This window comes from Stenotrophomonas sp. IS26, from assembly GCF_054188265.1.
On the sequence record NZ_JBSZJV010000020.1, the window covers coordinates 1 to 56,602 of the forward strand.

The 56,602-nt window shown below is 66.9% G+C and carries 48 protein-coding genes (1 of these 48 cut by a window edge); 16 read left to right on the forward strand and 32 right to left on the reverse strand.

All coding sequences use genetic code 11. The features are described from left to right. Positions 1–119: 119 nt before the first annotated feature. From rnr to rlmB, 3 genes are all read left to right on the forward strand, one after another. Positions 120–2,588 carry a ribonuclease R gene (rnr, locus tag ACW6W5_RS14915; protein WP_152151790.1) on the forward strand — a complete coding sequence of 823 codons (2,469 nt, stop codon included), beginning with the start codon at positions 120–122 and terminating at the stop codon, positions 2,586–2,588. Between the two features lie 109 nt (positions 2,589–2,697). Further along, on the forward strand, positions 2,698–3,174 hold the full coding sequence (locus ACW6W5_RS14920; RefSeq protein WP_121041539.1) for a GFA family protein: 477 nt from the start codon (positions 2,698–2,700) through the stop codon (positions 3,172–3,174). Positions 3,175–3,258: 84 nt separating this feature from the next. Further along, positions 3,259–4,005 carry a 23S rRNA (guanosine(2251)-2'-O)-methyltransferase RlmB gene (rlmB, locus tag ACW6W5_RS14925; protein WP_152151792.1) on the forward strand — a complete coding sequence of 249 codons (747 nt, stop codon included), beginning with the start codon at positions 3,259–3,261 and terminating at the stop codon, positions 4,003–4,005. 38 nt (positions 4,006–4,043) lie between these two features. On the opposite strand, the gene ACW6W5_RS14930 is transcribed toward rlmB, so the two are convergent. Genes ACW6W5_RS14930 through ACW6W5_RS14940 form a run of 3 tightly spaced genes read right to left on the reverse strand, consistent with a single transcriptional unit; the run spans position 4,044 to position 8,703 of the window. Beyond that, the gene (locus ACW6W5_RS14930; protein WP_152151794.1) at positions 4,044–5,483 is read right to left on the reverse strand and encodes an efflux transporter outer membrane subunit; all 1,440 of its coding nucleotides are present in this window, start codon (positions 5,481–5,483) and stop codon (positions 4,044–4,046) included. Further along, a complete protein-coding gene (locus ACW6W5_RS14935) occupies positions 5,480–7,450 on the reverse strand; it encodes a MacB family efflux pump subunit (protein WP_121041543.1) in 1,971 nt (656 codons plus the stop codon). Before ACW6W5_RS14935 ends, ACW6W5_RS14930 begins: the two co-directional genes overlap by 4 nt. Then, positions 7,447–8,703, reverse strand: a complete 1,257-nt coding sequence (locus ACW6W5_RS14940) for an efflux RND transporter periplasmic adaptor subunit (protein WP_152151796.1) — start codon at positions 8,701–8,703, stop codon at positions 7,447–7,449. The genes ACW6W5_RS14935 and ACW6W5_RS14940 overlap by 4 nt, the downstream gene beginning before the upstream one ends. Positions 8,704–8,875: 172 nt before the next feature. On the opposite strand from ACW6W5_RS14940, the gene ACW6W5_RS14945 reads away from it, so the two are divergent. From ACW6W5_RS14945 to ACW6W5_RS14955, 3 genes are all read left to right on the forward strand, one after another. Beyond that, positions 8,876–9,604 (forward strand): response regulator, encoded by a 729-nt coding sequence (locus ACW6W5_RS14945; RefSeq protein ID WP_121041545.1) that lies wholly within the window; start codon positions 8,876–8,878, stop codon positions 9,602–9,604. Then, entirely contained in the window at positions 9,601–11,016 is a 1,416-nt protein-coding gene (locus ACW6W5_RS14950; RefSeq protein ID WP_121041547.1) for a sensor histidine kinase, read from the forward strand. The genes ACW6W5_RS14945 and ACW6W5_RS14950 overlap by 4 nt, the downstream gene beginning before the upstream one ends. A 208-nt stretch (positions 11,017–11,224) precedes the next feature. Beyond that, positions 11,225–14,197, forward strand: coding sequence for a ligand-binding sensor domain-containing diguanylate cyclase (locus ACW6W5_RS14955; protein ID WP_152151798.1), 2,973 nt, complete (start codon positions 11,225–11,227; stop codon positions 14,195–14,197). 6 nt (positions 14,198–14,203) lie between these two features. On the opposite strand, the gene rnt is transcribed toward ACW6W5_RS14955, so the two are convergent. The 16 genes from rnt to ACW6W5_RS15035 form a co-directional block, all read right to left on the reverse strand. Then, positions 14,204–14,791 (reverse strand): ribonuclease T, encoded by a 588-nt coding sequence (gene rnt, locus ACW6W5_RS14960; RefSeq protein ID WP_121042195.1) that lies wholly within the window; start codon positions 14,789–14,791, stop codon positions 14,204–14,206. A gap of 108 nt (positions 14,792–14,899) precedes the next feature. Further along, positions 14,900–15,409, reverse strand: a complete 510-nt coding sequence (locus ACW6W5_RS14965) for an HvfX family Cu-binding RiPP maturation protein (protein WP_121041551.1) — start codon at positions 15,407–15,409, stop codon at positions 14,900–14,902. A gap of 24 nt (positions 15,410–15,433) precedes the next feature. Then, the gene (locus ACW6W5_RS14970) at positions 15,434–16,189 is read right to left on the reverse strand and encodes an HvfC family RiPP maturation protein (protein WP_152151800.1); all 756 of its coding nucleotides are present in this window, start codon (positions 16,187–16,189) and stop codon (positions 15,434–15,436) included. Further along, a complete protein-coding gene (locus ACW6W5_RS14975) occupies positions 16,182–17,054 on the reverse strand; it encodes an HvfB family MNIO-type RiPP peptide maturase (RefSeq protein ID WP_121041555.1) in 873 nt (290 codons plus the stop codon). The genes ACW6W5_RS14970 and ACW6W5_RS14975 overlap by 8 nt, the downstream gene beginning before the upstream one ends. After that, on the reverse strand, positions 17,041–17,415 hold the full coding sequence (locus ACW6W5_RS14980) for an HvfA family oxazolone/thioamide-modified RiPP metallophore (protein ID WP_121041557.1): 375 nt from the start codon (positions 17,413–17,415) through the stop codon (positions 17,041–17,043). Before ACW6W5_RS14980 ends, ACW6W5_RS14975 begins: the two co-directional genes overlap by 14 nt. Positions 17,416–17,984: 569 nt before the next feature. Then, positions 17,985–18,692, reverse strand: a complete 708-nt coding sequence (phoU, locus tag ACW6W5_RS14985) for a phosphate signaling complex protein PhoU (RefSeq protein ID WP_152151802.1) — start codon at positions 18,690–18,692, stop codon at positions 17,985–17,987. Between the two features lie 65 nt (positions 18,693–18,757). Then, complete coding sequence (gene pstB, locus ACW6W5_RS14990) at positions 18,758–19,588, reverse strand: phosphate ABC transporter ATP-binding protein PstB (protein ID WP_070471812.1); 831 nt, start codon at positions 19,586–19,588, stop codon at positions 18,758–18,760. Positions 19,589–19,607: 19 nt separating this feature from the next. After that, positions 19,608–20,474: a phosphate ABC transporter permease PstA gene (gene pstA / locus ACW6W5_RS14995; protein WP_121041559.1), complete on the reverse strand. Its 867-nt coding sequence runs from the start codon at positions 20,472–20,474 to the stop codon at positions 19,608–19,610. Continuing rightward, entirely contained in the window at positions 20,474–21,442 is a 969-nt protein-coding gene (gene pstC, locus ACW6W5_RS15000; RefSeq protein ID WP_121041561.1) for a phosphate ABC transporter permease subunit PstC, read from the reverse strand. Before pstC ends, pstA begins: the two co-directional genes overlap by 1 nt. A gap of 87 nt (positions 21,443–21,529) precedes the next feature. Continuing rightward, positions 21,530–22,621, reverse strand: a complete 1,092-nt coding sequence (pstS, locus tag ACW6W5_RS15005) for a phosphate ABC transporter substrate-binding protein PstS (protein WP_121041563.1) — start codon at positions 22,619–22,621, stop codon at positions 21,530–21,532. A 231-nt stretch (positions 22,622–22,852) separates the two neighbouring features. Beyond that, complete coding sequence (gene pstS, locus ACW6W5_RS15010) at positions 22,853–23,872, reverse strand: phosphate ABC transporter substrate-binding protein PstS (RefSeq protein ID WP_152151804.1); 1,020 nt, start codon at positions 23,870–23,872, stop codon at positions 22,853–22,855. Between the two features lie 123 nt (positions 23,873–23,995). Then, positions 23,996–24,772 (reverse strand): PA3715 family protein, encoded by a 777-nt coding sequence (locus ACW6W5_RS15015; protein ID WP_152151806.1) that lies wholly within the window; start codon positions 24,770–24,772, stop codon positions 23,996–23,998. A gap of 102 nt (positions 24,773–24,874) precedes the next feature. Further along, positions 24,875–26,086, reverse strand: a complete 1,212-nt coding sequence (locus ACW6W5_RS15020) for an OprO/OprP family phosphate-selective porin (RefSeq protein ID WP_121041569.1) — start codon at positions 26,084–26,086, stop codon at positions 24,875–24,877. 180 nt (positions 26,087–26,266) lie between these two features. Next, positions 26,267–26,941 (reverse strand): endonuclease III, encoded by a 675-nt coding sequence (gene nth, locus ACW6W5_RS15025; protein WP_152151808.1) that lies wholly within the window; start codon positions 26,939–26,941, stop codon positions 26,267–26,269. Then, positions 26,941–27,303: a hypothetical protein gene (locus ACW6W5_RS15030; RefSeq protein WP_121041573.1), complete on the reverse strand. Its 363-nt coding sequence runs from the start codon at positions 27,301–27,303 to the stop codon at positions 26,941–26,943. The genes nth and ACW6W5_RS15030 overlap by 1 nt, the downstream gene beginning before the upstream one ends. A 3-nt stretch (positions 27,304–27,306) precedes the next feature. Beyond that, positions 27,307–28,065, reverse strand: a complete 759-nt coding sequence (locus ACW6W5_RS15035) for an enoyl-CoA hydratase/isomerase family protein (RefSeq protein ID WP_428999819.1) — start codon at positions 28,063–28,065, stop codon at positions 27,307–27,309. A gap of 192 nt (positions 28,066–28,257) precedes the next feature. Here ACW6W5_RS15035 and ACW6W5_RS15040 point away from each other — a divergent pair, with 192 nt between their 5' ends. The 3 genes from ACW6W5_RS15040 (at position 28,258) to ACW6W5_RS15050 (ending at position 30,737) form a co-directional block, all read left to right on the forward strand. After that, entirely contained in the window at positions 28,258–28,959 is a 702-nt protein-coding gene (locus ACW6W5_RS15040; protein WP_019185884.1) for an FKBP-type peptidyl-prolyl cis-trans isomerase N-terminal domain-containing protein, read from the forward strand. Positions 28,960–29,046: 87 nt separating this feature from the next. Beyond that, complete coding sequence (locus tag ACW6W5_RS15045; protein ID WP_121041577.1) at positions 29,047–29,850, forward strand: CoA pyrophosphatase; 804 nt, start codon at positions 29,047–29,049, stop codon at positions 29,848–29,850. After that, the gene (locus ACW6W5_RS15050; protein WP_152151812.1) at positions 29,847–30,737 is read left to right on the forward strand and encodes a sulfurtransferase; all 891 of its coding nucleotides are present in this window, start codon (positions 29,847–29,849) and stop codon (positions 30,735–30,737) included. Before ACW6W5_RS15045 ends, ACW6W5_RS15050 begins: the two co-directional genes overlap by 4 nt. A gap of 3 nt (positions 30,738–30,740) precedes the next feature. On the opposite strand, the gene ACW6W5_RS15055 is transcribed toward ACW6W5_RS15050, so the two are convergent. Further along, positions 30,741–31,310, reverse strand: coding sequence for an N-acetylmuramoyl-L-alanine amidase (locus ACW6W5_RS15055; RefSeq protein WP_070426972.1), 570 nt, complete (start codon positions 31,308–31,310; stop codon positions 30,741–30,743). A gap of 57 nt (positions 31,311–31,367) precedes the next feature. Here ACW6W5_RS15055 and ACW6W5_RS15060 point away from each other — a divergent pair, with 57 nt between their 5' ends. The 3 genes from ACW6W5_RS15060 to ACW6W5_RS15070 all read left to right on the forward strand — a co-directional run bounded on the left by ACW6W5_RS15060 (position 31,368) and on the right by ACW6W5_RS15070 (position 34,701). Then, positions 31,368–31,895, forward strand: coding sequence for a hypothetical protein (locus ACW6W5_RS15060; protein WP_121042197.1), 528 nt, complete (start codon positions 31,368–31,370; stop codon positions 31,893–31,895). Positions 31,896–32,002: 107 nt separating this feature from the next. After that, entirely contained in the window at positions 32,003–34,147 is a 2,145-nt protein-coding gene (gene rlmKL, locus ACW6W5_RS15065) for a bifunctional 23S rRNA (guanine(2069)-N(7))-methyltransferase RlmK/23S rRNA (guanine(2445)-N(2))-methyltransferase RlmL (RefSeq protein ID WP_152151814.1), read from the forward strand. 17 nt (positions 34,148–34,164) lie between these two features. Further along, positions 34,165–34,701 (forward strand): GNAT family N-acetyltransferase, encoded by a 537-nt coding sequence (locus tag ACW6W5_RS15070; protein ID WP_152151816.1) that lies wholly within the window; start codon positions 34,165–34,167, stop codon positions 34,699–34,701. Positions 34,702–34,735: 34 nt separating this feature from the next. Here ACW6W5_RS15070 and ACW6W5_RS15075 read toward each other — a convergent pair whose 3' ends face one another. The 4 genes from ACW6W5_RS15075 to ACW6W5_RS15090 form a co-directional block, all read right to left on the reverse strand. Next, positions 34,736–35,071, reverse strand: coding sequence for a DUF3325 domain-containing protein (locus tag ACW6W5_RS15075; protein WP_152151818.1), 336 nt, complete (start codon positions 35,069–35,071; stop codon positions 34,736–34,738). Further along, positions 35,068–36,684: a PepSY-associated TM helix domain-containing protein gene (locus ACW6W5_RS15080; protein WP_152151820.1), complete on the reverse strand. Its 1,617-nt coding sequence runs from the start codon at positions 36,682–36,684 to the stop codon at positions 35,068–35,070. The genes ACW6W5_RS15075 and ACW6W5_RS15080 overlap by 4 nt, the downstream gene beginning before the upstream one ends. Continuing rightward, positions 36,681–37,040 (reverse strand): DUF3649 domain-containing protein, encoded by a 360-nt coding sequence (locus tag ACW6W5_RS15085; protein ID WP_226956599.1) that lies wholly within the window; start codon positions 37,038–37,040, stop codon positions 36,681–36,683. The genes ACW6W5_RS15080 and ACW6W5_RS15085 overlap by 4 nt, the downstream gene beginning before the upstream one ends. A gap of 83 nt (positions 37,041–37,123) precedes the next feature. Further along, on the reverse strand, positions 37,124–39,355 hold the full coding sequence (locus ACW6W5_RS15090) for a TonB-dependent siderophore receptor (protein ID WP_152151825.1): 2,232 nt from the start codon (positions 39,353–39,355) through the stop codon (positions 37,124–37,126). A gap of 391 nt (positions 39,356–39,746) precedes the next feature. Here ACW6W5_RS15090 and ACW6W5_RS15095 point away from each other — a divergent pair, with 391 nt between their 5' ends. Beyond that, on the forward strand, positions 39,747–42,107 hold the full coding sequence (locus ACW6W5_RS15095) for a TonB-dependent receptor plug domain-containing protein (RefSeq protein WP_152151861.1): 2,361 nt from the start codon (positions 39,747–39,749) through the stop codon (positions 42,105–42,107). Further along, positions 42,107–43,402, forward strand: coding sequence for an aminotransferase class V-fold PLP-dependent enzyme (locus tag ACW6W5_RS15100; RefSeq protein WP_152151827.1), 1,296 nt, complete (start codon positions 42,107–42,109; stop codon positions 43,400–43,402). The genes ACW6W5_RS15095 and ACW6W5_RS15100 overlap by 1 nt, the downstream gene beginning before the upstream one ends. 63 nt (positions 43,403–43,465) lie before the next feature. On the opposite strand, the gene ACW6W5_RS15105 is transcribed toward ACW6W5_RS15100, so the two are convergent. The 3 genes from ACW6W5_RS15105 to ACW6W5_RS15115 all read right to left on the reverse strand — a co-directional run bounded on the left by ACW6W5_RS15105 (position 43,466) and on the right by ACW6W5_RS15115 (position 47,148). Continuing rightward, the gene (locus ACW6W5_RS15105; protein ID WP_152151829.1) at positions 43,466–44,758 is read right to left on the reverse strand and encodes a DUF445 domain-containing protein; all 1,293 of its coding nucleotides are present in this window, start codon (positions 44,756–44,758) and stop codon (positions 43,466–43,468) included. Between the two features lie 67 nt (positions 44,759–44,825). Continuing rightward, on the reverse strand, positions 44,826–45,716 hold the full coding sequence (locus ACW6W5_RS15110; RefSeq protein WP_121041595.1) for a plasmid replication/partition related protein: 891 nt from the start codon (positions 45,714–45,716) through the stop codon (positions 44,826–44,828). 79 nt (positions 45,717–45,795) lie between these two features. Continuing rightward, the gene (locus ACW6W5_RS15115; protein ID WP_152151831.1) at positions 45,796–47,148 is read right to left on the reverse strand and encodes an omega-aminotransferase AptA; all 1,353 of its coding nucleotides are present in this window, start codon (positions 47,146–47,148) and stop codon (positions 45,796–45,798) included. 114 nt (positions 47,149–47,262) lie between these two features. On the opposite strand from ACW6W5_RS15115, the gene ACW6W5_RS15120 reads away from it, so the two are divergent. Further along, positions 47,263–48,765: an aldehyde dehydrogenase gene (locus tag ACW6W5_RS15120; protein ID WP_152151833.1), complete on the forward strand. Its 1,503-nt coding sequence runs from the start codon at positions 47,263–47,265 to the stop codon at positions 48,763–48,765. 6 nt (positions 48,766–48,771) lie between these two features. Here the strand turns inward: ACW6W5_RS15120 and ACW6W5_RS15125 are convergent, their stop codons facing one another. After that, a complete protein-coding gene (locus ACW6W5_RS15125) occupies positions 48,772–49,407 on the reverse strand; it encodes a hypothetical protein (protein ID WP_152151835.1) in 636 nt (211 codons plus the stop codon). 172 nt (positions 49,408–49,579) lie between these two features. Here ACW6W5_RS15125 and ACW6W5_RS15130 point away from each other — a divergent pair, with 172 nt between their 5' ends. Next, a complete protein-coding gene (locus ACW6W5_RS15130; protein ID WP_121041609.1) occupies positions 49,580–50,857 on the forward strand; it encodes an MFS transporter in 1,278 nt (425 codons plus the stop codon). Here the strand turns inward: ACW6W5_RS15130 and ACW6W5_RS15135 are convergent, their stop codons facing one another. The 4 genes from ACW6W5_RS15135 to ACW6W5_RS15150 form a co-directional block, all read right to left on the reverse strand. Then, positions 50,858–51,319: a bacteriohemerythrin gene (locus tag ACW6W5_RS15135; RefSeq protein ID WP_152151837.1), complete on the reverse strand. Its 462-nt coding sequence runs from the start codon at positions 51,317–51,319 to the stop codon at positions 50,858–50,860. A 70-nt stretch (positions 51,320–51,389) separates the two neighbouring features. Continuing rightward, the gene (locus ACW6W5_RS15140; protein WP_152151839.1) at positions 51,390–52,736 is read right to left on the reverse strand and encodes a diguanylate cyclase; all 1,347 of its coding nucleotides are present in this window, start codon (positions 52,734–52,736) and stop codon (positions 51,390–51,392) included. A 742-nt stretch (positions 52,737–53,478) separates the two neighbouring features. Next, positions 53,479–55,074, reverse strand: coding sequence for an MASE1 domain-containing protein (locus ACW6W5_RS15145; RefSeq protein WP_152151843.1), 1,596 nt, complete (start codon positions 55,072–55,074; stop codon positions 53,479–53,481). A gap of 634 nt (positions 55,075–55,708) precedes the next feature. Next, positions 55,709–56,602: the 3' portion of an NAD(P)/FAD-dependent oxidoreductase gene (locus ACW6W5_RS15150; RefSeq protein ID WP_152151845.1), read on the reverse strand. 393 nt of this gene lie beyond the right edge of the window; 894 of the gene's 1,287 nt are visible here — the last part of the coding sequence; its start codon lies beyond the right edge, outside the window; the stop codon is at positions 55,709–55,711.

The window sequence follows — 56,602 nt, forward strand, 5'->3', positions numbered from 1 at the left end:
GGGCGAATTCTGGGCATGTCCCGGCGGGTTGTCAACGGTTTTGTGAAATTTCTTCACAATCCTGCACAGGAGCGCCGCTGACCGGTTCTGCACACGCGCAGCGGTTACTATTGAGGTCAATGAAACCAAAGAAACCGACCCAGGGCGCGAAAGCCCCCAAGTCCCCGGCGCCCAAGAAGGCAGCCGGTCCGTCGGGCAAGCCCCGCGCTGCCGCCAAGAAAGCCGGCAAGCTGCCCCCCTGGATGCCCGAATCCCTGAACACCGCTGAGCCGTCGCGTGGCAACAAGCGCGGGCCCAAGCCCGCGCATGCCGGGCCGATCCCGACCCGCCGCCGCCCGCATCCGACCCCGCTCGACGGTGAGGTCCAGGTCGACCCCTTCGCCGCCCGCGAGGCCGAGCGCTATGCGCAGCCGATCGCCAGCCGTGAGGCGATCCTGCAGCTGCTCGACCGCTGCGATGGCCCGCAGACCGCCGAAGAGATCGCCATCCACCTCGGCCTGACCGAGCCGGACCGTGCCGATGCCCTGGGCAAGCGCTTGGGCGCGATGTGCCGTGACGGCCAGCTGGTGCAGAACCGCCGTGGCGGTTTCGCACCGCTGCAGGCCGTCAACCTGATCACCGGCGTGGTGATCGCCAACCCGGAAGGGTTCGGCTTCCTGCGCCCGGTCGAAGGTGGCGACGATCTGTTCCTGCCGCCGTTCGAAATGCGCAAGGTGCTGCATGGTGACCGCGTGCTGGTCAACGTGACCGGCATCGATCGTCGCGGCCGTCGCGAGGCGAGCATCTCGCGTGTGCTCGAGCGTGGCATGAGCCGCCTGATCGGTCGCTTCAGCGTCGAGTTCGGCATCAACTACGTGGTGCCCGACGACAAGCGCGTGCAACGCAATGTACAGATCCCACCCGACCAGACCGGCGATGCCCGCGATGGCCAGCTGGTGGTCTGCGAGCTGACCCAGGCGCCGGACACCCGCCGCCCGCCGATCGGCCGCATCATCGCCGTACTCGGCGACAAGCTGACGGCCTCGCTGGTGGTGGAAACCGCCATCCACGGTCATGAGCTGCCGTTCGAGTTCCCGGCCGAAGTGCTGGCTGAAGCCACCGCGGTCCCGATGGTGGTCACCCCGGAACAGATCGGCCGCCGCGAGGACCTGCGCAACACGCCGCTGGTCACCATCGATGGCGAGGACGCCAAGGACTTCGACGACGCGGTCTACTGCGAACCCAATGCCGAAGGCTTCCGCCTGGTCGTGGCGATCGCCGACGTCTCCAATTACGTGCGTCCCGGTACGCCGCTGGACACTGAAGCGCAGAAGCGCGCGACCTCGGTCTATTTCCCCGGGTTCGTGGTGCCGATGCTGCCGGAAACGCTGTCCAACGGCATCTGCTCGCTGATGCCCAAGGTCGACCGCATGTGCTTCGTCTGCGATATGCAGGTGAACCGCGAAGGCGAGGTCATTCATTCGCGTTTCTACGAAGCGGTGATGAACTCGCACGCGCGCCTGACCTACAACCAGGTCTGGGAAGCGGTGGGCGAGAACGACCCGGCTGCGCGCAAGGCGATCGGTCCGCTGATGCCGCAGGTGGATCGCCTGTACCAGCTGTATCACGTGCTGGCCAAGGCGCGTACCCGCCGCGGTGCGATCGAATTTGAAACCTCCGAAGTGCGCTTCGTGCTGGACAACACCGGCGAAGTCACCCAGGCCGGGATGATGGTGCGCAACGATGCGCACAAGCTGATCGAAGAATGCATGATCGCGGCCAATGTGCAGGCTGCGCGCTACCTGCTGGCTAAGCAGGTGCCGGCGCCGTTCCGTGACCATGAGCGTCCGCCGGAATCCAAGTACGCCGATCTGCTCGAGTTCCTGAAGGAATTCAAGCTGAGCCTGCCGCCGTGGTCGAAGGTGCAGCCGGCCGATTTCACCAAGCTGTTGAAGAAAGTGCGCGATCGCCCGGACGCAGCGCTGCTGGAATCGGTGCTGCTGCGCAGCCAGAGCCTGGCGGTGTACTCGCCGGACAACCTGGGCCACTTCGGCCTGGCGCTGGATGCGTACGCCCACTTCACCTCGCCGATCCGTCGCTACCCCGATCTGCTGGTGCACCGTGCGATCAAGCACGCGCTCAGCGGAGCCGCGCCGGAGAAGTTCACCTATTCGCCGCGTGAGATGGCCGCGCTGGCCCTGCAGTGCTCCGAGCGGGCGCGCCGTGCCGATGAAGCCGAGCGTGAAGTGGACGAGCGCTACCGCGCCGCGTGGATGGAAAAGCACGTCGGTGGCCAGTTCGAGGGCGTGATCAGTGGCGTGACCAGCTTCGGCCTGTTCGTGGAACTGGACGAATCCAAGGTCAACGGCCTGGTCCACGTGACCCAGCTGCCGCACGACTATTACCAGTTCGATGCGGTGCGCAAAACGCTCAACGGCGAACGCCGCGGCAAGATCTACCGCCTCGGTGACCGGGTGCGGATCCTGGTGCTCAAGGCCAGCATGGAAGAGCGCAAGATCGACTTCCGCCTGGTGGAAGAGAAGGACGATTCGCTGCCCGAGCTGCCGCCGCGCGGCCAGCCGGCCAAGCGCCAGAAGCAGAAGTACTGATCATCGCTTACCGGCCCACGGCCGGTAAGCGGCAGGTGCCGACCGTTGGTCGGCACGCTGTCTATCCGCCCACCGTTGGTGGGCACACGGATTCCACCGGAGCGATCCCATGCAGGCCCTCCCCGAATACAGCGGTGGTTGCCAGTGCGGCGCGATCCGCTTCCATGTGGTCGGTGCGCTGACCCACAGCTCGATCTGCCATTGCCGGATGTGCCAGAAGGCCTTCGGCGCTTACTACGCCCCCTTGGTCTCGGTCCGTGGCAGCGACTTCCGCTGGACCCGTGGTGAGCCCCGACGTTTCCAATCCTCCAACAAAGTCCAGCGCGGCTTCTGCGCTGACTGCGGCACCCCGTTGACCTACGAAGCCCCCGATGGCGTGGCGGTCGCGGCCGGCGCCTTCGACGAACCGGCCCGCCTGCCGCCGACGATCCAGTACGGGATCGAGGCCAAGCTTCCGTTCGTGGATGCCCTGGGGTCGCTCAGCGCGCTGCGCAGCGAGGAAGACGCCGAGGCCGGCGACTTCCTGCTGCATATCGTCTCCCACCAGCACCCGGACCACGACACCGCGGAGTGGCCGCCGGGCTGAAGGCGGTCTGTGAACGCCCGGCAGGGCAGGGTGGGCCTTGATGCTCTACCATTACCAACCCCTTTACCGGTCCCGCCCCCCGCAATGAGCAAGCAAAGCCAGTGGATCGTCGGCGTCAACGCCGTCGCCTCTTCGATCGAGAATGATGCCGAGAACGTCCGCGAGGTCCTCATCGAGGCCGGTGCGAAGAACCCGCGTCTGACCGAGATCGAAGAAAACGCACGCCGCAAGGGCATCGACGTGCGCAAGGTGAACACCCAGGCGCTGGACGGTGTGGGCGGTTCGGTGCGTCACCAGGGTGTGGCGGCGCGCTACCAGGCCGCACGGACCTGGGGCGAGAACGAGCTGGAAGGGCTGGTCGAAGCGGCCGAGGGCAAGGCCCTGCTGCTGATCCTCGACGAGGTCCAGGACCCGCACAACCTCGGCGCCTGCCTGCGCAGCGCAGCGGCGGCCGGTGCCACGGCGGTGATCATTCCCAAGGACAAGTCGGCGTCGGTCAATGCGACCGTGCGCAAGACGTCGGCTGGCGCGGCCGACCGTATCCCGGTGGTGCAGGTGACCAACCTCTCGCGCTGCCTGAAGGACCTGCAGAAGCTGGGCGTGTGGATCTACGGCCTGGCCGGTGAAGCCACCGAGTCGCTGTACGCGATCGACCTGAAGGGCAACGTCGCGCTGGTGCTGGGCGGCGAAGCCGACGGCGTGCGTCGTCTGACCCGCGAAAACTGCGATGGCCTGGTCAAGATTCCGATGCCGGGCGATATCGAGAGCCTGAACGTCTCCGTCGCCACCGGCGTGAGCCTGTTCGAAGCGGTGCGTCAGCGCGGGCTGTAAGCCGCGCGCTCTACCTGTGATGCGCCTGGCGCGGGGGATCACCCCGCGCTGCCGCCCAGCGCCTTGAACAACGTCACATCGTTGATCAACTGCCGCTGGCGCACGGACGCCAGTGACAGCTCGGCATCGCGCCGGGTCTGTTGCGCTTCCAGCCAGGTGCGCAGGTCGGTAGCGCCGACCCGGTAGCGCACTTCATACATCCGTTCGATCTCCACTGCTTCGTCGTAGGACGCCTGCGAGGCCGCCACCTGCGTGGCGAACTGGGTGCGCGCCGACAGGGCGTTGTCCACTTCCGACAGCGCGGTGTACAGCGTGCGGCGGAACCCGTTGGCCGCGATCTGGTAATCGGTGCCGGCCAGGCGGGTGTTCAACTGGGCGTGGCGCACATTGAGGAACGGCAGCGACAGCCCCGCGCCCAAGGTGGCGACCGGATTCTTCAGCACGTCCGAGAGCGAGGGCGCGCCGGTACCGACACTGCCGGTCAGGCTCAACGCCGGGTAGTACTGGGTAGCCGTGACCTTGATGGTCTTCAGGCTGTTGCGCAGGCGCAGCTCGGCGGCGCGCAGGTCCGGGCGGCGGCCGAGCAGATCGGCCGGCAGGCCTTCGGCCACGACCGGGCTGCCGGCGCGCTGCAGTTGCTGCGGTTCCTCGGCCAGTGCCAGCGGCTGCCCATCCAGCAGCACCGTCAGTGCATTGCGCGCAGCGACACGCTGCTGCTCCAGTGCACTCTGCGCAGCACGCTGTGCCTCCAGGCTCTGTACGGCCTGGCGTGCTTCCAGGCGCGAGACCGCACCGGCATCGAAGCGCGCCTGGACCAGCTCGCGGGTGCGCTCCAGGCGCTGCAGATTGGCCTGGCCGGCGGTGATCGACTGGTTGAGGAAGGCCAGTGTCCAGTATTGCGTGGCCACGTCGCTGATCACCAGCAGGGCGGTGTTCTGCAGGTCTTCCTGGCTGGCCTGGGCCTCCCACTGGGCGATGTCGCGCTGGGTACGCAGGCGGCCCCAGAGATCGATCTCCCACTGCAGGGACACGCCGGCCGAGCTGCCGCGGTTCCAGTCCGCGCGCTGGTCGATGGGGCGGTTGCCGCTGCTGCTGACGCTGCCCGAGGGCTGCGGCCACAGCGCGTTGTCGGCCAGACCGGCCTGAAGGCGCGCGCGCTGCACCGCCAAGCCGGCCGAGACCAGGTCGGTGTTGGCGGCCAGGGCGCGATCGATCACGCGGTCCAGCCCGGTGTCGCCGAACTGGGTCCACCAGGCATCGCTGCGGACATCGGCGGCAGCCGCCTGCGGCTGCTCGCTCACTGCCTCGGTGGGCGTGTTCAAGGTGGCATCGCCACGACCATAGGTGGCCGGTACTGCCGGCGCCTCGACCTGGTAGCGACCGGTGCTGACGCAGGCCGACAGGGCCAGTGCAGTCACGCAGGCCAGGGCCAGCGGACGCAGCGAAGCGGGGTGTGGGAGAGCAGGAGAAATCTTCATTCGCGCGCCAGCGCCTCCACGGGATCAAGTTGGGCGGCATTGCGGGCCGGCAGGAAACCAAACGCCACGCCGATCAGGCTGGAGCAGGCGAAGGCGGCCACGATGGACGCGGTCGAGAACAGCATCTGGAAGTCCGGCGCGAATCTGCCGAACAGCCAGCCGACCACCAGCGACAGGCCGACGCCGAGCAGGCCGCCGAGCAGGCAGACCAGCACCGCCTCGATCAGGAACTGCTGGCGTATATCGCTCTGCCGCGCGCCCACGGCCATGCGCACGCCGATTTCGCGGGTGCGCTCGGTCACCGAGACCAGCATGATGTTCATCACGCCGATGCCGCCGACCAGCAGCGCGATCGCGGCGATGGCGCTGATCAGCAGGGTCATGCTGCGAGTGGTCTGTTCAATGGTCTGGCGGATTTCAGCGCTGTTGCTGAGGAAGAAATCCTCGGTGCCGTGGCGCATGATCAACAGCTTGGAAATGGCTGCTTCGGCAGCATCCATCGGGGTCGCATCATCCACCCGCACCGTGATGCCGGACACGTGACTCTGGCCGAGCATGCGCGACATCACGGTGGTGTAAGGCACCCACACGCTCAGGCTGGTGCTGCCGCCAAATCCAAATCCTGGCCGCTGGGCGACGCCGATCACGCGTACCGGAACATTCCCGAGCAGGATCACCTGGCCGATTGGATCTTCGCCATTGGGGAAAAACTGGGTGCGGGTGTTCTCGTCGATCAGTGCCACCTGTGCCAGCCGCGTGACCGCGTCGCGGTCGAAGAAGCTGCCGGCGAGCAGCTTGACGCCCTTGACCCGGAAGAACTGCTCGCCGACGCCGCTCACCTGGGCCGTGGCCGACTGGTTGCGGTAGCGGGCGGTCACCGAGGAGGAGACGCTGGGTGTCGCGCTGTCGACGTAACTCTGGTTGGCCAGCGCATCGGCATCACTGGCCTTGAGGGTCTGCACGCGAGCCGAACGCATGTCGCCGAATCCGCGACCGGAATACACATCGATCGTGTTGGTGCCGAGCGAGCCGATGGTCTGCAGGATCTGCTGCTGCGAGCCGTTACCCAACGCCACCACCGAGACCACCGAGGCGATGCCGATGATGATGCCGAGCATGGTCAGGAAGGTGCGCAGGCGATGGGCATTCATGGCCAGCAGGGCCATCCGGAACGCTTCGGTGAAGCGGTCGCGGGCGGCACGCCAGCTGTGGCCCTTGCTCGCGGCCACGGTTGGCTGGCGCTGTGCGCGATAGCTCGGCGCCGCCGGATTGGCGCGGTCGGCGATGATCTCGCCATCGCGGATTTCGATGATGCGCTGGGCGTGCTGGGCCACACTCATGTCATGGGTGACGATGATGATGGTGTGGCCTTCGGCATGCAGCTCGCCCAGGATGCCCATCACTTCTTCGCCGGATTTCGTGTCCAGTGCACCGGTCGGCTCATCGGCGAGGATCACCTCGCCACCGTTCATCAGCGCCCGTGCGATCGAGACACGTTGCTGCTGGCCGCCGGAGAGCTGGCCGGGGGTGTGGTTCATGCGGTCGCCCAGACCGAGGCGCTGCAGCAGCTCCTCGGCGCGCGCAGTGCGCACCGGGCCGGGGCTGCCGGCGTAGACGGCGGGTACCGCGACATTGCCGCGCGCATCCAGATCGCCGAGCAGGTGGTAGCGCTGGAAGATGAAGCCGAAGTGTTCGCGGCGCAGTTCGGCCAGGTCGTCCGGTTCCATCCGCCCGGTCTCGCGGCCGGCCACCTGGTAGCTGCCACGCGTGGGGCGGTCCAGGCAGCCCAGGATGTTCATCAGGGTGGACTTGCCCGAGCCGGACTGGCCGACGATGGCGACCATCTCGCCGGCAGCGATGTCCAGATTGACGTCGCGCAACACCGCGATGGTGTCATCGCCTGCCGGAAATTCCCTGCGCAGGTCGCGCAGCCGCAGCAGCGGCGTGCCCGTCGAGGCCGCGCTCATCGGCGCGGTCCGCCCATGCCGGGGCCGCTGATCCGCACGGCGCCACCGCGGCTGCCGCCGCCTGCGCCCTGTGCACCACCGCCTTCGCCGACGATGACCTTGTCACCCTCTTCCAGGCCGGACAGGACTTCGGCGTTGGCACCGTTGTTGATGCCGATCTTGACCTTGCGCGGGGCCGGCATGCCGTCGGCACCGGCCACGCGCACCAGATACTGCCCATCGCGACTCTTCGGGCCGAGCGCCACGGCGGGAATGAGCAGCACATCCTTGGCCTGCTTGAGCATCATCGAGACCTGGGCGGTCATGTCGATGCGCAGGGTGCCGTCCGGGTTTTCCACATCGAACAGCGCGTTGTAGTACACCGCGGTGGTGGTGGAGGAGTCGCTGGTGGTGGAATCCTTCTTGACGATGGTGGCCGGGGCCGGGTTGATCTGGCGCAGCGTGGCGTGATATTTGCGGTCTGGATCGCCCAGCGTGGTGAAGTACACCGGCATGCCCGCCCGGATCTTGACCACGTCTGCTTCGGACACATCGGCATTGACCGTGACCAGATCGAGGCGGGCGAGCATCACGATGGTCGGTGCGGTCTGGTTGGCGTTGACGGTGCGCCCTTCTTCGGTGACCACCGCGACCACGGTGCCGTCCATCGGCGCGATGATGCGGGTGTAGGCGAGATTGGCGCGGGCCGTGCCCAGCTCGGTTTCGCGGCCCTTGATCTGTGCGTCGAAGGACTGGATCTGGGCACGGGCGGTCTTGAGCTTGGCATCGGCCGCATCGAACTCGGCGCGGGAGGTGGCTTCGGCCGCCAGCATCTGCTGCTGGCGTGCGAACTCGAGCTCGGCTTCGCGCAGGCTGGCCTGCTGGACCGCGCGCTGCGCCTTGACCTGGTCCAGCGAGGCCTGGGCGTTGAGCACCTGGTTCTGCTGGGTGGTGGCGTCGATCTCGGCGATCAGATCGCCCTCTTTGACGGTATCGCCGAGCTGGACCTTCAGCGACGTGACCTGGCCGGAAGCCTGCGCGCCGACGCTGACCAGCTTGTAGGCGTCGATCACGCCGGTGGCTTCCACCGTCTGTTCGATGTCGCCGCGGCTGACCGGTGTGGTCGCCAGGGTGGGCGCGGTCGGCTTGCGCAGCATCCATGCCACAATCGCGGCGATCAGGACGAGGACCACGAGCAACAGCAGGAGGCGAGCACGGCGGGTTCTGGGCAATCGGGGCTTCACGATGATCGTCAACTCGGCAGGCCGGTGCATCGGCGTTGTCAGCATTGTGAAGATCGTTCACCGCCGGCTCAATGCTCGCCGTGTACCAAGATGTATCCCTGCGGTGCACAGCGCATTTCATTGTGTATCTGCATCACCCCTTGAAACAGACGTACGTAAACCAGGAGATGCGGTTCAGCTCCCGACAGGGGATGATCACTGCATGGAGACTGCCAACAGCATGCACAGACTGCTGATCGTCGATGACGACAACGATATCCGCCAGCTGCTCGCCGAGCAGCTTGGCCGCGCCGGTTACCTGGTGAGCACGGCCAGCGATGGCCAGGGCATGCGCCAGCTGCTGGAGCGCGAACACGTCGATCTGATCGTGCTCGACCTCAACCTGCCGCGCGAAGACGGCCTGACCCTGTGCCGCGATCTTCGCGCGCGCTCGAGCACGCCGGTGATCATGTTGACCGCGCGCAGCGAGCCGATCGATCGCGTGCTCGGCCTGGAGATGGGCGCCGACGACTATCTGGCCAAGCCGTTCGAACCGCGCGAACTGCTTGCCCGCATCCGCAACGTGCTGCGCCGCACCGAGGCGCTGCCGGCCAACCTGGAGCCGCTGGCGATCCGCCGTGCGCGCTTCTCCAGTTGGATCTTCGATCTCGAACACCGCCATCTGGTTGATCCCGATGGACGCGTGGTGGTGTTGTCCGGCGCCGAATTCCGGCTGCTGCGGGTGTTCGTCGGGCATGCCAACAAGGTGCTGTCGCGCGAACAACTGGTGTCGCTGAGCAGCGGCCGCAACTACGAATCGCAGGATCGCGCCATCGATCTGCAGGTCAGCCGCCTGCGCAACAAGCTGGCCGATGATGGCGGCAGCGACGGCCTGATCAAAACCGTGCGCAACGAAGGCTATGTGCTTGCTGCGGCGGTCACCCTGGAATGAAACGCCTGCGCCACTTCTTTTCCTCGATGGTGGGGCGACTGTTCGTGATCCTGCTGCTGGGCATGAGCGTGGCCGCGATCGGCGCGACCATGCTGGCAAGTACCAAGCGCCAGCAGGAGTTCGAGCGGCAGAACCTCAACCGCATCGCCGACCGCCTGCAGGGGTTCGTGAATCTGCTGGACGGTAATCCGGAGTTGCGCCAGCGGCTGCTCACCAGTGGCGGGCCGAGTGTGCGGCAGCTGCCGGAGGGGGCACGCATCGGCCGGCCCGATGCCGCGCTGATGGAGATCCTCGATGACCGGCCCGGCCCGGTGGCGAGCAGCCAAGTGGCCTTCACCTCGTTCCGCTCCTGCCTGCCGCGGTTGCCGGAGCTGCTGCCGCCGCCGCGCGACAAGGAAAAGATGCGGCACCCGCCGCGTGAGCGCGACCCGGCCTTCATCCCACCCAAGTGCCGCGTGGTCACGCTGCAGCTGACCGACGGCACACCGCTGCGGCTGGCACTGGATTCCCCCGCCGTGGCGCACAACGGCGTGCTCGCCGTGGACCCGTTGTTCCTGACCTTGCTGGTCGTGGCGATCGCCATCCTGGCCTACATCGTGGCGCGGATGGCCAGCGCCCCGCTGCAGCGGTTGGCCGATGCCGCCGCCGCACTGGGTGATGATCTGCAGGGCGCCCCGATGCCGGTGACCGGCCCGGTGGAAGTCCGCCGGGCTGCGGAGGCGTTCAACGCCATGCAGAAGCGGCTGCAGCGCCACCTCGGTGAGCGCACCCAGATGCTGGCAGCGATCACCCATGATCTGCAGACACCGGTGACGCGCTTGCGGCTGCGGCTGGAGAACGTCACCGATGAGACATTGCGTGAACGCCTGATCGCCGATCTCGGCGCGATGCAGGCGCTGATCCGTGAAGGGCTGGAGCTGGCCCGCAGCGCCGAGAGCGCTGAACAACGTGCCGCGCTGGACCTCGATTCGCTGCTGGAGAGCATCGTCGAAGATGCCGCCGAAGCCGGCGCCGATGTCCATTTCGAGCAACCCAGCGGGGCAGTGCTCATGCTGCGCCCCTTGGCGATGCACCGCCTGTTCTCCAACCTGGTCGACAACGCGGTGATGTACGGCCAGACCGCACGCGTGCGGGTGGAGCAGGCCGGGCAGGACGTGGAGGTGCGCATCCGCGACAGCGGCCCCGGCCTGGCCGAGGACGAGCTGGAGGCGGTGTTTGACCCGTTCGTGCGGCTGGAGACCTCGCGCTCGCGCCAGACCGGCGGTGCCGGCCTGGGGCTGACCATCGCCCGGGCGTTGGCCGAAAAGGACGGCGCGACGCTGCACCTGCGCAACCATCCGCAGGGCGGGCTGGAAGCGATCGTGCGCTGGGCCGCGCCGGCGCGGGCGGCGGCGGGGCCACGCGGGGGCTGACGCCGGTCCCCCAAAGCGAAAGGATTTGCCTACTATGGGCATCTCTTTCCAGCGTCTCCCCCATGAGAGCGTACGACTCTGCCGGCCATCGCGCCGGTGCACGGCCGTTCCCCCCATGCACACGGCGCCTGCCCAAGGTTGATCCATACGGATGAGCGATCGGGGGGGCAGGATCCGGTGGCGGCCGGCACAACTGAAGTTCCCGGGCATGCCAACGCTGCAGGCGGCAGCGCTGTGGCTGTTGCTGCTGTGCGCGCTGCCGTGGTCGCTGTCGGCGCAGGATGGCCCGCCGCCGCTGCGCGACTACGCCATCGATGTCTGGACCTCGCGCAACGGGTTGCCGCACAACTCCCTGCGCGACATCGCGCAGACGCCCGAAGGGCACCTGTGGTTCGCCACCTGGGAAGGCCTGGTCCGCTACAACGGCCTGGATTTCACCGTGTTCGACCGCAGCACCACGCCGGGCCTGCGCGATAACGGGGTCGGCGCTTTGTTGGTGGACCGCAGCGGCGGACTGTGGATCAGTGACTCGCGCGGCAACGTGACCCGGCGCGGCCCGGACGGCCGCTGGCAGGTCTGGGAGCACCGCGCCGATACGCCGCAGGTGCTGATCCAGGCGATGCAGATGGACAGCCATGGGCGCCTGTGGCTGCTGTACGAAGGCAAGGGGATCGGCAGTCTGGCGCCGGACGGGACGTTCGACTATCAGAAGCCACCGGCCGACGTACCGATGGCCATGAGCTTCACCAAGCTGGTCGTGGATGCGCAGGACCGGGTCTGGGTCGGCACACTCGACGGGCTGGTCGTACGCGATACCGATGGCGTGCTGCGCCGTGCGCCGGACAGCTGGGGGCTGGGGCGTGGCCTGGTCTGGCCGTATCGCGCGCCCGACGGGGTGATGTGGGTAGTGGCTGGCGAGCGCATCTACCGGATGCAGGACGGCGCACCGCTGCTGCAGCACCGGCTGCCGGGCGTGACCCACATCACCGCGATGCTGCAGGACCGCCATGGCGACCTGTGGCTGGGCACCGAGAATCAAGGTCTGCTGCGGTTGTCGCGGCACGGGCTGGAGCGATTGCCGCCGGGCCTGTCGTTGCCCGGCGGACGCGTGGTCAGCCTGCGCGAAGATGCCGAGGGCAGCATCTGGGTCGGCGCCAACGGCGGGCTGTATCGCCTGCGCGAAACCCTGTTCAGCAGCTTCACCGAGCGCGACGGGCTCAGTGGCGACTACGTGCGCACGGTGTTCGAGGATCGCCAGAGGCAGCTGTGGATCGGCAGCGCCAGCGGGCTGGACCGGCGCGATGCCCAGGGTCGCTTCAGCGCGATGCCACTGCGCAACAACGTCGGCAAGAGTCCCTCGGTATTGAGCCTGGCCCAGGATCGCGAGGGCACGCTGTGGGTGGGCACGTTTGGCGACGGCATCTTCCGGATCAACGAACAGGGGCAGCGCCTGCGCGACTACGGCACGGATGAAGGGCTGCCGGGCGGCAACATCCGTGCGATCAGCATCGATCGCGACGGGGTGGTCTGGGCCGGTACCCAGAAGGGGGTGGTCCGCATCGAGGCCGGCAAGGCCGAGCAGCCGGTGATCCCGGGCATGCCGACCGGGCTGATCACCGCGTTGGCGCATGACGACGACGGCGCGTTGTGGATCGGCACCATCGAGGGGATCCGCGTGCTGCGCGGTGACCGGGTCCAGACGATCGATCTACAGCCGTTGGGCGGTGGCCGCAGCGTGTTCGGGTTCCAGCAGATCGGCGATGCGATGTGGGTCAGCACCGACCGCGGCCTGTACCGCTACCAGGAAGGCAGGCTGGCACGGGTCGGTCTGGAGCAGGGCATGCCGGTGGATACGGTGTTCCAATTGGTGCCCGACCGCGTCGGCAACGTGTGGATCAGCAGCAACCGCGGCGTGCTTCGCACCGACATGGCGATGCTCAACGCGGTCGCCGATGGCCGCGCCGAACGGGTCGAGGTGGAGCACTACAACGAGATTGACGGCATGGCCAATTCGCAGGCCAACGGCAGCTCCGGGCCCTCGGCGATCCTGCGCCAGGACGGCACTTTCTGGGTGGTGACCGCCGGCGGCTTGAGCACGGTCGATCCATTGCGCCTGCAGCGCTTCCGTGAGCGCATGGCGCCACCGGCGGTGATCGAGAACGTGCAGGTCGATGGCGCGCCCCTGCATTGGCAGGGCAGCAATCACAATGCGATTCCGGGCGGGCGCCGGCTGAGCGTGAGCTACGTCGGCCTCAGCTATCTGCTTTCCGAGCGGATCCGCTACCGGACCCGTCTGGACGGCCTGGACAAGGGGTGGATCGAGCGCGGCCAGCAGCGCAGTGTGGAATTCATCGGCCTGCCGCCGGGCGACTACACGCTGCACGTCTCCGCCGCGCATCCAGGCGGTGTCTGGAGCGACAGCGAAGCGGTCTGGGAATTCACGGTGGAGCCGTTCCTGTGGCAGCGCCACAGCGTGCAGTTGATCGCCGCGCTGTTGTTGCTGGCTGGGCTGGTGGCGCTGTACCGGTATCTGATCAACCGCTACAAGGCCAGCAACGTGCGGCTGGCGCGGATGGTGCAGGAAGCCACGCTGGATCTGCAGACCCAGACGGTCAACCTGCAGGCACTCAATCAGGAGAAGACCGAACTGGCCGACCGCTTGGCGGTGCAGGCCGAGGCGTTCGAGCGGCAGGCCCGCGAAGATGCGCTGACGGGGCTGCCGAACCGGCGTGCATTCGATGAAGCGCTGGCGCGCGATTTCGCCCGTTCGCAGCGCAGCCGTCACCCGCTGTGTCTGGTGGTGCTGGATATCGATCACTTCAAGGAAGTGAACGACCGGCACAGCCATTCGGTGGGCGATGTGGTGCTGGTGGAAGTGGCGCGTCTGTTGGCCTCGGCGTGCCGCGATTCGGACATGCCCGCACGTACGGGCGGCGAAGAATTCGCGCTGCTGCTCAACGATACCCGGCTGGATGAAGCGGCCCAGGTCTGCGCGCGTCTGCGCGGGCTGTTCCATGATCATCCGGACTGGGCCGGTATTCCGGGCCTGAAGGTCACCTTCAGTGCCGGTCTGGTGGAACTGGACGCTGCCGACCGCACCCCGATGCTGCTTTACCAGCGCGCCGATCGCGCGCTGTACCGCGCCAAGAGCGAAGGGCGCGACAGGACCGCTATCGGGTGATGCAGCTCAGGGGCGCGGCCAGCTGTTGGCGACCTTGCAGAACAGTTTGGCGGTCTGCTCGGTGTCGTACACCGCGCTGTGCGCTTCATCGGCATCCCAGCCCAGCCCGGCAGCGGTGGCCGCGCGTGCCAGCACGGTCTGCCCGTAGGCGATGCCGCCGAGAGTCACGGTGTCGAACACGCTGAAGGGATGGAACGGGTTGCGCTTGTGGCCGGTGCGGTTGACGGCCGCATTGACGAAGCCCAGATCGAAATGGGCGTTGTGCCCGACCAGGATCGCGCGCTGGCAACCGTACTTCTTCATCGCCGCCCGGATCGGGGTGAAGATGTGGTCCAGCGCATCGCGCTCGACCTTGGCCAGCCGGAACGGGTGATCCAGGATGATCCCGGTGATTTCCAGCGACTTCGGGTCGATCTCCAGGCCTTCGGCCGGGACCACGTGGGCACTGGCGGTCTGGCCGGGATAGAGCAGGCCGTTTTCGTCCATCTCGATCGGAACGGCGGCGATCTCCAGCAGCGCGTGGCGATCAGAGTCGAATCCCCCGGTCTCCACATCCACCGCCACCGGCAGGAAGCCGCGGAAGCGGGTCGCCATCAAGCGCTGGGCAGCGGGCAGTGCGTCGGCAGCAGCCGGCGCGTCGGAGCGGGGGAGGTCGTCAGTCATCGCGCCAGTTTAGCAGAGCGGCCTGTACCCCCCCTGCGCTCAGGCCAGGGCCGGGAGGCGCCCGCGGCCGCGGTGCAGCAGGTGATCCAGGCTCAACGGGCCGGCGCCCTGCAGGGCCAGAGGCAGCAGCATGGCCATGAACAGCAGCGGCAGTTTGAAGTTGCCAAAGCCCTGATCGGTGATGACATAGCCCATCGCCAGCTCGGCCAGCCCATTCCAGTGCATCGGCCAGTGCACGGCGGCGGTGGCGACCACGGTCAGCACCAGCAGGCAGCTGGCGGCCACGCGGGTCCCCAGCCCAAGCAGCAGGCAGGCTGCGCCGACCAGCTCGAACCAGGTGGCCAGCTGCCAGTTCAGGGTGGCCGGCAGCTGATCGAAGGGAAACGGGAAGGCCTGCTGCAGGTCCTCGAACCAGTTCTGGCCTCGCAGTTTTTCACGGCCGGACTCGAAGTACTCCCAGCCCATCAGCAGGCGCAGGCCGAGCGGGGCCAACCACGGGCCGAGGTGATCCAGCCGGGCGCGCAGGGCGACCAGGGGCGGTGACTTCATCGATGCGATTCCTTTGTGGAACGGTCAGGTGACGGGCGCGGCGGGCCCGATCACGCCGTTGTCGTGGAATTGGCGCAGCAGGGCGGCGCCGGGCAGGCGCAAGGCATCGGCCGCCATGCCGTGCGCCTGCGCGAGCTGCTGCAGGTAAGTGGCACCGGTGCTGCCGGGGTGCTGGCCGATCTGCTCCAGCAACTGCGCGGCCATCGGGCTGATCATGGCGAAGCGGACCTGGCCATCAGGGTCGCGCCGGACCAGCAGCCCGGTCGGCTCGGGGGCGGGCTGCGAGGGCGCATCATCGGTGCCCAGCCGATGAACCGGCCAGTGATAGATCAATGGCCAGGCCAGCGGCGAGCGCTGCAGCGCCGCGTGCATCGGGTCGATGCCCGGCGAGGGCGGCAGGGGCTGCGCGTCCAGCTGGTAGAGGGCCGTTTCCACCCACTCGTAATGGGCCAGTTCTGCCAACGCCGGGTGCGGCAGCGCGGCTTGATGGTGCAGCCACTGCACGAACTCGGCGGCCAGCTCGGTGAACAAGGGGGTCTGCGCCGGGTGTCCGGCAAGGAAGCGCCGGACCAGGGTGGCCCACGCCGCCTCACCCAGCAGCTGCACGCAGACCGGGAAGCCGTTGCCGAGCAGCCCCAGCAGAGTGTTGAAGACCAACCGCTGGTAGATGCCCAGCCGGCGCGCGTCCATGCCGTCGGGTGCGGCGTTATGGTCCGGGTCGCGCAGGTGCGCGGTGAACGCCCTCTGCTGTGCGTGCAGGCGCGCCGGGGCGTCAGTCATGTCCGTTCCCTGCATGGGCGGCCATCAGCTGGCGGATGTGCTGCAGTTCGCCACGCAGTTCGGCATACGGCGGAAAATTGAAATCACGTTCCAGCAGCGTCGGGCGCGCACCGATGCGCGCATAGGTGCGGGCGAGCAGGTCCCAGACCGGATCGATCACCGCGCTGCCGTGGGTGTCGATCTTCAGATCGGGCGCCTCGTCCAGATGGCCGGCCACATGCAGGCAGACGATGCGCGCGGCCGGCAGCCCGGCGATGAACGCATCGGCGTCGTAGCCGTGGTTGCAGGCGTTGACGTAGACGTTGTTGACGTCCAGCAGCAGATCGCAATCAGCCTCGGCCAGCACGGCGTTGGTGAAGGCCAGTTCGTCCATGGCCGGTTCCGGGGCGAGGTAATAGGACACGTTCTCCACCGCGATCCGCCGGCCCAACAGGTCCTGCACGCGGGCGATGCGTGATGCGGTGTGGCGTACGGCCTCGTCGGTGAACGGAATCGGCAGAAGGTCGTACAGATGCCCCTCATCGCTGCAATAGCTCAGGTGTTCGCTGTAAAGCGGCACGTGGTGCCTCGCCAGGAAGCGTCCTACCTGTTCCAGCAGCACGGTATCCAGCGGCGCGGTGCTGCCCAGTGAGAGCGACAGCCCATGGCAGGTGAGCGGATGGCGCGCGGCCAGTTCGGCGAGTGCGTCACCGGCCGGCCCACCGATACCGATCCAGTTTTCCGGCGCGCATTCGAGGAAGTCGATATCGCCGGCGGGCGCGTCACGCAGGTCCTGCAGCAGGGCGCGGCGCAGACCCAGTCCGGTCGCCGCCGCAGGCAGCGGCGACCGGCCCAGGCCAGTGGCGAGGGCGTCAGTGCTTGGCACCGCACTTGCCTTCGCCGCACTTGCCTTCCGCCGTCTTCTTGTCGCCAGCGGTCGTTGCCTTGGTGCCAGCAGCCTTGCCCTTGTCGGCGCCGCACTTGCCTTCCCCACACTTGCCTTCGGCTGCCTTGGCACCGGCAGTCGCGGCCTTGTCGCCTGCCTTGGTGCCGGCCTTCTCGCCATGCGCACCGCACTTGCCTTCGCCACACTTGCCCTCGGCGGCCTTGGTCGCCGCCTGTCCAGCCACCAGGTAGCCCTGGGCCAGCTCGGTCATGCTCAACGCGGATGCCGAGGCGGTGACGCCCAGGCCTGCAGCCAGCGCAGTGGCCGCCAGCAGGGACAGCGAACGGGTGGGTGTGCTCATCGGGTAACGCTCCTTGGAATGGGCCGGGGCCCGGGATGGCTGCGTGGGGGCAGCAGGTGCGGCCATGGTGGCCCGGCCCGGCTCATCGAATCCTCACACAGGATTCAACGTTTCGTGAAGTGCAGTGCAGTGCGTTGCGTTATTCAACAGCGGTGGACGGGTCGGGCGCTGGGCCGCGATGCCCTTGTCGGCGAATGTCCCCCGGCGTCGGCCTGCGGCCGGCGCCTCCTCCTTGAGTTCGCCCACAAGGGCATCACGACCCAGCGACTCGAGACCCTGCGCGCCCACAGAAAGGCACGACTTCGCGGAGTCGTCCAACACGCGAGCCCCGTAGAGGCCGGCAGGCCCCTGGGCAAAATCAAGGAGGAGGCCGTCGCCGCGAGGCGCCGGCCGGGGGACATTTGCCGAGGGGCCGGCCGGTTGATGCGGGGCGTGACGCCCGCGGCAGGCCCAAGCGGAAACACTGGTGGATCCAAAGTACCGCTGAGGTGCTGTCGTGCTTTGGGTGAGGAACAAAAAAACCGCCACCCGGAGGCAGCGGCTCTTGGCTTCCTTTTTGGAGCACGCGCTCAGACGTGATCGGTACTGCTGGTCTCGTCGCGCTTCTCGCGCGGCGGCAGCGCCTGCTCGCCATGCACCAGGAACCACACGTTCTCGGCGATGTTGGTCGCATGGTCGCCCACGCGCTCCAGGTTCTTGGCCATGAACAGCAGGTGGGTGCACGGGGTAATGTTGCGCGGGTCTTCCATCATGTACGTCAGCAGCTCGCGGAACAGCGCGGTGTACTGCGCGTCCAGGCGGGCGTCATCGTCGCGCAGCTCCAGCGCCGCGGCGGCGTCGTTGTCGCGGTAGGCCTCGATCGCGCGGCGCACCTGCTGTGCGGCCAGCCGGCCCAAGGCGCGCAGGCCCTGGATCTGCGGCAGCGGTGGCACCTTGCTCAGCGCGATCGAGCGCTTGGCCACGTTGGCCGCGTAATCGCCAATGCGTTCGATATCGGCCGGGATGCGCAGGCCGGCCAGGATCTCGCGCAGGTCGCGTGCCATCGGCCCGCGCAGCGCCAGGCGCATCACGTCGTGGCTGATGTGCTGCTCAAGCTGATCGATGGCTTCATCGTTGGCGATGATGCGCTGGGCGGCGTTCTCGTCGCGCTTCTCGATCACGTCCATGGACGCCTCCAGCTGCGCGACCGCCATCTCGCCCATGCGCACGATCTCGGCCACCAGGCGCTGCTGTTCTTCGTCGTAGCTCTTGACGATGTGGTCGTTGGGAAGATTCATGGTCTGCAATCCGGGTAGTGCCAGGCCATGCCTGGCGGGGACATTGGGTGAGGGGACAGCACCGATCAACCGAAACGGCCGGTGATGTAGTCTTCGGTCTGCTGCTTGTTGGGCTGCGAGAAGATCACTTCGGTGCGGTCGTGCTCGATCAGGTCACCCAGGTACATGAAGGCGGTGTAATCGGACACGCGCGCGGCCTGCTGCATGTTGTGGGTCACGATCACGATCGTGTAATCGTGCTTGAGCTCTTCCACCAACTGCTCGATGCGGCTGGTGGAGATCGGGTCCAGCGCGGAGGTCGGCTCGTCGAGCAGCAGCACGTCCGGGCGCAGGGCCACGGCGCGGGCGATGCACAGACGCTGCTGCTGGCCACCGGACAGGCCCAGCGCGCTCTGGTTGAGCTTGTCCTTCACTTCGTCCCACAGCGCGCCCTGGCGCAGGGCCTGCTCGACGCGATCGGTCATCTCCGATTTGGAGAGCTTCTCGTGGTGGCGGATGCCATAGGCCACGTTCTCGAAGATGGTCATCGGGAACGGCACCGGCTTCTGGAATACCATGCCGACCTTGCTGCGCAGGCGGTTCATCGGGTACTTCGGCGAGAGGATGTTCTCCCCGTCCAGCATCACTTCACCACGCGCTTCCAGCTTGGGGTACAGCGCGTAGATGCGGTTGAAGATGCGCAGCAGGGTGGACTTGCCGCAGCCGGAGGGACCGATCAGCGCGGTGACGCGCTTTTCCGGAATCTCCAGGTCGATGCCCTTCAGCGCATGGAACTTGTCGTAGTAGAAATCCAGCCCGCGTGCGGCCAGCTTGATCGGCGCCGGGGTCTGCAGGCTTTCATGCGAGGCCGGGACCACGATGCGCTGCATCGGCACGGCGTTGGAGAGATCGTTCATGGCGATGTCCGTGGAAAGGTCAGTCATGGGAGATACGGTTGCGCAGCAGGATGCCGCGCGCGGAAAGGCTGACCAGCAGCACGAAGACGGTCAGCACCAGCGCGCCGGCCCAGGCCAGCACCTGCCAGGATTCGTACGGGCTGCCGGCGAACTGGTTCATCACCACCGGCACCGAGGCCATCGGCTGGAACACGTTGCTGTTCCAGTACTGGTTGCCGAAGGCGGTGAACAGCAGCGGGGCGGTTTCACCGGAGATGCGGGCCAGCGCCAGCAGGATGCCGGTCACGATGCCGGCGGCGGCGCTGCGGTACAGCACCTGCACCGTCACCTTCCACTGCGGGATGCCCAGCGACAGCGCCGCTTCGCGCATCTGCGAAGGCACCAGGCGCAGCATTTCATCGGTGGTCCGTACCACCACCGGCAGCACGATGAAGGCCAGCGAGAGCGCACCGGCGAAGGCCGAGAACTGGCCACCGGTCTGCATCACGTACAGGGTGTAGACGAACAGGCCGAGCACGATCGACGGCGCCGAGAGCAGGATGTCGTTGACGAAGCGGACCACCGTGCCGGTCTTGCGGAAGTTGCCGTACTCGGCCAGCCAGGTGCCGGCCAGCACGCCGAGCGGCGTCCCGATGGCGATGGCCAGGCCGCACATCACCGCGCTGCCGAAGAAGGCATTGGCCAGACCACCGTCCTGCATCGGCGGCGGGGTCATCTTGGTGAACAGATCCAGATTGATGCCGGCCAGGCCCTTGGAGGCCAGCGTCCACAGGATCCAGCCGAGAAAGAACAGGCCGAACAGTGCGGTCAGGCAGGACATCAGCAGCGCGACCACGTTGACGATGCGGCGGCGCAGGTACAGCGGTTGGGCATTGGCGGTGGACATCAGTTGCCCTCCTTGCGGGCCAGGCGCATCAGCATCAGGCGGGCGATCGCCAGCACCACGAAGGTCACCAGGAACAACACGAAGCCGAGCAGCAGCAGTGCCGAGCGATAGGTTTCGGTGGCTTCGCCGAAATCGTTGGCGATCAGGGCGGCAATGGTGGTGCCCGGTTCAAGCAGCGACGGCGACAGGCGCACGCTGTTGCCGATCACGAAGGCCACCGCCATGGTTTCACCCAGGGCGCGGCCGAGGCCGAGGAAGATGCCGCCGATCACCGCCGAGCGGGTGTAGGGCAGCACGATGTCCCAGCTCACTTCCCACTTGGTGGAGCCCAGCGCATAGGCCGATTCCTTCAGGCGGGTCGGCACGGTCAGGAACACCTCGCGCATTACCGAGGAGATGAAGGGGATCACCATGATCGCCAGCACGAAGCCGGCGGTGAGCACGCCGATGCCCAGCGGCGGACCCTGGAACAGCGGGCCGATGATCGGCAGCGTGCCCAGGTGATCATTGAGGAACGGAGTGACGTACTCGGTCATCACCGGGACCAGCACGAACAGGCCCCACATGCCGTAGATGATCGAGGGGATACCGGCCAGCAGTTCGATGGCGGTACCGACCGGGCCACGCAGCCAGCGCGGGGCGACCTCGGTCAGGAAGAAGGCGATACCGAAGCTCACCGGCACGGCGATGACCATCGCGATCAGGGCCGTGACCAGGGTGCCGTAGATCGGTGCGAGTGCACCGAACTTGTTCTCCACCGGATTCCATTCGGAGGAGTAGAAGAAGCTCAGGCCCTGCTCCTGCAGGGCATGGCGGCCGCCCCACAGCATCGAGAGCGCGGCGCAGGCCAGGGCGACCAGCACCAGGATGACGGTGGCGATCAGGACCCAGCGGAACAGTTTGTCGTTGCGGGCATCACGCAGGTCGCGGAGGGACGGTGCGGGAACAGGCTGGGCGATGGCATTCATGGCTGAGGCGGGGGCCCGAGTGGTGGTTCGGCAGGGTGGTGCGGCGAGGAAAGCGGGCCTGCGCTGTGCACAGGCCCGCTGTCTGGCTTACTTGAACTCGCTGGTCCAATAGGCTTCGATCTGGGTGACCAGTTCGGCCGGCAGCGGCACGTAGTGCAGTTCGTTGGCCTGGGTCTGGCCCTTCTCGAAGGCCCACTTGAAGAACGCCAGGGTGTCCTTGCTGCGCTGCGCATCCTTGGGCTGCTTGTGCATCAGCATGAAGTTGGTGGCGGTGATCGGCCACGCCTGGTCGCCCGGGGCATTGGTGATCACCAGGTTGAAGTCCTTGGCGCTGGCCCAGTCGGCGCTGGCGGCGGCAGCGGCGAAGGTTTCCGCGCTCGGCTGCACCCAGTTGCCGGCGGCGTTCTGCATCGAGGCATACGGCATGCCGTTCTGCAGCGCGTAGGCGAGTTCGACGTAGCCGATCGAGCCCTTGATCTGCTTCACGTACGACGCCACGCCTTCATTGCCCTTGCCACCCACACCGTCCGGCCACTGCACCGAGGTGCCTTCGCCGACCTTGCTCTTCCAGTCCGGGCTGACCTTGGAGAGGTAGTTGGAGAAGTTGAACGTGGTGCCCGAGCCGTCCGAACGGTGGACCAGGGTGATCTTGCCGTCGGGCAGCTTTACGCCCGGGTTGGCGGCGACGATGGCCGGGTCGTTCCAGGTCTTGACCTTGCCCAGGAAGATATCGGCCAGCAGGGCGCCGCTCAGGCGCAGCTTGCCGGCTTCCAGGCCGTCGATGTTGACCACCGGCACCACGCCGCCGATCGCCGACGGGAACTGGCCGAGGCCGGCCTGGGCCAGCTCTTCGCTGCTCAGTGGCTTGTCGGATGATCCGAAGTCAACGGTGCCGGCCTTGATCTGGGCGATGCCGCCACCCGAACCGATCGACTGGTAATTGATCTTGGCGCCGGTGGCGGTGTTGTAGTCGGCCGACCACTTGGACACCAGCGGGAAGATGAAGGACGCACCGGCGCCGGAAATCTCGGCGGTCAGGCGATCGCCAGCGGCCGGAGCAGCGGCAGGCGCGTCGGTGGCCGGCGCGGTGGCCTGGCCTTCAGCGCCCGGCTTGCAGGCGGAAAGACCCAGCGCGATGGCCAGGGAAAGGGCGGCGATGCTGGCCGTGTGCAGTTTCATGCGTCACTCCATAGCGGGACAAGGGCCGGTCTTTCCGGCGACGCGACTATGAAATGATGTTTTTGTTACAGCTTGATGACGCCGTGACCGAGCGCACGCAAAGCCTTGCGGCACAAGGGCCGGGCATTCAGCGGCAGGCAACAAAAAGGCGCGGAACCTTGCGGTCCGCGCCCGATGGCGCCGAAGGGGGAGAGAGGTCCCTCCGGCGCCATTGCCTCGTTGTGCGGTGGATCAGTACTTCAGGTTCTGCGACCAGTAGGTCTCGATCTGCTTGACCAGAGCGTCCGGCAGCGGGACGTAATCGAGCTGCTTGGCCTGCGCATCACCGCTCTTGTAGATCCAGCGGAAGAACTCCTGGGTGGCCTTGGCGTTGGCGACGTTCTTGGGCTGCTTGCGGACCAGGATGAAGTTGGTGGCGGTGATCGGCCACGCATCGGCGCCCGGGGCGTTGGTCATGACCAGGTAGAAGTCCTTGGAGCTGGCCCAGTCGGCGCTGGCCGCAGCGGCAGCGAAGGAGGTATCGCTCGGCAGCACGATCTTGCCCGAAGCGTTCTTCATCGCAGCGTAGGACATCTTGTTCTGCAGTGCGTAGGACAGTTCGACGTAGCCGATGCCGCCCTTGATCTGCTTCACGTAGGCGGCAACGCCTTCGTTGCCCTTGCCGCCGATGCCGACCGGCCACTGGACCGACGTGCCTTCACCGACCTTGGTCTTCCACTCCGGGTTGACCTTGGAGAGGTAGTTGACGAAGTTGAAGGTGGTGCCCGAACCGTCCGAGCGGTGCACGACGGTGATCTTGCCGTCGGGCAGCTTCACGCCCGGGTTCAGCGCGGCGATCGCCGGGTCGTTCCAGGTCTTGATCTTGCCCAGGAAGATGTTGCCCAGGGTCGGGCCATCCAACTTCAGCGCGCCCGGCGCGATGCCGGCCACGTTGATCACCGGGACCACGCCGCCGATGACCGACGGGAACTGGGCCAGGCCGGCCGCAGCCAGTTCTTCCGGCTTCAGCGGGGCATCGGAGGAGCCGAAATCAACGGTGGCGGCCTTGATCTGGGCGATACCACCACCGGAACCGATGGACTGGTAGTTGACCTTCTTGCCGGTCGCGGTGCTGTAGTCGGCCGACCACTTGGACATGACCGGGTAGATGAACGAGGCGCCCGCGCCGGTCACATCGGCGGCGTTGGCGGCGAACACGGACGACGCGGCGAGGACGGCAACAGCGGCGCGCGACTTGAAGGCGTGGATCACGGGGTGGCTCCTGGAATGGATGAAGGTGCGGGGTGTCCCGCCCGGTGCTCATTCCATAACGGTTCGATGACAGCGCAGCGACTGTCATATGACCACCTCGTGACACGCCTTCCGGGCGGGGTGTCACAACGGCTGCAGCGCCTCCGGGACCGCGTAGCGGCGGCCGTCGAAGCGCAGCACGCGGCGCTCGCCGTCCACCGGCGTGTCCTGGTCGCGGCAGGTGTCGCCGTCCATGCAGCTGTGCGTGGTGACCCGCCGCTCGCGCAGGATGAGGTCGGCCAAGCCGTGTTGACCTTTGGAGCCGACGGCCACGGTGCGCGTTACATCGGTGGACTCACCGGCGCAGCGGGTATCCCACTCGGCCTGGAAACGGCGCAGCACCATCGGTGGGCCGAGCGTGCGCAGCGTGTCTGCCTGCACCGCCAGCAGATGCAACTGCTCTTCGCTGAACGGATTGGGCCCGGAGCCATTGCGGCGCTGCACGCGCAGGCCGAAGGCAAGGGTGTCCGGCGCAAGCAGGTAGCGCGCGGTATCCAGCTGCATACCGTCGAAGAAGATCGCATCGCTGTCGAGCGCGCCGGGCAGCACCGTCCATGCGCGCGTGGCGAGGGTGTCGCTATCGATCACCAGCACCTCCACGTCGCCATCGCGGGCGTCGTGGTCGCCGCCGTCGCGCCAGACCGGCGTGGCCACCAGGGTCAGCTCGGGGCGTGCCGGCCATCGCCGGCAGACGCTGGCGGCGGTGTCGCGGGTGTAGCCGGGGCGATCGGGCAGTACGTCGTCCGCCCGCACAACGTACGCTTCCTCCGCGGCGGCCTGGGCGTCGTGGCAGTCCTGCGCGTGGGCGGGCAGGGCGGCACCGCACGCGGCAGCCAGCAACAGCGAGAGTGCGATACGCATCGGGTCCAGCCATGGGCAAAGGGCGCACAGCATACCCGCGAGCGGGCACGAAAAAAGGCGCAGCCGAAGCTGCGCCTTTGTGTCACACGCGTGTTGCAGGGCTTACCAGAAGAACTGCAGGCGCGCTTCGAGGATGTTCGGGTCGTCGTTGACGAACGTGCGCGCGGTCGAGCTGTACTTCTTGCTGTCCACCATCACGTAGTTCAGTGCGAACTTGGTGTTGGAGCGCCAGTAGTAGTTCACGCCCACGGTCCAGATATCCATCTTGCCGCCCAGCACGCCATCGACGATCGGCGGGCGACCGGCCACCGGGTTCGCCAGCAGGTTGCCGTCATTGAGGTCCATGTGGTCGTAACGCGCGCCCAGCTGCCACATGCCGCGGCCCGGCTCGTCCGGCAGGCCGGTGGTCGGGGTGCCGCCCTTGTAGCCCCAGGTCTCGCCGCTGATGTTCCACAGGCCGCTGACGTAGTAGCCGTCGCTGCTGTAGTTGTCGTGCGAGTAACGCTTGGCCTTGCTGGTGTAATACTCGGCCTGGGCCTTGAACGGGCCGCCGATGTACATCGCTTCGGCACCGATCGTGCTGACGCGGTCGGTATCGACCAGATTCCCGCTGTCGACCAGACGCGCGGTGGCCAGATCCGCATTCGGGCGGGCGCGCACACGCAGGGTGTCGGCGTCGGTGTCGTAATCGACATAGCTCAGGCCGAAGTGCAGGACCTGGCCCTTTTCATTGATCGGGGCCCACGTGCCACGCGCGCCGTAGCCGCTGCCGTGGGCGAGGTTGCGGGTCAGTTCGCGGCCGAAGGCGCTGGCGGTGACGGACCAGTTGTTGTCGCCGATGCTGTAGGCGCCACCGAGGCGGCGGGCCACGGCATAGGTGTTGGTGACCGTGGCCTTGGAGATGAAGTCGTTGTTCTTGGTGCTGGACAGTTCTTCCAGGCTGTTGGGCTGTTTGAACTGGCCGAACTGCACGAAGTGGTTGGCGTTGCCGGCCAGCTTATACTTCAGGTTGGTGTCCAGGAACTTGTCGGCCTTGGCGTCGTAGCCCACCACCCATTCCACATTGCCCGGGCCCTTGCCCTTGAGCACCAGCTCGGCGCGGCGCAGCTCGAATTCGCTGTTCTTGCCGTTGCCGGCGTCACCGCCATTGAGGTCGGTCACATCGTTGTCGAACCAGTTGCCGTCGGCCTGGACCAGGCCTTCGAACGTGATTTCCGAACCGCCGATCACGTCGATGGCCACTTCAGCGTGAGCGGCCGGAACGAACAGCGCAGCCGCCACGGCCGCAGTAAGAAGTTGGCGATGCAGTTTCATGGAAGGAGCCTTGCAGGCAGGTGGGAAGATGCTGCGCAGGCTAATTAGTGAAGATTGCGTAAATGTGACAGTTTCAGACAAACCGTCATCGCCCGTGTCCCAAGCGGCGTCAGGGGCTGCTATTGATGCCCGGCGCAGATGACCGCCGGGTTGCGCCCATATGGCAGTCGCGCCCCCCGTTCAGGCGGCGGTCTTTTCCTTGAAACGGCACAGGTCGCGGATCACGCATTGCGGGCAGTCCGGCTTGCGTGCCTTGCACACGTAACGGCCATGCAGGATCAGCCAGTGATGCGCGTCGAGCAGGAACTCGGCCGGGATCACCTTGATCAGCAGATCCTCCACCGCACGCACATCCTTGCCCGGCGCCAGGCCGGTGCGGTTGGAGACGCGGAAGATGTGCGTGTCCACCGCCATCACCGGTTCACCGAACGCGGTGTTGAGCACGACATTGGCAGTCTTGCGACCGACACCGGGCAGCGCCTCGAGCGCGGCACGATCGCGCGGCACTTCGCCGCCGTGGTGTTCCACCAGCATCGCGCAGGCCGCAATCACGTTCTTCGCTTTCGCGTTGTAAAGACCGATGGTGGCGATGTACTTCTTCAAGCCGTCTTCACCGAGAGCGAGAATCGCCTGCGGCGTATTGGCGACCGGGAACAGTTTGCGCGTGGCCTTGTTGACGCCGACATCGGTGGCCTGTGCCGACAATGTGACCGCCACCAGCAGCTCGAACGGTGAGCTGTACTCCAGTTCGGTCTTGGGGTGCGGGTTGAGTTCGCGCAGGCGCGTGAACATTTCGATCACGTCGGCCTTGGGCATGCGCGCGGTGCGTGCGGCGGGTTTCTTCATCGTAGCCATCAGGACGTGCGGCCCGCAGCCTTGGCCTTGGCGCGCGCGAGGATGGCAGCAGCGGCCGAGGGCAGGGCGGGTTTCTGGATCTCGGGTGTGGGGGGCGGTGCGCGGCGTGCATCGCGCTCGGCAGCGCGGCGCGCGAGCCGCTGCTGGCGCTGGCGGTAGCGCTCGCGCGCGGCCCAGGCGCGTTGCAGTTGCTGCTGTGCGTGCTGCAGCCGCTGTGGAAGATCGGGATGATCGGGACGCAGCGCTTCGTCGCCCGGCTGCGGGACGTAGTCCATCAACCCGGCCGCCAGCGCGGCATCCCATTGATCGTCGAGGACGAGTGCCAGCAGCTGCGCCGGCGAAGCGGTATCGAAAGGCGACATGGCTCAGCGGTTCTGGAACACCGGCGGCCGGCGCGCCAGGAACGCGCTGGTGCCTTCGCGCATGTCCTCGGTGGCGAACATCAGGCCGAACTGCACGCTCTCGTACTCCAGGCCCTCGCCCAGCGGGCACTCGCCGCCGATGTGGATCGCATCGAGGATGCCGCGCAGCGCGAGAGGCGCGGCCGAGGCCAACTGCGACGCGAGTGCGTCGACGCGGGCATCCAGTTCCTCGGCCGGAACCACCTCGTTGACGATACCCAGCTGCGCGGCACGTGCGGCGGTGATCGGGGCGCCCAGCAGGCACAACTCCAGCGCGGCGGCGCGGCCGCACAGGCGCAGCAGCCGCTGGCTGCCGCCGAAGCCGGGGATCAGGCCCAGATGGATCTCCGGTTGCCCCACCTTGGCGGTCTCCGCGGCCACCCGGATGTGGCAGGCCATGGCCAGCTCCAGCCCGCCGCCCAGCGCGAATCCGTTGATCTTGCCAATCACCGGCTTGGGCATGCGCTCGATCCGGCGCATCAATCCCTGGCCCAGCAACGAGAAATCACGACCCTGAACCGCGCTCAGGCCGTTCATTTCGGCGATGTCCGCGCCAGCCACGAAGGCTTTGGGGCCTGCGCCGGTCAGCACCACCACGCGTACGGCCGGGTCGGCGGCTGCCTCGGAGAACGCTGTATCAAGGGCTTCCAGGGTCGCCCGGTTGAGGGCGTTGAGTTTGTCCGGGCGGTTGACCGTCACGGTGCGCACGGCGGCATCGTCCATAATCGAGATAAGGGCGTCGGCCACGGCAGGACTCCTGAAAACGTTAAAAAAAAGTGATTGTTGAACTCTTGAAACGAAGTCAGGTCAGAGCCTGCGTCGTTAGTGGCGGTTCAACGTTGCGGCGGCTATCCTAACCCGTCGCCTCAGGGCGGCCCAACGCGTCCTGAGTTACCACCCCTGGAGAAAAGTTTGATGAAGTTGCGTTCTATCGCGGTCGCCGTCGCGGCCCTGGCCCTGACGGGCAATGCCTTCGCCCAGGACACCTCGTCCGAAAAGGGCAAGCTGAGCTATTACTTCGGTTACGACTACGGTAACAACCTGGCTGAACTCACCGCACGCGGCGAGCAGCTGGACATCAACTCGGTGGTGAAGGGCCTGCAGGATGCCTACGCCAAGAAGCAGCCGTCGATCACGGCCGAGCAGTTGAAACCCGCCGTCGAAGCCTTCCAGAAGCGTGAGCAGGGTCGTGCGCAGGCCGCCAAGGCTGAGTACGACAAGGCTGCCGCCGAGAACAAGACCAAGAGCACCCAGTTCCTGGCCGCCAACAAGGCCAAGGCCGGCGTGCAGTCGCTCCCGAGCGGCGTGCAGTACCGCGTGATCGAAGCCGGCAAGGGCGCCAAGCCGACCCAGGCCAGCACCGTGCAGCTGGAAGTGGCCGGTCCGTACCCGTTCGGCACCCGTCCGGCCGAAGCACGTCCGGCCCAGCAGATCCCGGGCATCAAGGTCAGCGAAGTCGAAATGAAGGCCATGCGTGAAGCCCTGCTGCAGATGCCGGCGGGCTCCAAGTGGGAAGTGACGCTGCCGCCGGATCAGGCCTATGGTGCCGATCCGCGCACGCCGTTCCCGCCGAACGTTGCGGTGCAGTTCGAAATCAAGCTCGTCAGCGTCAAGTAATTTTCGCAACATCAAGAACGCGCCGGTGGCAACACCGGCGCGTTTTTTGTTTCCGTGCAATCGCGGTACTGTTGACCGGTGCAATCGATGGAAGAATCCCCGCATGCCGTGCCCTCTCCCTGCATCGGAATCTGCGCGCTGGATCGTGCCGGTGTGTGCACGGGCTGCCTGCGCACCGTGGATGAAATCACCCGCTGGCGAACCATGAGCCGACCCGAACAGCATCACGTCATGCAGCACACGCTGCCCCTGCGCGAACAACTGCGGCAATCGCTGCGCGGTTCGCTGGCCGAACACGAGCGCCTGCTGCGCGCGCTGCATCCGCTGGACCAGCCGCCGCCCGGCGATGGCTGGAACCGCAGCGAACTGATCGATCTTCTCCCGCCTGGTCCGCCGGTCGAAGCGGCCGTGCTGGCCGGCATCATTCCGCGCGAGGGCGGCGCCCAGGTGCTGCTGACCCGGCGCACCGACACGCTGCGCCATCACGGGGGCCAGGTCGGCTTCCCCGGTGGCCGCATGGAGCCGGAGGACCGCGATGCCGTCGCTGCCGCGATCCGCGAGAGCGACGAGGAAATCGCACTCAAGCACGATCAGGTGCAGGTGCTGGGGTATCTGGATCCGTTCGTGACGATTACCGGCTACCGGGTCATGCCGGTAGTGGCCGTGATCGATCCTGCGTTCGTGGCCGTGCCCGAGCCGGGTGAGGTCGCCGAAGTCTTCGAAGTGCCGCTGTCCTACCTGATGGACCCGGCCAACCTGCACCACGTGGAGATCGATCACCGCGGGCGCATCCGCCACGTGCTCGAATACGGCTGGCCCGGGCAGCGGATCTGGGGCGCGACCGCCGCCATTCTCTACAACCTGCGTCGCCGCCTGGAGCAGACCGCATGACCACGCCGTTGATCGATGTCAGCACCCTCGCACACGCCCTCCACGAAGGCGCAGCGCGCCTCATGGATGCCCGTGCGACGGCCAGTGCCGCCTCCTCGCTGCGGGTGATGGATGCGCGCTTCTCGTTGGCCGATCCGCAGTCCGGTGCGGCGTTGTATGCACAGGGCCATCTGCCCGGCGCGCTGTACGCCGATCTCAACCGGGATCTGTCCGATCTCGGCCGCACCGGTCACGGCCGTCACCCGCTGCCGGACAGCAATGCGTTCGCCGCGCGCCTCGGCGCATGGGGCATCGGGCCGCAGACCCAGGTCGTGGTCTACGACGCCGGCGACGGCAGCATGGCCGCCGCGCGGCTGTGGTGGCTGCTGCGGCTGATCGGGCATGCACAGGTACGCGTTCTCGATGGCGGATTTGCGGCGTGGCAGGCCGCTGGTCTGCCGGTCACCGCAGCGCTGCCGCAGGTGACGCCGTTGCCGCCGTACCCGGGTCAGTTCGACCGCAACCAGATCGCCTCGGTCGAGGAGGTCCAGGCGCGTCTCAAGCACGCGCCGGGCTGGCTGATCGATGCGCGGGCGGGCGAGCGTTTCCGGGGCGACGTGGAACCCTTGGATCCGGTCGCCGGCCACGTGCCCGGCGCGGTCAATCGTCCGTTCGCGTTGAACGTGCATGAAGGACGGTTGCGCCCTGCGGCGGATCTGCGCGCCGCGCTGCAGCCCTTGATCGGCACGCACGCTCCGGACGAGGTCGTGCTGATGTGCGGCTCCGGCGTGACCGCCTGCCATCTGCTGCTGGCGATGGAAGCGGCCGGGCTGGAAGGGGCGCGGATCTATGCGGATTCGTGGAGTGGCTGGGTCAGCGATGCTTCGCGTCCTGTCGCAACCGGCTGATCATCACCCACGCAGTTCCTGCAGCGGCACCGCCGCCAGCACGCGTGGCCACGGGAACATCGGACCCGGATCGCGCTTGCGCGGCACCCGCCGCTCCGGATCATCGCTGGCCACTTCCTCGCGCGTATCCAGCCACTCATGCCCGGCGATATGTGCCAACGCGGGCAGCGTCCCGCACAGGTGTTGCAGCAGGTCGATCAGCGCCGCGATCTGCGCATCCGGGTAGGGCTCGTCCATCGCCTGGTGCCGCGAATCCCACCAGTGCGGGTAGCGTCCGGTGTTCACCAGTTCGATGCCGATCGAGCGCGGGTTATAGCCACTGACCTGATGCGCGACGCGGTCCAAGGACACGTACTGCACGATGCGCCCGTCGCGGTCGATGTAGTAATGCCCGCTGTTGCCGGTGCCGCTGTCATACAGCACGCGTTCGCCGTACTCGCGTGCCATCGCCAGGTCCGGCAGTTCGGTGCAGTGGATGACCACCAGATCGATCTCGTCGTGCGTGCGGGGCAGCAGCCTGTCCTGGTAGGGCAGGGGCTGTGCATCGATGGCGGGCGGGGCGCGGTCGGGCATGCGGCGATGCTAGCATTTGGGCATGAACGCTCCTATCGATTCCCGCGCGGTATGCGCATGAGCCGCGGCCACTGCATCCTCTCCCATGGCTTTGAAAGCGGCCCGGACGCCATCAAGGTGACCGCCCTGGCCGAGGTGGCCGAGCGCCTGGGCTGGACCCACGAGCGCCCGGACTATACCGACCTGGACGCCCAGCGCGAGGTCAGCAGTCTCGGCGATGTACGTGCCCGCCTGCAGCGCCTGATCACCCTGGCCACCGCCCGTGCCGCGCAGGGCCCGGTGGTCCTGGCCGGTTCCAGCCTGGGCTCGTACATCTCGGCCATCGCCTCGCTGCAGGTGCCGGTCCAGGGCCTGTTCCTGATGGTGCCGCCGACCCGGATGGGGCCGATGCCGGCGCTGGATGCCGCCCGCGTGCCGACCAGCGTGGTGCATGCCTGGCACGACGAGCTGATCCCGCCGGCGGAGGTGATCGCCTGGGCCCAGGCCCGCTCGGCCCGCCTGCTGATGGTGGACGACGGGCACCGGCTGGCCGGCCACGTCGAGGCCTCCAGCCGGGCCTTCGAGGAACTGCTGGCCTCGCTGTAACCGGGCGTTCCAGCCCACCTCACGTACAATGGCCCCCCGGACCCCGTGCCCGGCTGCTTGCCGTGCCCGTGGGCACCCCCTCTCCGCTGACCTGCGATACCGATTCCGTGAAATTCTTTGTTTCCTGCGCCAAGGGCCTGGAGTATCTGCTCGCCGACGAACTGTTGGCGCTCGGCCTGGACAAGGCCACCGCCACCATTTCCGGTGTCAACGCCGAGGGCGAGCTGGCGCAGGCGCAGCGTGTGGTGCTGTGGTCGCGCCTGGCCAGCCGGGTGCTGTGGCCGCTGGCCGAGTTCGAGTGCCCGGACGAGGGCTCGCTCTACCAGGGCGTCTCGGCGATGGCGTGGGAGCAACACATCAGCCCCGAGCTGACCCTCTCGGTGGATGCACATGTGTCCGGCACCGAGATCACGCACGCGCGCTTCGCCGCGCAGCGGGTCAAGGACGGCGTGGTCGACAGCCTGCGCGCGCAGGGCCTGGAGCGGCCGTCGGTCAACACCGACTTCCCGGACGTGCGCATCAACCTGTCGCTGCGCAAGGGCCGGGCCACGATCTCGATCGACCTGGGCGGTGGCCCGATGCACCGCCGCGGCTGGCGCATGGCGCAGAACGATGCGCCGCTGAAGGAAAACCTGGCCGCCGCGGTGCTGCTGCGCGCCAACTGGCCGAAGATCCACAGCGAAGGCGGTGGCCTGCTCGACCCGATGTGCGGCAGCGGCACGCTGCTGATCGAAGGCGCCTTGATGGCCGCCGACGTGGCCCCGGGCCTGCAGCGCCACGGCAGCATTCCGCCGAGCCGCTGGCTGGGCTTCGACCGCGACGCCTGGAACAGCCTGATGGAAGAAGCGCGCGCCCGCGAAACCGCCGGCCGCAGCGCACTCAAGCAGGTGATCCACGGCAGCGACGTGGATCCGCACGCCATCCATGCGGCCAAGCAGAACGCCGACACGGCCGGTGTGGGCCATGCCATCTGGTTCGGCGTGCGCGACATCACCGATGTGCAGGTCCCGCCGCAGGAGACCGGCTGCGTGGTCTGCAACCCGCCCTATGACGAGCGCTTGGCCGCCGACGCGGTGCTGTACCGCCAACTCGGCGACGCGCTCAAGCGCGCGGTGCCGCAGTGGCGCGCCAGCCTGTTGTGCGGCAGCGCCGACCTGGCTTTCGCCACTGGCCTGCGCGCCAACAAGAAGTACCAGCTGTTCAACGGCGCCATCGAGTGCGCGCTGATCGTCTGCGACCCGATCGCGGTGCCGCAGCGCGAGAACACCGGTCAGCCGCGCGAGCTCAGCGAGGGCGCGCAGATGGTGGCCAACCGCCTGCGCAAGAACATCAAGAAGTTCAAGACGTGGCGGACGCGCGAGAGCATCACCTGCTACCGCGTTTACGATGCCGATCTGCCCGAGTACGCGGCCGCCATCGATGTCTATGAAGAAGACGGCGGTGCCCGCCGCACGTTCCTGCATGTGCAGGAATACGCGGCCCCGGCGACCATTCCGGACGTGGATGTGCGTCGCCGCCGCAACGAGCTGCTCTCGGCCGCGCGCGAGGTCTTCCAGGTGCCGGCCGAGCAGGTCGCGCTGAAGTCGCGCGAGCGTGGCAAGGGCGGCAGCAAGTACGGTCGTTTCGAGCAGCGCGGCGAGTTCGTGCTGGTGCGCGAGAACGATGCGCTGCTGCGCGTGAACCTGTTCGATTATCTGGACACCGGCCTGTTCCTGGACCACCGTCCGCTGCGCTGGCACATGGCGCAGGAAGCCCAGGGCAAGCGCTTCCTCAACCTGTTCTGCTACACCGGTGTCGCCTCGGTGCAGGCCGCCGTGGCCGGTGCCGCGACCACCACCAGCGTGGATCTGTCCGGCACCTATCTGCAGTGGTGCGCCGACAATCTCGCCTTGAACGGCAAGGGCGGCAGCCAGCACCAGCTGATCCAGGCCGATGCGCTGGCGTGGCTGGAAGCCGAACGTCACCGCTTCGACGTGATCTTCTGCGATCCGCCGACGTTCTCCAACTCCGCCCGCGCCGATGATTTCGACATCCAGCGCGAACACGTGCGCCTGCTGCGCGCGGCCGTGGCGCGCTTGAGCCCGGAAGGCGTGCTGTATTTCTCCAACAACTTCCGCCGCTTCAAGCTGGACGACGAAGCGATCAAGGAATTCGCGGCGTGCAAGGAGATTTCGCCCGAGACCATCGGGGCGGACTTCGAGCGCAACCCGCGCATCCATCGCGCGTGGGAACTGCGCCGCTACGGCGCCTGACGGACCGGGGGGCTGACATGGACGCCAGCCCGCTTCACGCCGAGGGACTGCTGCTGCGTCCGTTCGAGGCTTCCGATGCCGCCTCCTTTGCGGCGGCGGTGCGTGAATCGGCCGAGGGCATGCGGCGCTGGATGCCCTGGAGCGCGGTCGACTACCGCGTCGAGCAGGCGCTGCAATGGTTCCAGGCCTGCCGCGATGGCTGGGCGGCAGGCACGGCCTGCGAATACGGAATCTTCGACCAGGACACGGCCGCCTTCGTCGGCGGCGCGGGATTGAACAAGATCCAGCACGACCCCCGGTTCTGCAACCTGGGCTACTGGGTGCGGCAGTCGTGCCGTGGCCAGGGCGTGGCGCCCCGCGTCGTGCAGGCGCTGGCTGCCCAGGCATTCGGGCCGCTGGGCCTGCATCGGGTGGAGATCGTCGTGGCCGTGGGCAACCTGGCCAGCGAACGGGTGGCGGTGAAGGCCGGCGCCCTGCGCGAGGGCGTGGCGCGCAACCGATTGGTCATCGACGACCGGCCTGCCGCCGCGCACATGTTCTCACTGGTGCCCTGATCGGCGATCGCGATGCGGCTGCGTGGCTGCTCCCTCAGCGCGCGACCAGCGCCACCGCCAGCCCCACCACCGGCAACGCCCATGCCAGCGGCGCGATCCAGCGCGGGCGGTACGGGTACAGCCCGAACGCGATCACCACCCCGCTGATCGTCAGCGCGCCCAGCCACAGCACCGGGCCGATCGCCCAGCCGTGGTCCATCACGCACAGCGCGAACGTGACGGCCAGCAACGTCCACCCCACCCAGCGCCACACCCGCATGCGCGATGCGCTGGCGCCGGCTTTGCCGTGCAGGTCCAGCTGGTGCTTGTCCATGGCCAGCGACAACGCCGTGAACGCGGAGAAGGTCAGCGTGATTGCGAGCAGCATCATGCCGTCGCCCCCGCAGCAGCGGCCTGCTGGCGGCGCTTCTTCTCGGCCGCGCTCAGTGGTGGCTGCCAGCGCTGCATGCGATGGCCGCAGTAGGCCAGCATCGCGCCGAACGCGAGCATGGTCAGATCGAACCCGGCCAGGACCCAGTCACCGCTGCGCAGGGTGACGCCCAGATGCGCATGCGTGGTGAGTGCGTTGACCACCGGAATCAACGCAAACAGCGCGCCGCCCAGGTACAGCTGCCAGGTCCACATCCTCCGTTTGGGCCAGAGGAAACCGGCCAGCAATGCGGCGGCCCATGCATAGAAGAACGCATTGACCTCGGCGTTGGCGCGCTCGGCCATCTGGACCGGCAGCAGACGATTGGCCAGGAAATAGGTGGCGAACGCGATCGGCAGGCCAGCCACCGCGCCGATGTTGAGCGCATCGACCAGGCGCAGGCCGAACCCGGTCTTGCCGGACTTGGCGTGCTTGGGCCGTTCCTTCACCGCCCACAGCACCACGCCGCTGGCGACCATCAGGCAGCCGATCAGGCCGGACAGGAAGAACAGCGCACGCAGGCCCCAATCGGCGAAGCGCGCCAGGTGCAGGCCGTACATCACGCCGCGGGTCTGGGTGGCGCCGCCCGAGGCCGGGCTGGCCTCGAGCAACTGGCCGGTGATCGCGTTGAAGCGCAGCGACGGGGTATCCACCGACAGGCGCTTTCCATCGCGCTGGGTGATATCCACGATCGCATTCGCCGCCCCCGGGTGGTACAGGGTGAAGCCGGCCACATCCGCACCCTTCCATTCGGCGCGGGCGCTGTCCAGCAACTGCTGGATCGGCAGCGGCGTGGCGCGTCCTTCGGCCGGGGTCTCGATCTCGGCCAGACGCGCGAAAGCCTCGCTGAAGAACGCCTCCTCATCCTTGGGGTAGGCCACGCTCACGCCCCACGGCAGGTACATGAACATCAAGGTGACGATGCCGGTGTAGGTGATCATCGCGTGGTACGGCAGTGCCATCACCGCGCTGACGTTATGGAAATCCAGCCACGACCGCAGGCCCTTTTCCGGGCGGAAGGTGAAGAAGTCCTTGAAGATCTTCTTGTGCGTGATCACGCCGGTGATGATCGCCACCAGCATGAACATCGCGCAGAAGCCGACCAGATAGCGCGCCCAGTACACCGGGATGTAGTGCAGGTCGAAATGCAGGCGGTAGAAGAAGTCACCGCCGCGGGTTTCGCGCGCGGCGATTTCCTCGCCGGTGTTCGGATCGACGGTGGCATCACCGAAGCGGCCACCGCCGCGCCGGCGGCGCTCGCCTTCCACCGGCGGCTTGACCATCGATTCGGGATTGCGCCAGAACATGCGCATCGCCGGGTTGCGCGGGTCGGGCAGGGTGACGTTCCAGCTCTCGGCCTGTGGGGCCTTGTGCTGCAGGAAGGTCAGGGCGCGCTCGGCGGCGACGTCGGCGGTGACGCTGCTGCGCGGAAGCTCCGGGCGCATCCAGCGGCTGATTTCCTCGCGGTAATAGCTGGCCGTTCCGGCCATGAAGATCAGCAGCAGCAGCCAGCCGACCAGCAGGCCGGTCCAGGTGTGCAGCCAGGCCATCGATTGGCGGAATCCGTTCTTCATGCGGCCCCCTGCAACAGGCGGGTGCCCACCCAGAACAGCAGCGTGGGAATCAGGATGCCCACCCAGGCGCGCAGGGCGGTGCGGGTAGCGAACGCCCACAATGCCGCGCAGGCGCACAGCACGATCGCCACCAGCATGCCGGTCAGCACGGCTTGCCCGCGTGCGATCGGCAGCGCGACCGCGAAGAACATCGAGCAGGTCGCGGCCAGCGCGTAGCCGCCGAAGATCGCGGCGAGCGAACGTGATAGGACACCCAGCCAGGGGCGGGTGAAGAAGGAACCAAGACGGTTGAACCTGGCGCTGGCGTGCGGCGTGCTGTCCACGGAAACCTGCTGATCAATCGGGGAAACGGGCATCACCGGCCGCAGCCGGTGATGAAGGATAGTGGCCATCCGTGGCCGTGTTCACTGCGCGTCGCAGTGGTCCCTTGGAGCCGGTGTCAGAGCTTCCAGCGCAGGTTCAACATCACGTTGCGCGGTTCGCCCCAGTACACGCCGTTGTAGAAACCGACGTTGCTGTAGTACTTCTTGTCGAGCAGGTTGTTGACGTTGAGCTGCGCGGAGAAGGTGTCGTTGAAGCGGTAGCCGGCGAACACATTCACCAGGTAGAACGCATCCTGGGTGATGAACGCCGATTCGGTACGGCCGCTGGTCGCGTAATCCGCGCGCGGCTTGGTGCTGGTGCGGTAGATCCGGCTCTGCCAGGTCACCCCGCCGCCCAGCGAGAGGCGGTTCCATTCACCGCTCGGGCGCCAGCTGGTGTTGAGGCGGAACGTGTCCACCGGGTTGGTGGTGTTCTGCGCCACGCCGGCCTGGTTGCGGATGGTGGTGTGCGCGAAACCGGCCGAGAGGTTCCAGTTCTCGGTCAGGCTACCCTGGGCTTCCAGTTCCCAGCCCTTGACCTTGTTGCCCTTGCCGGTGGACCGGTAGGCACTGCCGCCATCGGGCAGCGAGGCGGCCGGTACCGAATCGTCGAGCTCGGCCACATTGTCCTTCTCGCCCTTGAACACCGCGGCGGAGGTGTTCAGGCGCCCGCCGAAGAATTCACTCTTCAGGCCGGCCTCCCACATGTCGCCGACCACCGGCTCCAGGTAATCGTTGTTCTTGTCGCGGTAGTCCTGCGGCTGGAAGATGTCGGTGTAGCTGGCGTAGGCGCTGAACTGCCTGCTGAAATCGTAGACCAGGCCGAAATAAGGGGTCAGCGAATCGTCCGGCTTGTAGCCGCCGCGGGTGGTACCGGTGCGGTTGCCGGCCGCATCGTTGGTATAGCGCCAGCTGCGGGTTTCCCAGCTGCCATAGCGCGCGCCGAGCACGGCCAGCAACGGATCGGCCAGCTGCAGGCGGGCGGCCACGTAGGCAGCCTTCTGCGTCAACTCGTTCTCCGAGGCCAGCCAGTCATGCCGGGTGAGCGGCAACGGGGCGACATCCCCGGTCCAGGTGCGCCAGTCCGGTACCACATCGTAGCCCGGCGGCTGCGTGAATTCCGAGGCAGGCGATTCGCCCTTGCGAACCGACTGGCCGACGCCGAACACCAGTTCATGCTCGCGGCCGAACAGCTGGAACGGGCCGCTGGCGTTGAGGTCGAACACGTTCATTTCGCTGCGTTCGGCGAAATGCGAGAGGTAGGCGCGCACACCGGTGCCATCCGGCGCCGGGTAGCCCTGCGCGCCATACCAGACGTCGCCATCGGTGTTGCGCTTGGCCTGGGTCGCGCTGGCCTTCAGCGACCAGCCGTTGCCGAGCTGCTGCTCCAGGCGCACGAAGGTGGTCTTCTCCACGATCGGCCAGCTGCTCCAGCGTGCCGAGAGGTTGGTCGAGCGCGGCAGGTTGGCCGGCGTGCCGTCCGGACCCCAGTACGGCACCACGCCCCAGGTCACGCCCTTGGTTTCCGGCGACTGGTAGTCATAGCCGACTTCGAACAGGGTGCTGTCGGTCAGGTCGGCCTGCACGATGCCGTAGAACACGTCCTTGTCCAGACGGTACACATCGCGGAAGGAATCGCTCTGCTGCTTGGCGGCGACGAAGCGCGCACGCACGCGGCCGTCCAGCGCGACCGGGCCGCCGATGTCCGCTTCCAGGCGCTGGTTGCCCCAGCGGCCCAGGGTCAGCCCGGCGCTCATCGCCATCTCCTGGGTCGGGCGCTTGCGGACCATGTTGATGGTGCCCGACGGGTCACCGGCACCGGTGGTCAGGCCGGTCGCGCCGCGGACCACTTCGATGCGCTCGTAGATCGCGCTGTCGGTGTTGGTCTTGAGCGAGCCACCAAACGTGTTGAGCATCCCGTCGATCTGGAAATTGGTGATGCTGTAGCCACGCGAGATGTAGTTGATGCGCTCCGAATCGGTGACCGATACATGCACGCCGGTGACCTGGCCCATCACATCGGACAGCGCGTACAGGCCCATGTCGTCCAGGCGCTGGCGGGTCAGCACGGTGACCGACTGCGGCGTGTGGCGCAGCGACAGGTTCAACTTGGTGGCGGTGCTGGCCTGCTTGACCGTGTAGGCGTTCGGGATATCCCCGTCGGCGGTCACCTTGATCGTGTCCAGGGTGGTCGCATCGCCAGGTTCGGCCTCGGCGAACGCCGGCAGCGCCGGGCCGGCGAGGGCAGCAACGAGGGCGATCGCCAACAGCGATGGCCGGGACAACGGTGAAGCGGACGAGCAGGGCATGGCAACACTTCCAGTGTGGGAGAACGTCAGCGCGCCACGCACAGCGGCGCTGCCGAAGGCAGCAGGGCAGGCAAGGCAGCGGATCAGGGGGTGTACACGGGGCGTTGCGCGGGGAAGGCGTGGTGCATCCGGGCGCCGGTTGGCTAGGCGTACAGCCGATCAGTGAATGATAGTCATTATCATTTCGTTAGACAAGCGTTATGCCGCTGTCGAAGCCATGCAAGGCCGTGCGCTGGCGTATGTGTGGCGCGCGATAAGACCGTCGCCTGCGTGTCACTGCCGGGCAATATCGCGTCAACAGACTGTGAGGATGTCGTGACACGCCGTCACGGCATCCCCCATCTGTTCGTTTGCGGAGTCGTCAGTGAATCGTTGTGTGCTTGCTGTAGCGCTGTTGTCCGTCCTTACCTTCGCCACGGCCGCCGATGCGCGTGCCGAGGCCGCCCCGGCAGGGACTGCCGCGGCCCCCGCCACCCTGGACACGATGATCGTCACCGGCACGCGCGGCAGCAACCGCACGCAGTTCGATACGCTGGCCCCGGTGGACGTGTTCTCGCAGGAAGAGATCCAGGCGATCGAATCCTCCGACCTCAACGACGTGCTGGCCCAGCTGGTGCCTTCCTTCGTGGTCCAGCGCATGCCCATGAACGACGGGCTGGTGTTCGTGCGGCCGGCCACGCTGCGCGGCCTTTCGCCGGACCAGACCCTGGTCCTGGTCAACGGCCGCCGCTTCCATCGTTCGGCCCTGTTGGGCGCGCGCGGTGCGCAGGGCCCGGACCTGGCGCAGATTCCGGTGCATGCGATCCAGCGCATCGAAGTGCTGCGCGATGGCGCGTCGGCGCAGTACGGCTCGGACGCCATCGCCGGGGTGATCAACATCATCTTGGATGACCGCGTCGGCGGGGAACTGTCGCTGGGCCTGTCCGAATACAGCGAAGGCGATGGGACCGGTCGCAAGATCGGCGGCCGCCACGGCTTCGCGCTGGGTGACAAGGGCAGCCTGTCGCTGTTCGCCGACTGGGACAAATCCGATGCGACCTCGCGCAGCCGCCAGCGCGCCGATGCGATCGCCTTCCAGAACGCCCACCCGGATCTGGTCGTGCCCGATCCGGTGCAGCGCTGGGGCCAGCCGGACCTGGAAAACCGCCATTTCGGCTTCAACCTCAACTTGGCCTTGAACGACAGCGTCGATCTCTACGGTTTCGGTCTGTACGGTCACAGCGAGGGCGTCAGTGATTTCAACTGGCGCAATCCCGATGGCACGGCCTCGATCTACAACCGCAGCCGTGTGTTCCCCGGCTGGGATGCGCGCAGCCTGTACCCGACCGGTTTCAGCCCGAAATACGGCAACGAACAGGACGACCTGCAGGGCGTACTCGGTCTGCGCGGCTACTGGGGCGAACGCTGGCGCTGGGATGTGAGCGGCTCCTACGGGCGCAACCGCATCGACTACACGCTGGGCAACTCGATCAATGCCTCGCTCGGCCCGGACAGCCCCACCTCGTTCTACCTCGGCCGCCTCTCGCAGGAAGAGAAGAACCTCAACGCGGATATCGTCTACTCGCTGCCGGTCAGCGCGCTGGCCGCACCGATCAACATCGCCTTCGGTGCGGAAACGCGCGAGGAAACCTACGGCGTGGATGCCGGCGATCCGGCGTCGTATGCGATCGGCCCGGGGGCGGTGACCGGCCTGGCCGGTGGCGCCAACGGTGCGCCGGGCTTCAGTGCGGCCAATGCCGGTCGCTGGAGCCAGCGAAGCCGCGCGGCGTACATCGATGTCGAAGCGCCGTTGACCGCCCGCTGGACCGTCGGTGCGGCCACCCGCTACGAGCACTTCTCGGCCTTCGGCGAGAGCGTGGACGGCAAGCTCTCCAGCCGCTTCGAGTTCACTCCGGACCTGGCCGTGCGCGGTTCGCTTTCCACCGGCTTCCGTGCGCCCACGCCGGGTCAGCTGTACACCCAGAGCACCCAGCAGGGCCTGGATACCGTGACCTTGCAGGTGTTCACCACTGGCCGCCTCGCGCCCAGCGATCCGCTGGCGATCCAGCTCGGCGCCCAACCGCTCAAGCCGGAGCAATCGCGCACCGCCTCGCTCGGCCTGACCTGGAAGAACGACCTGGGCTTCTCCGGCTCGGTGGACCTGTACGACATCAAGGTCACCGACCGCTTCAGCCAGTCGGCCTCGTTCGCAGTGCCGGCCGGCGTGCCCAATCCGCTGGCGTACACCTCGGTGAGCTTCTACACCAACGATTTCGACACCACCACGCGCGGTGTCGACGTGGTCGCCAGCCACACCACCGCGCTCGGCGCGGGACGGCTGAGCACCACGCTGGGCTACAACTACAACCAGACCCAGGTCGACAGTGGTGCCACCGGCGTGGCCACCAATGAAAGCCAGCGCCGCATCTTCGAAGAGCGCCTGCCGCGGCAGAAGGCCACGCTCAGCAGCACGTATGCGTGGGGCCGCTTCAGCGTGCTCGGCAAGCTGCGATACTACGGGGCATGGACGGACTCTTCGGGCAATGCCACCGGCGACATCTTCCAGCGCTTCGGGGCGATGAGCTTCGTCGATCTGGCGGTGAGCTGGAATGTCACCGAGCAGCAGACGCTGCGGATCGGCGCGGACAACCTGTTCAACCGCTATCCGGACGAGGCCAGCTTCCAGGCCAGCCGTGGCCTGATCTATTCGCGGAACGCGCCGTATGACACCGACGGCCGCAACCTCTACGCCGAATACCGGATCCGCTACTGATGGACCGGCAACGACGCTCTCTTCTGCGTGGCGCACTGGCCCTGCCAGTCGCCGCGGCACTGTCCGGTGCGACTGCCATGGGCGCTGAGCCGATGACGCTGCCGGCAGTGGGCACGCGCACGCCGGCCGAGCTGGCCGCCGACGAAACCTGGTGGGCCCAGGTGCGCGCGCTGTACGACCTCACCGACGAGGTCGTGATGCTGGACAACGGCTACTGGGGCGCAATGGCGCGCCCGGTGCTGCAGGCCTACCAGCAGGCCACCGCCACGGTGAATGCCGGTAACGCCTGGTTCGGGCGGCTCGCGTTTCCACCGCTGTTCGAACAGGCCCGCGTCCGTCTGGCGCAGGTGCTGGGCGTGGAGACCGACGAGATCGTGCTCACCCGCGGTGCCACCGAGGCGATGCAGGTGCTGATCGGCAGCTACCGCGGGCTGTCGCCGGGCGATGCGGTGATGTACGCCGACACCGACTACGACAGCATGATCAGCGCGATGCAGTGGCTGCAGGCGCGGCGCGGCGTGCAGCCGGTGGCGATCACGCTGCCCGAGCCGTTCGACCACGACAGCATCGTGGAGACCTACCGCCGCGCGCTGACCGCCAACCCGCGCGTGCGCCTGCTGCTGCTGACCCACGTCAACCACCGCAACGGCATGCTGCTGCCGGTGGCCGAGATCGCCGCGCTGGCCAGGGCGGCCGGCGTGGAGGTGGTACTCGACGCCGCGCACGGCATTGGCCAGGTGGACACGCCGCTGCGCGCGTTGGGCGTGGATTTCATCGGGATCAACCTGCACAAGTGGATCGGCGCGCCGGTCGGTGTCGGGGCGGTATATGTCCGCCGCGGGCGGGTGCGTGACCTGGATCCGTACATGGGGGAGCAGGACCACGACGACATCCGCACCCGCGTGCACACCGGCACGGTCAATTTCGCCGCTTACATGGCGCTGCCGGCCGCACTGGACCTGCACGAGCGCATCGGCGTGGCCAACAAGCGGGCGCGCCTGCTGCGCCTGCGCAATCAGTGGATGGACGCGTTGCGCGGCGACGCGCGCATCCAGCTGCTCGGCTCGGACGACCCGCGCCTGTCCAGTGCGATCACCTCGTTCCGGCTGCGTGGGCAGACCACGATGCGCGACAACACGGCCACCTCGCAGCGGATGGTGAAGCAGTCCGGCGTGTTCGTGGTGCCGCGCGAAGGGCTGGCCTCGGGCGCCTGCCTGCGGGTGACGCCAGGCATCTTCAGTACGCCGGCGCAGATGGACGCACTGGTGGCGGCCGTACGCGCGGTCGCGGGCTGACGTGCCCAACGACGCTGGCGGTGTTTCCGCCAGCGTCGCCAGTCGATGCGAGCGGTTATCGCGTTACCAGTGGAACCATACCGTCAGTGCATGCAGGATCACGCCGATCAGGCCACCGACCAGGGTGCCGTTGAAACGGATGAATTGCAGGTCGCGGCCGACGCTCAGTTCCAGCTGCTCGACCAAGTGGCGTTCGTCCCAGCTTTTGACGGTCTGTGCGATGTGCTCGGTCACGCCGCTGCGCAGCCGCGTGGTCAGGCGCTCGGCACCGTCCATCAGGTGCTGGTTGAGCGCCTCGCGCAGCGACGGGTCGGCCTGCAGTGCCTCGCCCACCGAGGCCAGGCTGCGGCGCAGATGGCCGGCCAGTGCGGAGTCCTCGCTGGCCAGGTCGGCTCGCAGGCTGGCATGGATGCGCGCCCACAGGCCCTGCACGTACTCCTGCACGGCCGGGTGGTCAATCACCTGCTGCTTGAGCTGTTCCACCTTCTCGGCCAGGGCCGGGTCTTCGCGCAGCCGCTGGATGTAACCGCTCAGCCAGGTTTCGTAATCGCGCCGCAGCGGATGCTCGGGCTGGGCCAGGATCTGCTGCAGTTCCTCCAGCACCGCATGCGCCAGGCGCTCGGCAAGGGTGTCACCGATCTCGTCGATGGGCTTGACCCAGTTGACCGTGCTGGCCAGCTTGGGCCACTCGCGCTGGATGTAGCCCACGATCAACGTGGACGCGCGGTCTTTGACCTTCTCGTTACCCAGCCATTCGCTGATCCGGGTCAGGCCTTCGTCCAGCACGCGCTGGTGGCGGTTGTCGGCGGTGAGCAGGCCGAGCAGTTCCCCCGCGGTGGCGGCCGCATTCCATTGCCGCAGCTGCTGGATCACGAAGCCCTGAATGCTGCGCCGGACGGCCGCTTCATCGAGGAAGTCCAGCGCCTGCAGGGCCCAGCCGCGCGCCATGTCGGCCAGCATGCGGGCTCGCGCCGGCTCGGCCAGCCAGCTGCCCAGGCGGCTGGCTGGATCGAATACCTGCAGCCGGGCCAGCAGGGCCTGCGGTTCCAGGAACTGGTCGCGCACGAACAGCGCCAGGCTGTCGGCAATGCGGTCCTTGCTGCGCGGGATGATCGCGGTATGCGGGATGGGCAGGCCGAGCGGCCGACGGAACAGGGCCACCACCGCGAACCAGTCGGCCAGCGCGCCGACCGCGGCAGCCTCGCAGAAGGCCGAGACCCAGGCCCAGATGCCGCGTTCGCCGTGCCAGTGGCTGACCGCGAAGCCGGCCAGCATCGCCACCAGCATGGCCAGGGCGATCAGTTTGAGCCGACGCAGCTGGGCGCGGCGCGGGTCGGGAGGGGAGGTGGGCGTCATTGCGGCAGTTTAACGACCCCGGCATGAGCAACAGGTAGTGCCGGCCGCTGGCCGGCACTACACCGGATCAGGCGTCGGCCATCCCGCTGTCCGCCACCTGCTTGCGCAGCGCGGCCAGCTGCTGGCGCAGGGTGTCGTTTTCCAGGGTCAGCGCGATGATGCGCTGGCGCAGCTCGGCAGGGCCTTCGCCCAGGGCGTTGAGCGCATCGGCGATCTCGGCGGCGCGGCTGGGGTCGGCCTCGGCCTCGCCGTCGGCACTGTGCAGCACCTCCTGGACCGGCTTGCGCGGCTTGCGCTTGGACTCGCGCACGCGCTTGGCGGCCTGCTTGAGCTCGTCCTTGCCGGCGGCGGCCGCGGCGCGCTGCTCGTCTTCGGGCAGATCAGCCACGGCGGCTGCGGCGCTGATCGAGATCACACCGGTCTTGACCGCTTCCACCAGCTCCGGTGCGGCCTGCTTGTGGATGCGCTCGATCATCGTCACCTGGCTGCTGCTCAGGCGCGCTTCGCGGGCCATGTCGGCGCGGCTGACCTTCGGCGCGGCGGCCCACGGCGGGCTGTCTTCGTCACCGGCATCGGCCGGCCCGCTGATCTCGCCGTCGCTTTCCTTCTGCAGCTGGGCCTGGTCGGCGCGGTGGCGCTCGGCCAGGATGTCGCGCTTGCGCAGCGCCAGCACGCCACGCTGGAAATCGGAGACGCTGCGGCGCCCCAGGTGCTGTTCGATCATCCACAGGTGGACGTCATCCATCGACTGGAAGCGGGTGTTCTGGATCGTCTGGAACGGCAGGCCGTGCTTCTGGCAGATGCCGTAGCGGTTGTGGCCATCGACCAGTACCTCGCCCCACAGCACCAGCGCATCGCGGCAGCCCTCTGCGAGGATGCTGCGCTCCAGCGCGTCGTGCTCGTCCGGGGTCAGCGGGTCGATGTAGGCCTTGAGTTCTTCTTTGACGACAATGTCCATGCAATCCGGTACGCGAGCGAAACGTGACCGACCATTGTAAGGATCGCGGCGGTCGCCGTCGTCGCCGGCGGATTCAGCCTCAGCCGGTGGCGCGGATCATCTCGCCCAGTACGTCCACGATCCGGTCGATATGGCTGCGCTCCAGTATCAGCGGGGGCGACAGCGCAATCACATCGCCGGTGCAGCGCACCAGCAACTGGCCATCGCGGAAGCAGCGCTCGAACACCTCGTAGCCACGCGCGCCGGGGGCGTCCTTGCGCGGCATCAGCTCGACAGCACCGATGAGCCCAAAATTACGGATATCCACCACATGCGGCAGCCCGCGTAGGCTGTGCAGTCGCTCCTGCCAGTAGTCGCCCAGCTCGATGGCGCGCTCGAACAGATGCTCTTCGGCGTAGGTATCCAGCGCCGCCAGGGCCGCTGCGCAGGCCAGCGGGTGGCCGGAATAGGTGTAGCCGTGGAAGAACTCGATGGCGGCCGGCGGCCCCTGCATGAACGCGTCGTGGATCGCATCGCTGGCCAGCACCGCGCCCATCGGCACCGCGCCGTTGGTCAGCCCTTTGGCCAAGGTCATCAGGTCCGGGGTAACCCCGAAGCGCTGCGCAGCGAAGGCGTTGCCGACCCGTCCGAAACCGGTGATCACCTCATCCAACACCAGCAGGATGCCGTGCTGGTCGCAGATCTCGCGCAGGCGCTGCAGGTAGCCCGGTGCGGGCAGGATCACCCCGGCCGAGCCGGCGATCGGCTCGACGAACACCGCCGCGATCGTGGACGCATCGTGCAGTGCGATCAAACGCTCCAGGTCGTCTGCGAGTTCGGCGCCGTGGCGCGGCAGGCCGGGACTGAAGGCATTGCGCTCCAGATCGAGCGTGTGGCGCAGGAAGTCGCTGCCGGCCAACAGCGGCCCGAACGTCTTGCGGTTGTTGGGCAGGCCGCCGATCGACAGGCCGCCGAAGCCCACGCCGTGATAGGCCTTTTCGCGGCCGATGAAGCGGGTGCGGTGGCCCTCGCCGCGCAAGCGGTGGTAGGCCAGCGCGATCTTCATCGCGGTGTCGACTGCTTCGGAGCCGGAGTTGGTGAAGAACACATGGTTCAAGCTCGCCGGTGCCAGCGCAGCGAGGCGCTGGGCCAGCACGAACGGCAAGGGCGAGCCCATCTGGAACGGTGGCGCGAAATCCAGCGTGGCCGCCTGCTGCTGGATCGCCTGCACGATCCGCGGCCGCGCATGCCCTGCGTTGCAGCACCACAGGCCGGCCGCGCCATCCAGGATCGGGCGGTCGTCGACGTCGTGGTAATACATCCCCTCGGCGCGCACCAGCAGGCGCGGGGCGGCCTTGAACTGGCGGTTGGCGGTGAATGGCATCCAGTAGGCATCCAGGTCTGCGGGTACCTGGCTGGCCAGGATCGACAACGACGGTTCGGGACGAGGCATGAGGCACTCCGCAAGGGCGCGATGGTCACGACTTTATCGCACTCGCCTCACGTCATCCCGTGACGGCGACGGGTATAACCGCCTTACCCGACTGAGTGGATGAGGACGACGCCGATGACCCCCGCACGCACCCGCGACGACTGGCAGCGCCAGGCCGATGCACTGACCTTCCAAGGCCAGGCGTTCATCGATGGGCGCTACGTCGATGCGGCCAGTGGCGCGCGCTACGACTGCATCAGTCCGATCGACGGGCGCGTGCTGGTGCAGGTGGCCGATGCCGATATGGTGGACGTCGACCGTGCGGTCGCGGCGGCGCGGCGCAGCTTCGACGCGGGCGACTGGTCGCGGGCCGCACCCTCGCACCGCAAGCAGGTGCTGCTGCGGCTGGCCGATCTGGTTGAACAGCATGCCGATGAGCTTGCGTTGCTGGAAACCCTGGACATGGGCAAGCCGGTGCGGGACGCACGCCAAGGTGATCTGGCCGGTGTGTTGCGTTGCCTGCGCTGGACCGCCGAGGCGGTGGACAAGGTGTATGGCGAAGTCGCCCCGACCGCGCTCGACACGCTGGGCCTGATCACCCGCGAGCCGGTCGGCGTGGTGGCGGTGATCGTGCCGTGGAACTTTCCGCTGCTGATGGCCTCGTGGAAGATCGCGCCGGCCTTGGCGGCGGGCAATTCGGTGGTGCTCAAACCCTCCGAGCGCTCGCCGCTGAGTGCGATTCGTCTGGCGGCGCTGGTGGCCGAGGCGGGGGTGCCTGATGGTGTGTTCAACGTGCTGCCGGGCCATGGTGAGCGCACCGGCGAACCGTTGGCGCTGCACATGGATGTGGATGCGCTGGCGTTCACCGGGTCTACCGCCGTGGGCCGCCGGTTGCTGCAATGCGCCGGGAAATCGAATCTCAAGCGCACCTGGCTGGAGTGCGGCGGCAAGAGCCCGAACCTGGTGTTTGCCGACGCGCCCGATCTGGACAAAGCTGCGCAGGCGGCAGCCACCGCGATCTTCTACAACCAAGGCGAGGTGTGCACGGCCGGCTCGCGTTTACTGGTCCAGCGCTCGATCAAGGACGCCTTCGTGGCACGGGTGCTGGCGTATGGCCGGCATATGCAGCCGCAGCATCCCTTCGAGCCGGACGCCGCGATGGGCGCACTGGTCGACGAGGCGCATGCAGGCCGCGTGCTGGATTACGTAGCACGCGGTGAGGCCGATGGCGCGCGCCTGCTGCTGGGCGGCAAGCGGCTGGAGGTGGTGCCCGGTGGCAGCTACGTGGAGCCAACGGTATTCGACGAGGTCGATCCGCAGCACACCATCGCCCGCGAGGAGATCTTCGGGCCGGTGCTGTCGGTGCTCACCTTCGATCACGAAGACGACGCACTGCGCATGGCCAATGATTCCATCTACGGCTTGGCCGCCGGGGTGTGGACGCGCGATCTGGGCCGCGCACATCGGGTGGCACGCGGGCTGCGCGCGGGCAGTGTATGGGTCAATCAATGGGATGGTGGCGACATGACCGCGCCGTTCGGGGGCTACAAGCAGTCCGGTATCGGCCGTGACAAATCCCTGCACGCCTTCGACAAGTACACCGAGCTCAAGGCGACCTGGATCCACCTAGGCGGGTAACGCCGGTCAGCAGTCCTGGTCTTGACGGATGAGTGACTCTCGCAGCAGGTCGCGGTCCATCTCATCCACGGCGTTGCGCAGATAGTCGATCTGCTGCCGGGTCAGGCGGCACGGGTCCACCGTGTAGCCCGGTGGCCATGCGCCGATCAGCTGGAAGATGCCGTGCACGATCTGCTCCGGGGTCATCCCCGCCTTCATGCGGAAACGCTTGGGTCTGGTCTGGAATGCCGGGTGTACCTCGCGGTCGCCCAGCACGCGCGGAACCAGCGAGGCGGCATCGATACCGCTGCCCGTCAGCGAGCCCGGCACGCTCAGGTCCAGTGCGGCGCGTGGTGCCTGCGGATCCACCGCCGCAGCAGGCGATGAGATGGTTTGCGTGGGCACGCGTGGCACAGGCAGGCGTGCCCACGCCGGGGACTGCGGTGCGGGTAGCGAGAAAGTCACCGAGGGTGGGGGAGCCGGCGCAGGCAGCGCCCGCGGCAGCCAGTACACCGCCAAGCGGGTTTCCTCGGCGGTGCCGTTGTTGGGGGCCGGTGAACGCAGCAGCACGCCCAGCATCAGCCCGTGTACAACGATCACCACCACGATGGCGGCGGGCTGCGCCCAGCGCGAGGCGGTGGCACTCTTCCGTGAGGCTGACATCCGGGACCGTCCTGGTGGGGTGACCGCGGTCAGACCCTGCGGTGCCGGGGAAGTTCCTGCCCGATGCGCAGGCCGCCGACCCGGTCACAGGCTGACAGTCTCGTCTGCAACCATTGCGGCACCCAGCGGAAGGCCGTGGCAGAATCCGGCAGCTGCCTTTTCCTGCGACCCGATGTCCACACCTGCTGTCGCGCCTGTCGTGAACTCTCCCCGCCGCATCCTGCTGGCGAGCCTGATCGGCACCACCATCGAGTTCTTCGATTTCTACATCTACGCCACGGCGGCGGTGCTGGTGTTCCCGCACCTGTTTTTCCCGGAGAGCAGCGATGGTGCGGCGATGCTGCAGTCGCTGGCGACCTTCGCGGTGGCCTTCATCGCGCGGCCGGTCGGCTCGGCGGTGTTCGGTCACTACGGTGACCGCATCGGGCGCAAGGCGACGCTGGTCGCTGCGCTGCTCACGATGGGCATCTCCACCGTGGCGATCGGCCTGCTGCCCACGCATGCCAGCATCGGGTTGGTGGCGCCGGCCCTGTTGGCGCTGTGCCGCTTCGGCCAGGGCCTGGGGCTGGGTGGGGAGTGGGGCGGCGCCGTGCTGCTGGCCACCGAGAATGCGCCGCCCGGCAAGCGCGCCTGGTACGGCATGTTCCCGCAGCTGGGCGCACCGCTGGGCTTCCTGCTTTCGGCCGGCATCTTCCTGCTGCTGGGCCGCGCGATGAGCGAGGCCGACTTCCTGCAGTGGGGGTGGCGCGTGCCGTTCCTGGCCAGTTCGCTGCTGGTCGGCATCGGCTTGTGGGTACGCCTGAACATCCACGAGACCCCGCAATTCCAGGCCGCGCTGGACCGCAACGAGCGGGTCAAGCTGCCGATGTGGACGGTGCTGCGCGAACATCCGCTGACGCTGGTGCTGGGCACCCTGGGGGCATTCGCCACCTTCGTGCTGTTCTACCTGATGACGGTGTTCACCCTCGGCCATGGCACCACCGTGCTCGGCTACTCGCGCGAGCAGTTCCTGCTGCTGCAGATGGTCGGCATCCTGTTCTTCGCCGCCGGCATTCCCATTTCAGCCTTGTATGGCGACCGCTGGGGCACGCGCCGCACGATGATCGTGGCCAGCGGCCTGATCCTCGCCTTCGGCGTGGTGTTCGCGCCGCTGTTCCAGGCCGGCAGCCCGTGGCTGGTGCTCGGATTCCTGGCGCTGGGGCTGTTCCTGATGGGCCTGACCTACGGCCCGTGCGGCACCTTCCTGGCCGAGATCTACCCGGTGCAGGTGCGCTATACCGGCGCCTCCTTGTCGTTCAACCTGGCCGGCATTCTCGGTGCCGCACCGGCGCCGTATGTGGCCACCTGGCTGGCCGAGCGCTATGGCCTGGTCGCGGTGGGCTATTACCTGTGCGTGACCGCACTGGTCACCATCGTTGCCTTGCTGGCGATGGGGCGGCGCGGGCGCTGATCAGCGGAAGAAGCGCTTGAGCGTGCGGCCCAGCCAACTACCCTGCTGGTGGTCGCGCGCGAACTGGTTGAGGTGCTGTTTGACCTGCGGCGCGTACGCCTTGTCATCGCCACGGATATGGTTGAACAGCCAGCGCGACAGCATCGTACGCAGCTCTTCGGTGATGTCCTCACCGGCCTGGAAACGGAGCCGGTACTCGCCCACGCGCTTGCCGAAGATCTCGTGCACACGCTTGTGCGCCGAACAGAACGGGTACCCGGCTTCCTCCATCAGTTCTTCTTCGAAGGCGAAGTGGGACATCGTGTAGTCCACCAGTTCGTCGATGACCTCGGCCACGGCCAGCCGCTCCAGGCTCTTCTGGGCGACGTGCAGGTGGTTGAGCATCTCCACGATGCGCATGTGCTGGTGATCGATGACATCGATACCGATGTTCAGATCGTCCTGCCAGACCAGAAGTGCCATGGTGCGTTCCCCGCGCTGTTCAACTGGGGGCGACTCTAGGCAGTCGCGGCCGGGGCCGCGTTGATCTCGATCAAGGCGCCAGGGCAGGCTCGCGCTGGCGTGGGCCGGTCGCCACGGTAGCGCAGTGGACGCGATTGCGGCCGCCGGCCTTGGCCAGGTACAGCTGCCGGTCGGCCTCGGAAATCAGCCGGTGCAGGGAATCGCGCTGCGGCCGCAGGCAGCACAGCCCGATGCTGACCGTCATGCGCAGGGTGGTGTGGCCCAGGTCGACCTCCAGCGCGGCGATGGTCTGGCGCAGTTCGTCGAAGTACTGCACGGCCTGCACTTCATCCATGCCCGGTACCAGCAGGCAGAACTCCTCGCCCCCGAAGCGTGCGATCAGATCGTCCTCGCGCGCATGCTGGGCCACCGCTGCGGCCACCGCGCGCAGCGCATCGTCGCCGGCCTCGTGGCCATGGGTATCGTTGATGTGCTTGAAGTGATCGATGTCGATCATCGCCACCGCGACCTGTTCACCGTCCAGGTGCAGCTGCGGCAGCTGGCGCTGACTCTGCTCCAGGAAGCAGCGACGATTCGGCAGGCCGGTCAGGAAATCGCGGGTGGCCAGGTCCTGTAGCGTGCCGATCAGCTCGAGCTGATCCACGTTCTGCGAGACGCGGCAGAAGAACTCCTCGCGCGAGAAGGGCTTACGCAGGAAATCGTTGGCGCCGTTCTTGAGGAAGCGCGGAATCAGCGACGGATCGGTATTGCCGGAAATCCCGATCACGGCGAGCTTGTCGCGCGAGCGCATCGTGCGCAGACGGCGGGTGAATTCCACCCCCTCCATGCCGGGCATTTCCTGGTCGACCACGGCCAGCCGGATCGCCGGGTGGGCCTCGACCGCCTTGAGTCCCTCGGCACCGTCGGCGGCCTCGTAGACGTCGTGCCCGTACATGCGCAGCAAGGAGGCGGCGTACATCCGTGCCGACATCGAGTCGTCCACCACCAGCGCGGCAATGCGCCGGTTGCGCTCCAACCGCTGCACCAGCCACACCAGATAATCGATGCTGCCCGGAGTGTTCTTGAGCACGTAATCGATGATCTGCTGCTGCAGCACGCGCTTGCGCAGATCCTCGTCATACACGCCGCTGACCACCACGGTGGGCAGCCCGCGCGACAGGAAGTAGTCCACCACGGTATCGCGGTCGCCATCGGCCAGCACCAGCCCGGTCAGGACCAGGAACCAGCCCTGTTCCTCATCCAGCAACCGCCCGGCCTCGGCCAGGCTGGTCGCCACCGAGACCGGCAGCTCCAACCGCTGCTCGATCGCCTCGCGCAGCATGCTGGTGAACGTGCGCGAGTTTTCCACCAGCAGGATCCGCTGGGGCAGGGCATCACCGGGGTCGCTGAGAACAGCGCCCTGCAACAGTGCCGGCATGAGGCGTACGCTCGATTCCGAGTGGGTCGGGACTGGTAGCGGCCGTTTCACATGCAACTTTAGGGGGAGGGGGTGCCGCGCAATGTCGCAGCCTCCGCCTGGCTGCCGTGTGGCTCGTCGTCCTGTGCTGGCGGCTCAGGCGGTCCCCGTTTGATCGATGGACGTCCGCTTACGGTTACTATCGCTGAAGTTCCCCTCGACGTTTTAATCAGGAGGTAAATGTGCGCATTCCAAGGATTGTGGGTGTTGTGGGTGTCGTTATTCTCGCGTCGGTTCCAATGGTTGGAATGGCGCAGTCAGATGGACACGGAACTCCTTTGGCAAGAAGTGGACTGGGCAAGGCGCAGCCGATAGCTGTCGATCTGAGTTTAGATCCACAGTGGCACGTGTACGGGTTCACGCGCGATGGAATCTCCTATTTCCAGGTGAATGATCTCGTGGGGCGTGTTCAAGTGATCATCGGAAATGTGGACGATGACTTCTGGACCCTGCCCGCTGGCGAAAGCTCGGCGAGTGTCTCGTTGCCGCTGCAACGCGTACAGACACCAGTAAACGCAGCGAGGGCCGAGATTTATCGAGGTTCCCGCTTCTCGCTGGTTCTCTACGGACACGGCAATGATGCTGTGTGGTCCGTAGAGGTCGCAGGTCAGCAGCCTTAGAATTCCGGTACTTAGCCGGCGTTGACGTGCTACCGCCCGTAGTGCCGCAGCACGTCAACGCACCTTGGAGGGCACCGGACGGCCTATTGTCCAGATCGGATGCTCTCCCGCACCCAGTTTTGCCGTGGGATGTCTGTCGCTCTGGCGGATGAGCGCGCGACCGCCTCCCTGAGCACTATCCTGATCCGATTGCGGCGGCAGTTTACAAAGCCGCCGTACGCAAGAGGCAGGCCGGCCAAATGCTCACCCACCATGGCGACGGTTGTTTCGGACAACGGTTGTGCTGAATCAAGCAGTGCTACCACCACAAGGATTCCCCGTTGCAACCCAAACCTCCCGCATCGGGCGCGGACAATTATCTGTCCAAACTCATGTTCCAAAAGCAGGGGCACGGCTTCAACAATTGCACGATAGGCCGCCAGCTGCAGGCCTGTACTCAACATGCAGGGGTCCCCTTCCAAGCGAGGCCGAGTCACCCGGTTGCTCTGGTCCCAGGATTCACGCACGCCGCCGGCCTGCAGGGCAACGTAGAGACCCAGCTGATCCAAAGTTGTGGGATAGACCATGCTTGCCTGGGCGCGGAACTGCTGTGAATGCACCGTTGCAGTGTTCAGAAGCGCGTTTGCTATCTCATGGTGGCCCTGCAGTTTCAGCCAGTTCACCACCTCTTTAAGCGACACCTCAATGCCATCGCCAAGCTTCCTGAGATGAAGCGCACGTTCGCGAAGACCTTTTTCACTGGCCATATGTGAATTGCGGGCCAGTTTCAGGGCATTTCTCTCGCCGTCATCGCGAATCCGATAGCGATGATAATAGTGCGTAATGCGCGAGCCGAATAAAAGCAGGGCGACACTCGCAATGGCCATGATCATCTGCGTCGTAAACGTTGTCTGATCAAATGCCAACGGATACGGTTTTGGCGTTGTGAGTCCAATGATGAGATTGAGCGATGGCACGGCAATTGCCGCCCCACGCCAACCAAGCAGACAGGTGAGAGCTATCGCCGGTAGCGCCATCAGCAGTTGCAGGCTGCTCTTGATCGTGGCGGATTCTGCGGGAATGAGGGCAGAAGCGATCCCGGTCAAGATCATCAGTGCCAGTGCGGCGATGCTCGGCGCCAGGAAACGCCCTGTCCATGCCGGTTCGGTGCGCCTGCTTGCCCAGAGCAGGGCAAGAGGAACGACCGTCAGAATGCCTATAAAGTCACCCACCATGTAGCGCGCCGCGCCGGTGAGGAGTGGTATGTCTGGAGTCGGCCAAAGCAAGTGCATCAGGACCAGATTCAACGAGGTGACGGCTACGGCTGATGCCGCGCCAACCGAGAGCAACCAAGCCTGCGTGGTGGCGATCACCATTCTGCGGTGCAGTCGCACGATCATTGCCACCGTGGGCATCAGCGAGACGGAGGCGAGAACGACCCACGTCAGCCCGTACTTCTCCACCATCGGGTAACGCATCTGGGCGAAGTAGGCGTACTCACCCAGGAACAGATAGGGCCACAGTCGTGGTGGACAGAGCAGGAGTGCAGCCACGCGTATGCCAGCAGGCAGGTAGAACTGGTCGAGGGACAACTTGCGCGCGCCCCAACATGCAAAGGCGTAGATGACGGCAAGAACAAGCCCGATCGGCTCGATGCGCAGATTCACCTGAAGTCCATTTTTCCACCATTCTCCTCGCACCGGCTCCCCCTGTTCGTGCCTTCAACGTCCCTGTGTATCAATGCCGCGATCAGATTGGACGGTATATATACGCGCCGGATTATGCAATTGCGCAAGTGGTCCGGCGTGATGGCGCGCACAGCGTATGGATACACATGTAGACACGTGTCACGCCCATGGGCGTGACAAATATCTCATTTTTTTATGAAACTCTTCACGCCGGTCATGGGGGCCGCATTCGAGCTGCGCCGCGGACATGCAGATGACTCCCCGTGGTTGAGGAGTGCCAATCTCTGCCACTGAGGGCATTGATATGACGCATTCTCCACACTTCGCTGGTCTGTGACGCGCGGCGTGCACAGCACGGCAAGCGCTCTCATACCATCTGCTGGCACTCGCCGTTCTGGAGCTGCCGGGAAATGGAAAGCCCGTTTTCAGATCCCGCGCCGTGTCTCACTTTTCCGACGTCGGGGATCAGCGCAGCGCGAGTAAACGATGGGGAAGATCATCTTCGCAATTCTGGGCCAGGCGGTCACGACGCACCTTGAGTCTCTGAAAATGTCGAATCGCTGCAAGGGCTCCAATCCGCCGCCGCGCAGTACCCGACCGGCACCGCCACCGAACCCGCCACCCCCTCCGAAAGCCCCTTAAGCCCTCACCACAACGCGTCCCGCAGTTTGTACCAGGACATCGCCGCAACCAGCAGCGGGGTCCGCAGCATGCGCCCGCCGGGGAAGGGGCGGTGCGGAATGCGTTCGAATACATCCAGGCGCTCCGCCTGGCCGGCGATGGCTTCGGCCAGCACTTGGCCCGCCAGGCCCGCCGCGGCAACACCGTGGCCCGAGAAGCCCTGCGCGAAATAGACATTCGGGGTCAGTCGGCCCCAGTGCGGGGCGCGGTTGCGGGTGATGTCCACATAGCCGCCCCACACGTACTCCAGCTCCACGTCGGCCAGCTGCGGAAACACCGCGCGCATGCGCCGGGTCATCACACCGCGCAGGCCAGGCGGGGGTAGGGCGGAGTAGCTCGCTTGGCCGCCGAACAGCAGGCGGTGATCGCGGCTGAGGCGGAAATAGTCCAGTGCCCAACTGACATCGGCCACCGCCATGCCGTTGCGGATCAGCGATTCCGCCCGCGCCTGCCCAAGGACCGCACTGGCACCGATATAGGTGCCAACCGGCATGATGCGCGATTCCAGCTCCGGCGCGATGCCCTCCAGCCAGGCATTGCCGGCGATCACCACGTGGTCGGCGCTGACCGTGCCGTGTGCGGTACGCAGCTGCGGTCGGGGCCCGCGGATCAGCTGCAGGACCGGGGACTGCTCGTGGATCACCGCGCCGGCCGCCTCCGCGGCACGGGCCAACCCCTGCGCGTAGGCCAGCGGATGCAGGTGGCCGCTGTGGGGATCGAACATCGCCCCGCGATAGCGGGGGCTGTCCAGCTGCCCGCGCAGCTGCGTGCGGTCCCACCATTGCAGGGGATAGTCGTAGCGCTGGGCCAGATCGATCAGCCCGGCGCGCAGCATGCGCTCCTGGCGGGGTTTGATCGG

What these genes read in the sequence shown, in the direction of transcription:
- nth (WP_152151808.1), bottom strand. Translation starts at nt 26,941, where the DNA reads ATGGCTACGATGAAGAAACCCGCCGCACGCACCGCGCGCATGCCCAAG.
- ACW6W5_RS15035 (WP_428999819.1), bottom strand. Translation starts at nt 28,065, where the DNA reads ATGGACGATGCCGCCGTGCGCACCGTGACGGTCAACCGCCCGGACAAA.
- ACW6W5_RS14940 (WP_152151796.1), bottom strand. Translation starts at nt 8,703, where the DNA reads ATGCACCGGCCTGCCGAGTTGACGATCATCGTGAAGCCCCGATTGCCC.
- ACW6W5_RS15090 (WP_152151825.1), bottom strand. Translation starts at nt 39,355, where the DNA reads ATGCCCTGCTCGTCCGCTTCACCGTTGTCCCGGCCATCGCTGTTGGCG.
- pstA (WP_121041559.1), bottom strand. Translation starts at nt 20,474, where the DNA reads ATGTCCACCGCCAATGCCCAACCGCTGTACCTGCGCCGCCGCATCGTC.
- ACW6W5_RS15060 (WP_121042197.1), top strand. Translation starts at nt 31,368, where the DNA reads ATGAGCCGCGGCCACTGCATCCTCTCCCATGGCTTTGAAAGCGGCCCG.
- ACW6W5_RS15050 (WP_152151812.1), top strand. Translation starts at nt 29,847, where the DNA reads ATGACCACGCCGTTGATCGATGTCAGCACCCTCGCACACGCCCTCCAC.
- ACW6W5_RS14945 (WP_121041545.1), top strand. Translation starts at nt 8,876, where the DNA reads ATGGAGACTGCCAACAGCATGCACAGACTGCTGATCGTCGATGACGAC.
- ACW6W5_RS15140 (WP_152151839.1), bottom strand. Translation starts at nt 52,736, where the DNA reads ATGCCGGCACTGTTGCAGGGCGCTGTTCTCAGCGACCCCGGTGATGCC.
- ACW6W5_RS14970 (WP_152151800.1), bottom strand. Translation starts at nt 16,189, where the DNA reads ATGACTGACGCCCCGGCGCGCCTGCACGCACAGCAGAGGGCGTTCACC.
- ACW6W5_RS15030 (WP_121041573.1), bottom strand. Translation starts at nt 27,303, where the DNA reads ATGTCGCCTTTCGATACCGCTTCGCCGGCGCAGCTGCTGGCACTCGTC.
- ACW6W5_RS14980 (WP_121041557.1), bottom strand. Translation starts at nt 17,415, where the DNA reads ATGAGCACACCCACCCGTTCGCTGTCCCTGCTGGCGGCCACTGCGCTG.
- ACW6W5_RS15105 (WP_152151829.1), bottom strand. Translation starts at nt 44,758, where the DNA reads ATGACGCCCACCTCCCCTCCCGACCCGCGCCGCGCCCAGCTGCGTCGG.
- pstB (WP_070471812.1), bottom strand. Translation starts at nt 19,588, where the DNA reads ATGAACGATCTCTCCAACGCCGTGCCGATGCAGCGCATCGTGGTCCCG.
- ACW6W5_RS15045 (WP_121041577.1), top strand. Translation starts at nt 29,047, where the DNA reads ATGGAAGAATCCCCGCATGCCGTGCCCTCTCCCTGCATCGGAATCTGC.
- rlmB (WP_152151792.1), top strand. Translation starts at nt 3,259, where the DNA reads ATGAGCAAGCAAAGCCAGTGGATCGTCGGCGTCAACGCCGTCGCCTCT.
- ACW6W5_RS15085 (WP_226956599.1), bottom strand. Translation starts at nt 37,040, where the DNA reads ATGCCCGTTTCCCCGATTGATCAGCAGGTTTCCGTGGACAGCACGCCG.
- ACW6W5_RS15115 (WP_152151831.1), bottom strand. Translation starts at nt 47,148, where the DNA reads ATGCCTCGTCCCGAACCGTCGTTGTCGATCCTGGCCAGCCAGGTACCC.
- pstS (WP_121041563.1), bottom strand. Translation starts at nt 22,621, where the DNA reads ATGAAACTGCACACGGCCAGCATCGCCGCCCTTTCCCTGGCCATCGCG.
- ACW6W5_RS14920 (WP_121041539.1), top strand. Translation starts at nt 2,698, where the DNA reads ATGCAGGCCCTCCCCGAATACAGCGGTGGTTGCCAGTGCGGCGCGATC.
- ACW6W5_RS15055 (WP_070426972.1), bottom strand. Translation starts at nt 31,310, where the DNA reads ATGCCCGACCGCGCCCCGCCCGCCATCGATGCACAGCCCCTGCCCTAC.
- ACW6W5_RS14930 (WP_152151794.1), bottom strand. Translation starts at nt 5,483, where the DNA reads ATGAAGATTTCTCCTGCTCTCCCACACCCCGCTTCGCTGCGTCCGCTG.
- ACW6W5_RS15080 (WP_152151820.1), bottom strand. Translation starts at nt 36,684, where the DNA reads ATGAAGAACGGATTCCGCCAATCGATGGCCTGGCTGCACACCTGGACC.
- ACW6W5_RS15020 (WP_121041569.1), bottom strand. Translation starts at nt 26,086, where the DNA reads ATGAAACTGCATCGCCAACTTCTTACTGCGGCCGTGGCGGCTGCGCTG.
- ACW6W5_RS14935 (WP_121041543.1), bottom strand. Translation starts at nt 7,450, where the DNA reads ATGAGCGCGGCCTCGACGGGCACGCCGCTGCTGCGGCTGCGCGACCTG.
- ACW6W5_RS15135 (WP_152151837.1), bottom strand. Translation starts at nt 51,319, where the DNA reads ATGGCACTTCTGGTCTGGCAGGACGATCTGAACATCGGTATCGATGTC.
- ACW6W5_RS15070 (WP_152151816.1), top strand. Translation starts at nt 34,165, where the DNA reads ATGGACGCCAGCCCGCTTCACGCCGAGGGACTGCTGCTGCGTCCGTTC.
- rnr (WP_152151790.1), top strand. Translation starts at nt 120, where the DNA reads ATGAAACCAAAGAAACCGACCCAGGGCGCGAAAGCCCCCAAGTCCCCG.
- pstC (WP_121041561.1), bottom strand. Translation starts at nt 21,442, where the DNA reads ATGAATGCCATCGCCCAGCCTGTTCCCGCACCGTCCCTCCGCGACCTG.
- ACW6W5_RS14955 (WP_152151798.1), top strand. Translation starts at nt 11,225, where the DNA reads ATGCCAACGCTGCAGGCGGCAGCGCTGTGGCTGTTGCTGCTGTGCGCG.
- rnt (WP_121042195.1), bottom strand. Translation starts at nt 14,791, where the DNA reads ATGGCGACCCGCTTCCGCGGCTTCCTGCCGGTGGCGGTGGATGTGGAG.
- ACW6W5_RS15120 (WP_152151833.1), top strand. Translation starts at nt 47,263, where the DNA reads ATGACCCCCGCACGCACCCGCGACGACTGGCAGCGCCAGGCCGATGCA.
- ACW6W5_RS14965 (WP_121041551.1), bottom strand. Translation starts at nt 15,409, where the DNA reads ATGAAGTCACCGCCCCTGGTCGCCCTGCGCGCCCGGCTGGATCACCTC.
- phoU (WP_152151802.1), bottom strand. Translation starts at nt 18,692, where the DNA reads ATGAATCTTCCCAACGACCACATCGTCAAGAGCTACGACGAAGAACAG.
- ACW6W5_RS15075 (WP_152151818.1), bottom strand. Translation starts at nt 35,071, where the DNA reads ATGATGCTGCTCGCAATCACGCTGACCTTCTCCGCGTTCACGGCGTTG.
- ACW6W5_RS15125 (WP_152151835.1), bottom strand. Translation starts at nt 49,407, where the DNA reads ATGTCAGCCTCACGGAAGAGTGCCACCGCCTCGCGCTGGGCGCAGCCC.
- ACW6W5_RS15130 (WP_121041609.1), top strand. Translation starts at nt 49,580, where the DNA reads ATGTCCACACCTGCTGTCGCGCCTGTCGTGAACTCTCCCCGCCGCATC.
- ACW6W5_RS14950 (WP_121041547.1), top strand. Translation starts at nt 9,601, where the DNA reads ATGAAACGCCTGCGCCACTTCTTTTCCTCGATGGTGGGGCGACTGTTC.
- ACW6W5_RS15100 (WP_152151827.1), top strand. Translation starts at nt 42,107, where the DNA reads ATGGACCGGCAACGACGCTCTCTTCTGCGTGGCGCACTGGCCCTGCCA.
- ACW6W5_RS15110 (WP_121041595.1), bottom strand. Translation starts at nt 45,716, where the DNA reads ATGGACATTGTCGTCAAAGAAGAACTCAAGGCCTACATCGACCCGCTG.
- ACW6W5_RS15015 (WP_152151806.1), bottom strand. Translation starts at nt 24,772, where the DNA reads ATGCGTATCGCACTCTCGCTGTTGCTGGCTGCCGCGTGCGGTGCCGCC.
- ACW6W5_RS15040 (WP_019185884.1), top strand. Translation starts at nt 28,258, where the DNA reads ATGAAGTTGCGTTCTATCGCGGTCGCCGTCGCGGCCCTGGCCCTGACG.